Below are 57,671 nucleotides of genomic sequence, written 5' to 3'. Positions count from 1 at the left end.
TTTTAGAAGACATTGTTGTTGATGGTTTAAAAAGTACCAATACAGGGAATGTTATCTTTTTAAGATTGGGAGAAAGAATTGCGGGTAAAAAATCTACTTTAAAAAGGGTTTTAATTAAAAACGTTGTGGCAGATGTACCACTTGGCAAAGCTGATGCAGGTTACGATTACGAAGGCCCGATTGAAGATTTACCAAGAAATATTTCCCCGATAATTATTGCTGGTTTACCAGGTCAATACATTGAGGATGTTACCTTCAGTAATTTCGATATTTCCTATCCTGGTGGAGGAAGCAAGTTTATGGCCTTTGTAGCATTAGATAAATTAGATAACATACCAGAAGTGCCTGCTAATTATCCCGAGTTCTCCATGTTTAAAGAAGTTCCTGCCTGGGGTATTTATGTTAGACATGCAAAGAACATTAACTTCTCAAATATCAATTTAAAGGCAGAGAAAAAAGATTACAGGTTGCCTATTGTGATGGATGATGTACACAATGCATTGCTAAAAAAGATAAAGTTCGAACAAATAGAACAGAAAAAACTGTTGTATACTTACAAATCGACAAATGTAACTGTTAACTAAATTTTCTTCACTCAAAATGAGCAGCTTTTTACGTAAAGTTTATATTCTTTTGCTTTTCCTAACCTTAGGAGCAAACTTTTCATACAGTCAGGATGAATTTCAGCTTATTGAATTAAAAATAAACGATTACTTAAAAGCGGAGATAGAACCAGATCAGTTAAATAAAGATGTAAAAAAATACCTTACAGACATTACCAAAGATGGTTATTGGCCTGCCATTGATTATTCCTCGGTAGCTGAAACCAGCTGGGAACCACTTGTGCATTTAAAAAGAGTTAAGCAGTTTTCTTTAGCCTTCTCATTAAAAAACGAGGATGTTAATGAGAAATCTAAATTGGAAATGCTTACTGTTAAAGCATTAAGATTTTGGTTAACTAAAAATCCGAAAAGTAAGAATTGGTTTCAGAATGATATTGCCGCTCCCACAACAATTGGAGAAATTTTAATGCTCTTAAAAAATGCCAGCATTCTGCCCGCCACCCTGCAAGATTCGCTTTTAAAAAGTATGGAGCAAGGAAATGTGGTAAAAGCGATTGGTGCCAATAAGCTTGATATCGCCACGCACATTATTTACAGAGCATCTTTAACAAAAGATAAGGCATTAATGGATTCAGCGGTTCATCAGGCATTTTTACCCATCACACTTGAGAATAGAGAAGGCTTGCAAAGGGATTATTCCTATCTGCAACATGGCCCGCAACTACAAATTGCAAGCTACGGACAAGTTTTCTTAACTGGAGAATATAAAGTGGCCTCCTGGCTATTGGGAACCAAATATGCTTTGCCTGCTGAGAAACTGAAAATTCTGGATCATTATTTAAATGAAACTTTTTTGAAAACGATAAGAGGACGATATATAGATTTTAATACCGAAGGGAGGGGAGTTTCCAGGAATGATGTTTTAGATAAAATAGATATTACATCAAAGGCAGGGCCTAATGCTTTGCTGTCTCTTGCCGAAAAAGTTAGCCCTTTGAACACAATTATTTTGGCTGCTGCGCAGAAACGCATTATGCAGCAAGAGGCACCATCATTTATGATTAAACCTGCTCACATTCATTTTTGGAAAGCTGATTATACGGTGCACAGCCGCCCAGCTTATTCATTTAATGTTAGGGCGGTTTCTAAACGAACCATTAGAGCAGAAATGGGTAACAAAGAAAATCTACTTGCTAAGTTTTTGCCTGATGGATCAACGAATATTCAAAGAAGCGGGGAAGAATATTTCAACATTATGCCAGTTTGGGAATGGGATAAAATACCAGGGGTTACAGCTCGCGATTATCTTTCAGATCAAAAATTAACAATAGAATGGGGAGAAAGAGGCGTTGGTGCTTTCATTGGTGGGGTAAGCGATGGAGTTTATGGCGCATCAGCATATCAACTCAATTATAACGAAGTAACAGCAAAAAAGGCCTGGTTCTTTTTTGATAACGAAGTGGTTTGCCTGGGTGCAGCAATCAATAGCTTTGCTAAAGAGGCAATTACCACAACAGTAAACCAGGCATGGAAAAAGGGTTTAGTTAAAGCATTTGCTAATAACAAACTAATTTCTGTTGATAAAACACTTAACTCAAAAGATCTCAAATGGATCTGGCATGACAGCGTTGGTTATTACTTTCCAAAAGGAGGTAAGCTAAAATTAAGCAATCAGGTTCAAACAGGTAGCTGGTCCTCAATTAATTTAAACCGCTCAAAAGAGCAGGTTGAGGGTAAGGTATTTAAGTTATGGTTTGAGCATGGTATCGATCCAGCTGATGATTCCTACGCCTACGTTGTTCGCCCTGGGGTAAGCGAAAAAGATATGCTGGGTGAAGCCTACGCCAGTACAGAGATACTATCAAATAACGGCGCCATTCAGGCCGTAAAAAATGATGCTTTAAATATGGTTCAGGTAGTTTTTTATGAGCCAGGGATTTTAAAAGGGTCAAATTTCTCCATTAAGGTTGATAGAGCCTGCATCGTTTTGATAAATAATGTTTCAGGCAAAACCCCAACTGTTCATCTAGCAGATCCTACACAAACATTGAATCAGGTAAAATTCAGTTTTAATTCGCAATGGGTAAAGGAAAACGAAGAACGATTGATCAGCTTTCCCAATGGCACGGATAAAGGAAAGAGTGTGAGCTTTCAATTCGAATAATTAACAAGCATTAACTAACCAAATAATGAAAGAAATAATTTTACTCTTCATCATAATTTTATTTAAGAATACCGATGGATCGGCGCAGAACAAGCCACTAATAGATGTAGAAAAACAATTTAGCCTTGCAGCCAAACAATATGAAGGCATGCTGGCAACTCACAAAGATTTAACGCAATTTCCGCAATCAACAAAAAAGAATGGCGAGGCTGATAATAGAACTTCAGATTGGTGGTGCAGTGGCTTTTTTGGTGGCTCTTTGTGGTATTTGTATGAATATACAGGAGCAGAAAAATGGAAAACTGCAGCAGACCAATGGACAAAAGCCCTGGAAAAGGAGCAGTATAATACTAAAACCCACGATTTAGGGTTTATGTTATATTGCTCTTATGGTAATGGATACCGAATTACACAAAATTCTGAATACATCGAGCCTTTGATTACTGGTGCAAACTCATTATCAACCAGATTTAATCCCGCCTACGGATTAATTAAATCATGGGATAAACATGCCGATTGCGAATACCCTGTAATTATTGATAACATGATGAATCTGGAATTTTTACTATGGGCAGCCAAACAAACTAAAGATAAAAAAATGTATGATATTGCAATAACCCATGCCGATAATACGCTTAAACATCATTTCAGAAAAGATTACAGTAGTTTTCATGTGGTTTGTTACCAGCCAGATACAAAAGTTTTCAGAAAGAAAACACATCAGGGAGCAGCAGATTCTTCTGCATGGGCAAGGGGTCAAGCCTGGGCGATGTACGGTTATACTTTAATGTATCGGGAAACTAAAGATAAGAAATACCTTAAGCAGGCCGAAGGTATCGCCCGTTTTATTATTAATCATCCGAATCTGCCTCAAGACAAAATACCATATTGGGATTTTAATGCTCCAAATATCCCAAATGAAGAACGCGATGCTTCAGCAGCTGCGGTATTTGCATCTGCATTTTTAGAGTTGAGTACCTTTTCTAAAAAGAGCCAAAACCTTTATTTCAAAACGGCAGAAGATATGTTGGTTAGCTTATCATCGCAAAACTATACAGCTAAAATAGGAGAGAACAATAATTTTATTTTAAAACATTCTGTTGGACATAAGCCTGGAAATTCTGAAATAGATACGCCCTTGGTTTATGCCGATTATTACTATTTAGAAGCACTTTTGAGGTATAAGAAGCTAACGGTCCAATAATTCCACCTAAATTTGAGAATAGATATATTAATCTTGATTTATAAACTGATCTGTTAATTGCGATATGACTTATAATTCTCTTTGGTTATAATATCAATTGGCATATAGTAAGTAGCCTCAACTTCAGTATTTAAAACCAAATTCTGATAAAGGGTTATTATGCCTTTATAACCTTGTTCCTGAGGTTTTTGGCAGATCAGGAAATCTATTATTCCTTTCTTTAAATAAGCAATACTTTCTGTTAAAAAGTCATATCCAACCAGGCGGATGTGACTTAAACCGTTCTTCTCCAGAAATTGTGCAACAGAAAAAACCCTGGAGTTGGTTACGAAAATAACCTTAACATCAGCGTTATCGGCTAATACTGCTTTTAGTTTCACAGAAATAGAACCATAATCGGTTTCGGGGGTAATATCTGTTTTTATAATCTGAACTTCTTTCTCATGGCCATCAAAATAGGAAATGAAACCTTTCTCTTTCCTGAGTAAGTGATGATAGCTATCGATTTCTTTTGAAATGTTAACGATTAAAATTTTATCATGCTTAGCAACCAGGTAGTTAACAATATGTGCGCTAAGATGCCCGCTTTGAAATAAATCTGGACCGATATAGCTTAGTCTCGATTCATTAGGAATGTCGGAGTTGATAAAAACCTGAGGGATTTTGGCAAGATTACACAATTTAGAAAAAGCCAGAGATTCTTCGATAAAGATGGGCGCAACCAATACCCCGTCAACATTGGTTTTAAGAATTTTTTTCGACTGTTCTACAAACGATTGCTTATCATTCTGGTTATAGAAATATTTGTCAATTACAATTCCGAATTGTTTTATTTCGGCCTCAGCAAGCTGAATGCCCTTTAAAGGTGCTTCCCAAAATTCAGTTTCTGATGATACAGCTGGAATTAAACTTGCGAAACGAAGCACTTTTTTAGAAGCTAATCTTCTCGCTAAGATGTTAGGTTGATAATCCAGTTCTTTCATGATAGCCAAGATCTTGTTTCTGGTTACCTCCGCTACTCCAGTTCGGTCGTGTATCACTCGATCTACAGTACCTATAGAAACATTGGCCTGTCTGGCTATTTCCTTCACACCTATAAGCACATTGTTCTTCATATTTGCCCCTGTTTTTCTTTTGTAAAAGTATTACTACTATGCGAAAAAAAAAAATCAAAACTCGAGGTTAAACTTCAGCTCTTTACAATCGAGAAATGAAATGATTTACCGCTTTAATTATTAAAATCTAAAAAGATTTGGTTGCTTTAGAACAGCTTTTGTCAGCTAAAGTGTTATTTTCTCGAAGGATCTTTTAATAACCAATAGGATAATATCGAAATCCCCCTTGGATACCAGTAACCAATCCATACCTCGCCTTTATTAAGTAGCCCATCGTTGTAAGCGTAAGGACTGTTTTTATTCCAATTGTAAATATAAGGTGCAGAAGAATGATTTATTCCATACCATTGCGAAGCGACGGCATCAGCCACAATAGTTTTGCTAAACCACGTTGTTCCTTCTCCAGTGGTTAATTTGATACCATAATCGGTGATGCTTTGTTGATAAGTGGTGGCATAATCTTTTTTCAATACCGTTGATAACTGATACAACAACGGAGATTTACTGCCAGCCAGTCCTGGTAAGAATAAACCTTCTCCAATAACAACCGAACGCTGTTTCCATTTAGGAAATGACTCATCCAGGCTAACAGGTATAAAACCATATTTTTGCTGCGCTTTTTTTAGAGTACTCAAAATTAATCTGGCATGGTTTTCAAAGTGAAGCGCCTGCTTATTTCTTAAAGCTTCGTTATTAACCGCAACGCCTGAGTTTTTATAACCAGTCCCTTCGCCATCTACAACACCTTTTTTTGAGTCATCAAAGCTTGTATGCTTTTCTTTGTTCGATAAAGCCCTAAACATTTCAGCGGCCACAGCGTAGGCGCTTAATTGTTTAGCCCCCAGAAAAGTATTATCTGGCGATAATTTTAATGCTTCATTGGCATCATAGGTTGTCCAGCCATAGGCTTTGTCGGCTATTCCATTTCCGTTGGTATCTCGGTTTATAACCGATTGAAGTAATACATCAACCGTACCCAACATCGATTTCACAAAAACGTCGTCTTTGCTGATTTTCCAATACCAATATAAAAGTAAAACGAAAGAAGTATTTTCTTCAACCGCCATATGCGGACCGTAATTATAGTTTGCGGTTTCACTTATGAAGGGCAAATCACCAACATCATGATATAAATAGGGGCCATATTCAGCTGCAGTCATCCCTTGCTGATAACCTGGCTTATTTTGCGTAGCGTTTGGGGGTATATGTACTTCCTTCTTCGCGATGTAGTTTGTCCATTGGTTAAGCTGAAGCTTTAAACGCCAGGGCGAGAAAATTGCATTCACCTCAGTTTCATGAGCTACATCAACAGTACTTAAATGTTTAAACCGACCTTCTGAAACATAAAAACTAGGCTCGTTATGTTTATCAGTTAAAAAAAAGGTATTCGCCAAATCGGTATGAAAAGTTAAAGCCAGAGCCCATTTTTCTTCCCTGGTTAAACCTCTGCCCATTAAACTATCCTCAAACTTTTGGGTCAGGTTAATGTTTTGCTCGTAGCTTTCCTGTGCATACTTTATAACTGCTCCAATGTTTTTCCAATATTTAGTATAATAGAATTTTAAAGGTAGATTAATGCGTTTATCTTCTATTATCGTACTATCATTATGAGTCGCGTAAATTTGTGATACTTCTTTTGTGGCCTGCTGAGCCAAACTAAATTCATAAACAAGGCCGCCAAACCCATCTTCGTTAAATGCGCCCTTAGCTGCGGGTTTAAGAGCAGCTAAAGCAAGTTTGTTATTTAGGTGAGCATTGTCTTTAAAGAACAGGATCTGCTCTGTATTTTCGGGTTTGATGGGCTCCAGGTTCATGAAATTAAAACTCTTTACAGGCGTTTTAGCTAAAGCCACCTTAAGCTTACAATCTATATTAATTTGGCTTTCGTTGGCAACTCGAATCTGCATGTAAAAACCTGGGAATATCTGCGTTTTAATAGCCGCAGTATCATTTAGATCTTTTGAAGCGGTAAAGGAGGAAATTAGGGTAAAGTTTACTTTTATTCCTTCGGGCGTTTCTCCGGTAATTTCCATAGATGCTGGTCCAAATCTCAGCATTTGATTTTTCAAGTAACTTGTATTTCTGGGTAGCCTGGTTGTTCTAAAACAGTAACTTTTGTTATTAACGGTTAAACCGATTAACAATCCTACCTGTTCATCCATGTCAAAACCAAGACTGCCGCTTTGCATACTCTGATTTTGATTAAATAATGAAAAGGTGAACCTGCTTCCCAAACGCGAATTTAAAAGCGAAAAGTTAGTGCTGTCTGTTATTGGCGTGCTAATTAAGTTTTGATCGACTTTAAAACTTTGTGCACGGGGTGTTAAAGCAAAACCGAGCAATAATGCAGAGAAAAATATGTTGAGAAAATTCATTGTTAATTTTTTTATAACACTTAGTTACTTTTAAAGCTAGAAGCAGGCAAACCCTCCTGGTTGTATAAATTTGCGCCATCAGGACTATCAGCCCAGGCATATCTAACTGCAATTGGTTTGCTAATCAGATTATTCCACACCACAACTTTATTATTTACAATTTTTGCCTGTGCAGGTATAAAGTTTTTCCCATCGTCGGATATGCTAAAGTAATTTAGCTTTTCGCCAGTAAACTTTAATCCCGAACCCACATGATCAAAAGAAACCACAACTTTTTCGCCTCCTATAGCTATAGATTTATAAATGGGCCCTGAAAAAACGATGTTTTCCTGATAAGCAATTTTTTGCGCCCCCAAGGCAAGCCGTTTACCTACATCTGATTTGTTGCGGGGGTGGAGATCGCCTTTTTCGCCGATATCGTGGATTACAGCCATAGCTGTGTTAGGTATTTTTAACGATTTCATCTGTGCTTCTCTTAACAAGGCCCAATTGCTATTTTCAGGCTCGCTATCTGTAGCCAGATAATTAGCTAACTGAACATAAATAAAAGGAAGATTCTGATTATTCCAGTCGGTTCTCCATTGAGCAATTAAAGAGCGCAACAAACTTTGATATTGTTCGGGTTTTGGAATGTTACTTTCACCCTGATACCACAAGATCCCTTTAATTTTATAATTAGATAAAGGTTTAACCATGGCGTAATAATAGGTAGTAGGCGTATGCAAGGATAATCCGTTTCCTCTTGGTAGAAGTTCTTTCTCAATTCCGAATTTATATTTCCATGGCTTATTTAAGGTAATGGTATCCCGATCGAAACGAAGTACATAATTGTTTTTTATATCAAAACTCAGGCCCGTTGTTGGGCTCGTTAATCGGATGGTTATGCTGTTTTTTCCAGCTTTAAACAAACCTGGATTAATGGTGTAATCCCTTAACGTATAGCCGCTGTTAATCGAACCTATTTTGTGTCCGTTTATAAAAGTTTCATCTTCAGTATGCATCATCCCTAAAGAAAGCACGGCTGTTTTTCCAATCATAGAAGCAGGAATATCAATTTCTGTTCTAAACCATACAACGCCATATTTCAATGCCTTAGCTTCTGCGTTATATTGTTTAAGATTGTCGATTTCTTTCCAGCCTGTGCTTGTAGAATACGATTCTTCGAACCATTTTTCTTTCAAACCCAAATCATCCTCCTTAACAGATCTATACCAGGAATCAGATTTTAGTTGATGGGCATTTAAAGTTTGTGCTAATTCTTGAGGATCTTGAAATCTTTTAGCCACTTTATCATATTCTGGAAAAGCTTTTAACGATTTATAATCTACCCAGGATTGTATAGGGGTTCCACCTACACTCGAGTTAATAATGCCAATTGGGATCTTATATTTTTCGTATAGATCTTTTGCGAAAAAAAACGCTACCGCAGAGAAAGATAGAATTGTTTCAGGGTTTACGCTGACCCAACCGTCATCACTGATTACATCTTCTACGGGTGTAAAAGCCATATCGCGTTTAACGGTAAACTGCCTTATTTCTGGGTAAATACTGTTTTGTATAATCTGACTGTAATTTGCTTTAATGTTTGCTCTCCCCATTACAGCCTCCATATTAGATTGCCCTGCGCAAAGCCAAACATCACCAAAAAGCAAATCTTTTAGTTCGATGTTGTTAATACGCATCTGATACGGTCCACCAGCTTTTTGCGCCTCTATATTTACCGACCATTTTTGGTTTGAACCAGCTTTCGTTTTATAGGTTTTGTTATTAAACGTTAAGGTAATCGCTTCTCCCGCATCTGCCCAACCCCAAATTTTAATGTCCTGATCTCGTTGTAAAACCATACCGTCACTTACTAATCTTGGAAGTTTAACCGCTCCCTTTACGCCAATAAATAAAAATAGTAATACAGCAGTACAATAGGCTAACTTTTTCATAACGTAAAAGAGGTATTGATTTTATAAATGGTTAGAGACACATAATGATTTAAAATATACCAATACAATAATACAATATCTCATTCGAATGTTTGTTAAAAAAAGAATAAAAAATATATAAGTTATCGTACACGAATACATTATTTTTAATTTTATTAGTTTGGTTTATCTCTGGTTTTTTAACTTGGGATGGTGCATATTTATAGGGATTTCTTTGGAATTGACAGCTAAATTTTTGAGAAGAAGTGATGAAGATCATTTCTTTTCTCGCAGCCTATTTACATATTTGATTGGGTTTTTGTAAAGACTTTCATTTCGGGTTTAAACAAGTGATTTTGCTAACCTGCGGACGTTAAATTGATTTAAAAACTATTAATTATGTTAGGAGACTTAAATAAAAGAGAATTACTTGATTTGATTGAGAATCAGGTTATCGGCAGATTAGGTTGCCACGCTAATGGAGAAACTTATATTGTTCCTGTTAATTATGTTTACCGGGATAATATGATCTATTTACATTCTGGAATGGGCAAAAAGATAGAAATGATGCGGGCCAACCCTAGAGTATGTTTTCAAATAGATGAAATTAAAGACACCTTCAGGTGGAAAAGTGCTATTCTGCACGGTAATTTTATTGAATTGAGTGGGGAGGAAAGACAACAGGCTATGCAAGGGATTATACATCGTATTATGCCGCTGACTGATCGGCCTTCAGAAGAACCTTCTCATGGAATTAAACCTGAATTGCATGAAGGTATTGTCGTATGTAAAATAGAGCTCACCGAAATTAGCGGTAGATGTGAAACTCATGAGGAATACGATTGATAGGAAGAGGTGAATAAGCTGAATCAGGCAATGGTTAGGGCTTTCGATACAAATATGTCTATGCCTTTAAAGACTCTTCGCTAGTAAGTGCATATTCAAAATTATAAGATTAGGAATGCCAGTAATATATTTTTTCAATTTCAACGTGTCTGGATTTGAGCTGTAATTGGGTTTTTTGTCATTAGCAACCTAAACTGGCGAAAATCTAAATGGAAATAGATTTTACGCCTCTTAGCTTCTATTTCTCGTTGGTAATTATATTTAAAATATTTTAGAGGTGAAGTTATCTTTAATCCCCCAATAATATCATTGTAGAAGAACCGATAAAACAGGCTAACTGCTAAAGCCTACATCGCGTTCTATTTGGGCGGTATATAATTGCGTTTATCGATTATTTTTTTTATAATCTCCGAAATATATACGTTAAATAAAATAGGTTTTATCCGCATACTGGAGTATAATTTAACGATAATATGCGGAGATTAGGTGGTTTAATCTCCGCAAGGTCTGAGATTATTTGTTATAAAGTTAATCTCTGATAAATGGTGATTTACTTATCATCGATAAGCCATAGTTGCCAAAAGTTTCATAACCGTTGACTGGACATCTCAGCAATGGTGTTTCGTCAAAACCTTTGTTGAGACCCTAGAAGTGTTATAATATTTGAAGTTCCTGGGCAACAAAAGGGCCCGCGTGGTACGCAGGCTTAAACCTTAAAAAGATGGAAGGCAATCTATTATTCTTTCTATACCAATTGCTGCATTACCCGAACTTTGATGTTAGCGAATACGCTAATGATATTTTTGAATTTGAAAGTTCAGAAAAAAGTTCCAGGAAACATTGTAGGGCGTAACTTTATTCAATTAGTGAAATAAATACGGAATATAAAGGTACCGGGATCTCTAAAATTATCTGCATATTAACGAGCAAAATCAAATGGTGCTTTCCCTAATAACATCGGAATATGATGTATAAAAATCCCAGGCGCCTGAGGGTATTTTCTCTCGTCAAAAATGATGGCTCTTTTGCTTGTCAAATCAGTTTAAACTGATTCGATGTATTAAGAATGGGCTGGCGATAGCTTAATAATCATTAAATTTGGATAATGGATAAACTTGTAAAGAATGACTCGATACCAACAAAAATAAATTTTTTGTAAATTATTGATTGTCTTTGGTTTATTGGTTTTGCGAAATGGTTTAAATAAATGGCTAGTAAAACTAACGGTTAAATAATTAATTTCAGCTTTAATTCAATTTAGTACCTTTTTGTTAGCATTCAGCAACACTTAATAAATCAGAGGAGAGAAATATTTCCTCTGTATCTAATTATGGACTGGGTCTATTCATTTTTTTAATTTAAAATATGCCGAAATTAATTAATTTTAATTCTCTTCTTTCCCAAGCTAAAAATGGCAAGACAAGCTTTTGGTCAGCACTCATTGGCAGCCCTAATCAGTTTTCTTTAGAAAGTAGGGTTTTTCATTCGGTAAGTATTGGCCTAATAGGGGCATCGATGATTTATGCGCCCTATAATTTAATTGCTGGGTTATACGTAGGGTCTATTTCTGCTATCTTACTTAGCCTATTCTTCATTTATCAGTATTATTATTCCAGATTCCAGAATAAACCACACAACAACACCATTTTCGGGATAGTGGGATTGTTGGTTTTTGGAATAAATTATTTTGCAATTGCTGGTATTAACGGATCAACGGACTTAATCTGGCCAGCCTATTTATTGGTTTTACTGGTTATTTCCCCTTATCAACAGCATCTGAAGTGGTTGGTCATATATTTATTATGGTTTTTTGCTTTGCACGCTATTGGCTACTACTATCCAGAATTGATAAAATACCCTTTTACTACAGGTAAAGGGCAATTTGTTGATCGAATGACTGCTTTTCCTTTGCCGGTATTCGTAATTTATATCATAGTGAGGTTCATTAGACGCAATTATGATTTAGAGCGCATGGATGCTCAGCAAAAGACCATTGCAATAGAAAGTAACCAAGAGCAAATTTTGCGACAAAAAGACGAGTTGGAACAGCGCAATTTGGATAAAGACAATTTGATGGCTATAATATCCCATGACATAAGGGCGCCTTTAGTCGGTATACAAAGTTATCTTAGACTGTTAAATAAAAACGTATTGGGTGCTGAACAGCGACATTCGATTGAGAAATCTTTGGAAACCGCCACCAGTCATACCGTCACTATGCTTTCTAATTTGTTGAACTGGTCTAAATCTCAGATGGGTGGATCGGTTGTGCACCACGAGTTAGTAAATGTGCGGGAAGTGCTCGGAAGTACCATAGAAATGGCACAAGTTTATGCGCTGAATAAAGAAATTGTATTATCTAGCGATATCCCTATTAATTTAATGGTAGTGGCCGATGTTGATATGCTGCAGATTGTTGTGCGTAACCTAGTCAATAATGCGGTGAAATTTACGGCAAACAGTGGTATGATCAATGTAACTGCTCAAATCGTCAACGGTGAATGTCAAATCACAGTAGTTGATAGTGGGAGAGGGATTTCGGTGGACGATCAGGAAAATATCTTTTCGATTATGGCATCTCCTACCTATGGTACAAATAATGAAAAGGGAGTTGGACTGGGCTTAGTTTTATGTAAGGAGTTTACCGAACGTATGGGTGGTAAAATTGGATTTGAAAGTATTTTAAACGAAGGCTCTAAATTTTTCATTTCTGTGCCTTTGGCTGAGTGAATGTGATCGCAAATAGATCGAGAGTTTGATAGTCAAAATACTCAGCTCTTATCGAATTTTGATGTCTTGTAATTAAAGTTTAGCCCAATTATTCGGCATAAGCTCATGAAGCTATGTTGTTGTGCGTGGTGGGATTCTTTCCCGGATATCTGCAAGCCATGCCTAAGGATTTGGAAACATCAGAGTTGATTGACTCTACGTCACCAGTATTAAAATTATTGTAAAATGCTTGCCTGTATGTTAGTGAAATGGCGAGAAGGAGTCAAACGAATGGGTTTGTCCAGTCTGGGACGAAAATAGATTTCAATTAAATCTACATAAAAGTAAAGTTGGTATTCGGAATATCAGGAACTGTTGTGTAAAAATCGGGTAATAATACCCTGGCTGGTATTAGAGGACGGTTTGCTCCTGTGCCCGATTGAAAAAAAGGAAAACATCTGGCTGGAAACCACCCCATCCGATTTGACCAGGAGTTATTGGGCCAGACTGGCGTATTTATAGATAGGCAGCATTTTAATTTTCTTCCTGATAAAATCAAAACCCATTCGAATGATGCTGTGCAGGAGGTAATTATGCAAAGCGACAACGCATACCTAGTAGTCCGTAAAGAAAATATCGAATTTAATCACTTTAAAAACGTTTTTTTGCCTTCATCGCTGAACTCATCGAAGGGGAATGGTCAGTGGAGTTTAAGGTTTACAATGCCAGTTTCAGCGATGAATTCATAGTTAGGGTTTTCTAGGACAATGAAGGCGTAAGAAGTAGTGGTAATAATAACTTTTGATCGTTGTTTTTGGAGAACGGAATCTCGGGCTGGTTTAAGTTCGCCAGAAAATCCAAAACCAATTTAAATCTGTAATGTTATATAATTAACCTAGAAAAAAAACATTATGGCAAGAGGAACTAAAGTTGAAAGAAACTCCGTGTCCAACCAGGACCACGAGATTAACTATGAAGCAAAGAAGCTTGATGTAAAACCTGCTAAAGTCAAAGATGCAAAGCAGGATGCGGGAAACCAGCGAAAAGCAATTGAGAAAAAGGTAAAGTAGTGCTAAGCCCCCAGTTCAACGGGGCTTTTTCATAGCTCATGAAAATAGCAACCTACAACATAAACGGTGTGAATGGACGCATCGAAACCTTGCTGAAATGGCTTGAGATGTCCGCTCCGGACATCGTCTGCCTGCAGGAATTGAAGTGCGAGGATAAGTCTTTTCCAATCACTAAAATTAAGCAGGCTGGTTATCACGCAGTCTGGCATGGCCAAAAGTCCTGGAACGGGGTGGCTGTTTTGTCCAGAAAAGAAATTAAGGAATTAAGAAATGACCTCCCGGGGGAAGACCCGGAGTTTACACACAGCCGCTATTTAGAAGTGTTTACTTTCGAGATGGTTGTGGGATGTATTTACCTGCCGTTTGGTAATCCATTGCCAGGCGAAAAATATGAATATAAAAAGCGCTGGTTTTCACGCCTTGTCGCGCACGCTAATACATTGATCGCTACCGGTCTTCCTGTAATCCTCGTTGGTGACTATAATGTAATGCCAACCGAACTGGATACCTACAAACCTGAAAAATATAAAAACGACGCTCTTTTCCGGCCTGAAATAAGGGAACACTTCCAATCACTTCTGGACCAGGGATGGACGGATGCCATCCGAACACTTCACCCTGATGAACGCATCTATACATATTGGGATTACCTGCGAAAAGCCTGGGAGCGAAACGCAGGACTTCGCCTGGATCACTTTTTGCTTAGTACAGACCTTGCTGAAAAACTAAAAGCAGGAAACGTGGATAAGCAGGTACGTGGATGGGATGGTGCAAGCGATCACGCCCCCGTCTGGGTTGAACTTGCTGCTAAACCCCTAAAGAAGAATCTTAAAAAGTCTGGCGCAAAACGGGCGGTAAAAAGGACATCCATTGCTGATTTCCCTCAGGCAGTTCAGGACTTAATTCATGGCGGAGCGCAAATGCCAATGCCAGAAGGAATCAGGCCGATGAAAGCCACTTTGGTTGATAAACCTTTTGATGAACCTGGATGGTTGTATGAAATCAAGTGGGACGGCTACCGCGCTGTTTCTTATATCCAGAAACACCAAGCCAGGATATATTCGCGAAATAACCTTGAGTTCACGCAGTTCGATGCCATCAGCGATGCGCTTCGTGTTTTACCCTTCAATGCGATTCTTGATGGCGAAATCGTTGCCCTGAAAGGCGATGGTACATCGGATTTTGGTGCCCTGCAGAACTGGAAAAATACCAGGAAAGCCCAGCTCCAATACTACATTTTTGATATCCTTTACCTTGAAGGGCACTCATTGCTGGAACTAAACCTGACCCAGCGCAGGGAAATTCTGGAAGCCATCCTGCCATCCGATGATCAAACCCTTAAACTCAGCAAAGCCTATGAAACAAGCGGGATCGATTTTTTTGATGCCGCCAGAAGACTGAAGCTTGAAGGTATTATTGCCAAACGCGCCGATGGTTATTACTCATCTGACAGCCGCTCGCGGGAATGGCTAAAGATTAAAGCGAAAAGACGCCAGGAGGTTGTCATCGGAGGCTACACCAGAAATGAAGGCACCGATAAATTTTTCAGTGCCCTGGCCATTGGTGTATATAATGCTGAAGGCAATTTGCATTACATCGGCAAAGTAGGCACGGGCTTCGATGCCGCCATGCAGAAGACACTCATGAGTAAATTTGAAAAACTCGTTACTAAGCGTTGTCCTTTTGAAACCATCCCGGATGTAGATGAACCCTCGCAATTTCGGCCACAGCGGCTTGGGGCGAAACCAACCTGGTTAAAACCAGTACTGGTATGCGAAATAGAGTTTGCGGAAATAACCAGGGATGGAAAGGCTCGCCAGGCATCTTTCAAAGGGCTAAGGGAAGACAAAAAACCAAATGAGGTTATTCTAGAAGTTGAAAAGGATACGCAAAGTATCATCCAAGAAGTTAACCTTGATCATGGGCTGAGCGAAAACTCGACAATGACTTCCGGGCAGGAATTGCCAAAAACATCAAAAAATAAAACGCTTAAAGTTAGCAAGCCGCTTATCGAAGGGAGTGGTGAAACCATAGAAAAGAAAATAGACGGACATAACCTGAAATTTACGAACTTAAATAAATTCTACTGGCCGGAGGATAAAGTTACTAAGCGTGATATGTTTAATTATTATGATGCGATTGCGCCGCTGATGCTTCCTTACTTGAAAGACCGGCCAATGTCACTCAACCGGTTTCCAGGAGGAATTCACAGCCAAAGTTTCTATCAGAAAGATGTGAAGGAAATCGCCCCGGACTGGGCTCATACCATGCCTCATACTAATGAGAAAGGCGAAGAGAAAAGTTACCTTCTTGGTGAGGGTAAGGCTACTTTGCTGTGGATGGCTAGCCTTGGCTGTATTGAAATAAATCCTTGGTTTTCCAGGGTCACTGCGCCTGACAACCCGGATTATTGCGTTATTGATCTAGATCCTGATAAAAACACCTTTGACCAAGTTATCCAGGCTGCGCAGGTGACGCGTCAGATTCTCTCTGATATTGGGGTTACAGGTTATGCTAAAACCTCGGGTTCAACAGGAATCCATATTTACATACCTTTGGGGGCTAAGTATACTTATGAGCAAAGTCAGTTATTTGCCAGACTCATCGTGCGCCAGGTTAACCGCGAACTACCAAAGTTTACCACACTCGAACGAAGCATAAATAAACGTGGCGGCAAAATGTATCTCGATTTTCTGCAGAACAGGCCTGGAGCGACAATCGCGGGCGTGTATTCGCTAAGGCCAAAACCTGGTGCGACCGTATCGATGCCGCTGGACTGGGATGAAGTTAAGCAGGGACTTAAAATGAAAGACTTTACAATTTTTAACGCCATAGGCAGGCTCAAAGAAACCGGGGACCTGTTTTCAGGAGTTCTCGGTACAGGCATTGATATGCAAGAGATTATCAGGCATGCCCAGGGAAAATTCAGCTAGTGCTGGAATCATCTTTTTGTTGAAAAACTCCTTAATTGCTTTTTTGCTTTGTTAACCCTTTGATTGAATAAGCCGAAGCCAATGACCCCTTCTCACCAAAATACTTTTATCCTAATGTCCCGTTAATTAATGATCTTATAAAAATTAAAGATTATTGTAACAGGGTCTGTCGACAGGTTGGTTCGTCCAGATACACATCAGAATTTGCTTGTTAGCATAAGTTGAAATACATTGGTTCTGGTATCCATTTCGACTTCCTTTTGATACCAGTAAAGATAACCAAAATCCATGTCTAGGCTTTTGCTGAAGCGAAAACCAATACCGATGCTTGATCTGTTTTGGTCGAAAATGCTGTTGTTAACCTTTTCCCTGTTGTGCACGTTCAGGAATACCTCATTTTGGATTTTTGCGTAAATTCCTTTTGAAAACCCTGGATGGGCCATCAGTGGGATTTGCGCACTGAGGAATGCTCTCGCTCTTTGCGAGAAGTTTACCATTTCTTTTTTCCTGACAAAACGCTGCTCAAGGCGGAATCTGGCGTTAATTTCAACCTTTCCAAGTTCAGAATTGAACAGATACTGTTCATACATCCTATGTTCAGGTGAATAGCTGAAAATGTCCTTATCGTACGTCCAGTCGGCTTTGTAGGCATAACCGAGAGCTGCTGAATGCTTACTGGAAAAATTATAGCTTAGCGCCCCTCGCAACAGCAGTGTATTTACGTACTCAAATCCGTCTGCGGATCGAACCTGCACATCGGAAAGAAAATCATATTTTTCGCTGATCTTTTTTGTAGTGCTCAGAAAAAGCCAGCCCGTGCTCTCCCTTCGTTGTGCTTTTAAGGCAGTTATTAAGAAAAGAGAAAAAGCTATTGTCAAAATCAGATTTTTGATCGCCATAAATATTCTTAAATTAAAAGGACCGTTTGATAACCTTAGGCGTGATTGATTAGAGGGCTTGATTCCGGATCATAAGGATTTAGACTTATTGTAGCATTGGGTTGTTGCATAAAAAGGAAGTTATAGGAACTAAGTGTCGCAAAACTATTTTGCCGTAAGGTTTTAATATTTATCTTTTATTAACTTTTAGTAGCTCAGGAAAGTGTTCCTAGCAGATAGGTCATTATTACGTCCCATTAAGCTGCAAGGCTAACATTATTTAAGCCTTGCAGCGTGTTAAGTTCTTATCGATACCGTCGCGTTAGTCTATAGAAGCCCCATGCTTTTGTTAAACTATAATTATTAAGGCTTTAAAGGCTTATAAACAACCTTCTGAATAGCGAATCTTTTAACAGGAACCTGATTGCTGTCTAGTAGCTGGTTGAACTGCGCATTCATCACCCAAATATCCTTTCCGTTTTGTGTTGCGGTGGAAGGATAAGTAAAACGATCAGTTGATAGGGTAGCGGCAGCAACCTTAGCGGTCTTCCATCCATCTGTCGATTGTAACTGGTAAATTTTATCGCTACCACCATTAACCACCATATTCAAGGTGTTTTTATCTGTCAGCAACAATCCGTCTGCACCTAGAAAAAACTGGTCAATTTCAACTTTTGAAACGTTTTTGGGATTCTTAATATCAATTTTGAAAAGCTGGCCTTTAGAGCTGTTATCAACAATAAGAAAGCCTTCAGGATGAAATACAATTCCGTTGAGACCAACTCCTTCGGTTTTGAAAAGTTCATCCTTAGCAAATACTGTGGCCTTTCCATCTGGGGAAACCCTGTAAACTGCTCCTGCGAAGCTGTCTGTGATATAGGCATTGTTCTGTAAATCGAAAGCGATGTCGTTAGGAAAATGCTTTCCTGGGAGAAGTCCTGAGAGGTCTACATCTGAGAGTTTCTTGCCTGATGATAAATCGAAAGAAAGTAGCCTGGCCATCTTTGTGCGGGTAGCGGGATTGGTAAACTTACTGTAATTGGCATCACCAGCACAGGCGAAAAGCCGTTTCTTGTCTGGATGGATCTTAAGACCATAGGTAGATTTTAAGGTGGTATCTCCATGAAAAATACTATAGGTCCCCTGAGGAGTTACCTTTCCGATATTTCCCAGTCTTGCCGAAGAAACGTAATACACGTTTGCCGATTGATCAAAGACAATTCCTTCGGGATAGCTTTCCATGGCTTCGAATTCTATCCGTGGGCTGGGTTCAGGTTTCATTGCAGCAATTCCTGCTACACAAGCCAGGCCCATTGCGATATAGGTAATTTTTCTCATTTTAATTTATTTTTTTAACTGCATAAATATTTCCGGAAGCATCATCAGATATGTAGACGATTCCATCTTTTGTTACGGTGATACCAGCAGGCCTTCCAAATCGAGAGTCACCTTGTAAAAAACCAGAGAGAAAATCCTCTGCTTTTACTGCCTTACCGTTTTCGAAATGGATCCGCTGAACCTTAAACCCTACTGGCTTTTCCGCATTCCATGAACCATGCCATGCAACAAGCCCATCTCCAGCCCAATCCTGGGGAATATTAGTTGCTCCCCTGAAAAACGTAAAGCCAATTGGCGCCATATGTGCGGTAAGCTCAAGTACAGAAGGTTCAGTATTCTTAACCACCTCTTCTTTGGTATTTCCAGCAGGATCTTCGCGACTTTTATCCACTTCCCTTTTTCCATAGGCATATGGAAATCCATAATCGGCGCCCTGCTTGATTTGATTGACTTCTTCAGGGGGCCATTCACTTCCTTTTGCATCACCACCATTATCAATCCCCCATAGTTCTTTAGTCTGTGGATGCCAGTCAAAACCAATGGTATTTCGAAGTCCGCTGGCATACAGTTTTCTACTCCAGTTTTTTGGATCTACCTGGAGAATTACTGCTGTTTCTTTATCACTTTCCTTACAGTCGTTGCATAAGGAACCAACACTGATATAGAGCATGCCATCGGGTCCAAAATCCATCGTCCGGTTAGGGTGCTGACCACCATCTGGCAGATCTTTAATCAAAGTTTCTTTACCGTAAATATTCAGCGTTCCATCGGGTTTAACAGGGTATCTTCTGACTTCATTGCTGTTGCATAGGTACATCCAGTTGTCCTTCATGGTAATTCCGTGTACACCTTTGAACTCGGATACTACCGTGATCAGATTTTCAAACTTGGCATCTTTATTTTTATCCTCCAGTAAAAGGACATCGCCGCCATCTCTTCTGGTTACATATACATTTCCTGCAGGACTGGTATACAACATGCGTGGCTTGCCTAATCCAGAGGCAGCAAGGGTAACCTGCCATCCTGAGGGGGCTTTTAATAAGTTGACCATTTCTGGCTTAAACTCAAGAACCTGTGCATATTTGGTCACCGATATCGATTTGGTAACATCTTTTGGCGGCAGACCACGCTGGGCCTGCACTCCAAAGGCGACGGACATTGCCGTGCCAAGGAGGATAAAGTGTAAATTTTTGCTTTTCATTTTCCGGCTATTTCCCTGATAACACTTCCTTTTGGCGATAGGTTTTGCTTAATGAGAAAAATATGAAGGATAGAGATTGGTAGTAAACACACAGATATGTTACTTAGGAAGATATAACGCTGAAAGACAAACCTCAAGCGCGATACTTTGGAAGTTTTTCCCATATTTTTAAAAGATGAGGTACTGAACCTTATGGATTTTTCAGACACCTTTACTTGTTTGTGAAAAAGCAGACAGTGGAGCTGCGTTTATCATTATAGGTATCTACTACATTTTTATACTGGTTCCATCCGCTTGATACGGATCAGATCACGGAGGTCGGAGCATACTGGTTACCGTTGTGAATTGTAGATTGACATAGGGTTACCCAAAAATCCGCTTTTGCATCTCTCCAGCTTCGCCAGTAATCCGCAGAATCCCGAACCAAAAAGTTTCTAGCAAATAATTCCTCGGCAAAAAAAAGAGATGCCGTGTAGTGCTAATGAAGCGCCTTCAACTGCATCTCAGCTTATTATATTTTTCTTCTTTGGCCTTCAACTATTTATTTGTTGTTATAGCAAATCTGCATTATTGGAAATTGCAGAACAATTCCTATCTTTCCGCAATAATCCTGCTGGATGTAAAGTCTAAAAACCTGAACAATTCATCACAAATGTCATCTAATACACTGAAATTGCTACAAAAACAAAAGAAAAACATCCTTGAGATCTGGATGAAAAATCAACTCTCTGACGACGGTCTTCGGGAAGACCTGATCAGTAACGAAGATCTCCGTGAACAGTCGGAAGAATTGGTTGCCGCGCTAGTAACCAATTTATCAGGAAACGACCTGGAAGATCTGGATGGCGACAGCTGGAGTTCAGTTATCGAGATTCTTGGTGGCATTGCCATTACCAGGGCACGTCAGGGGTTTTCTCCGCGTGAGACCGGACGATTTGTTCATAGTCTGAAAGAAGCAATTCTCGAGGTTTTACAGGAACAAATCAAGGATCCAAAGCAGCTTTTTGATGAAAGCATGAAAATAATCAGGGTAATGGACAATCTGAGCATTGTCACCTTTGAAACTTTCATCAAAGGGCGCGAAGAGGTCATTCTGAGACAGACAGATGAAATTGCTGAGATTTCAACTCCAGTAATCAGGGTATGGGATGGTATTTTGGCCTTGCCAATCATTGGCACGCTGGACAGTTCACGTACCCAGATTGTAATGGAAAATCTTTTACAGGAGATCGTTGAAACTGGTTCAAGTATCGCAATTCTCGATATCTCGGGCGTGCCTGCAGTTGACTCGCTGGTTGCACAGCATCTGATTAAAACAGTGAGTGCCACCAGGCTTATGGGCGCGGAATGCATAATCAGCGGTATACGCCCTGAAATTGCACAGACGGTTGTTCACCTCGGAATCGACCTTTCCAATATCATTACCAAGGCGAGTCTGGCAAGTGCGCTGGCGTACGCGTTCAAGGTTTTGCGTTTAGAGGTGCGCAAAACGAATTCTATAAATAAAATTAATAACTTATAAGATGGATAAAATTCCTATTCTCCGGATGGGAAGTTTTCTTCTCGTAACGATTCAGGTTGATCTGTATGACCGTCTAGCCCTCGATCTGGAGGCTGACCTAGTACAAATGGTCAACAAGACCAGTTCGAGAGGAGTACTGATTGATATATCCGCGGTTTCTATTGTCGACTCATTTATGGGGCGCATTATCGGAAATATCGCCAGCATGTCCAAAATTTTGGATGCAGAAACTGTCGTTGTGGGCATGCAGCCCGCTGTGGCAATAACCCTGATTGAGCTAGGCCTCCCGCTTAAGGGTGTACATACCGCTTTGGATGTCGAGAAGGGTATGAATTTGTTGAAGTCTATGATTGGTTCCGATATCGGAGACGAAGAAGAAACCGATGATGATAATTTCGCTGAGTAAGGATAATATTCAGGTTCAAAAAGAACAGGATGTGGTACTTTTACGAAACCGCACTCGCGAGGTTGCGGTTAAAATCAAGATGGGCCTGGTAAACCAGACCAAGCTGATTACTGCTGCGAGCGAGCTGCTGCGAAATATGCTTCGGTACGGTGGCGGGGGAGAATGTCTTGTTGAAATCGTAACTCGCGGCCGGGACACGGGGGTGAGACTGACCTTTTCGGATAAAGGCCCTGGAATTCCCGACATCAGCGCCGCTATGAGGGATGGATTCTCAACAGGGAAGAGTCTGGGGCTCGGGCTTCCTGGAGCAAAGCGGCTAAGCAACGAATTCGATTTAAAAAGTAAGCCGGGAGAGGGCACTGTAGTGATGATAATTAAATGGGCAAATGGTTGATGCAACGCATATAAGCCTTCAGGCGGGTGATAGAAGTTATTTTTCACTTTTAAAAAAAGAAATCCATCAGCGCTTGATCAAAATTGGTATGGATAGTGCCAGGATTGCGGAAGTTGATATTGTTGCCGCAGAAATGACGAGCAATCTCTTTAAGTATGCCGATGGTGGGGAAATCCTATTCGGCGTTTTCAGTGAGAGTGGAATACCTTATGTAGAGCTTATCTGCATCGATAAGGGTCCAGGTATGAAAAATCCTGCTAGAATGATGCAGGACGGTATGTCAACTGGTAAAACCCTCGGCGCGGGTCTGGGTAGCATTCAACGCTTATCAGATACATTCGATATATATTCCATACCGGAATGGGGTACCATTCTGCTCAGTAGAATTTATGTTGGTAAAAAACCAGTCGTGAAAAAAGGCATGGTCATCCGGCCTTTAGTAATCAGTAAGCCTGGTGAAACGGTCAGCGGTGACGGGTTTTCATACCGCGTAACGGGTAAGGATTTCAAGCTATTTTTAGGAGATGGCTTAGGACATGGCCCCGATGCGAATTTTGCCGTGAACGAAGCCGTTAAGGCTTTCAGAGTTTTTCCTGATCCTAGCCCGGTAGAAACGCTTCGTTTTATGCATACTTCAATCAGAAAAACACGCGGTCTTGTGGCCAACATGACGACTTATAACAGCGAGCGCGGAGAATGGTCTTCGGCAGGGATAGGCAATATCGCAGCCAAGTGGATCGGACCAGTTAATTCAAAAAACCATATGTCTTATAATGGGATAGTTGGCCACAATATCCCTACAACTATGAACGATCAGATCTTCAGCATCTCCGATTATAATCAGTTGGTATTGTGTTCGGACGGAATCAAAACGAGATGGGAGACATCAAAATACCCTGGGATTCTCAAGCATGATCCCTCTATTCTGGCATCGGCAATCTATAAAGACCATGCAAGACAAACAGATGATATGTCTGTGGTAGTTATAAAAATCGTTTAACATGAGAGAAATTATTGGTATCACACTCGAAAATGAAATGGATCTGGTGCTTGCGCATAAACGGTCCATGCAGATCGGCGAGCAGCTTGGGCTGACCGTTGCGACCAGAACGACGCTGGCAACAGCGGTTTCTGAGGTTGCTCGGACGGTGATCGATTTTACCAACGAGGGCAGATTAAGTATACATATATCAGGCAAGTTTCCACGGTTTGCAATAAATGCAGGCATCACATTCGAATCCGACCAGGTTTTCAGGGAAACGGACGAGGGGTTTTTTTACGCCAAAAAGCTAATGCCTGATTTCAATTTCGATGCAAACGGGCAGATTTACTCCATTACGATGTCGCTAAGCCTGCCGCGTTCCTCCAAGGTGGATGAAACTAAAATATCGCTCCTTCAGGAGTACTTTAAAAGTGCAGCCCCCCTGAATTCATATGAGGAGATCAAAAATAAAAACAGCAAGCTCAGTCAGCTGACCCAGGCGCAGGAGCAGGAGATCAAACTGGGACGTGAACTTGATGAGAAAAAAAACGAATTCATCTCGGTTGCCAGTCATGAACTAAAAACTCCGATTACTGTGATTAAGGCTTATACACAAATGCTTAAGCTATTGAAGGGTCAGTATTCTGATAAAGTTGGTGAGGTTGTCGAGAAACTGGAAATTCAGACCGGCAAACTTGCCAGGTTAACATTTCAGTTAATGGATGTTTCTAAGATCGAAAACGGCAGTCTTCAGTATGACCTGGCAGAAATAAAGCTTAATTCATTTTTGAAAGAGACTGTATTGATGCTGATGAATGTCCATGCTAACAATAAAATTAGTCTTCAACTTGGTGAGGAGTGTTCAGTTATGGCTGATCCATTGAGGCTTGAACAGGTATTGAGCAATCTGATAGGCAATGCTGCAAAATATTCCGATAGGAATTCGCATATCGGCGTTACCGCATTTTTATCTGAAGAAGGTAGTAGCGTTACAATCCAAATTTCAGACTCTGGAATGGGTATGTCGAAAGACAATATAGCAAGGATATTCGAAAAATTCTACCGGGCGGAAGATATTGTTTCCTCGCACCCGGGTCTTGGAATGGGTTTGTATATTACCTCTAAAATAGTCTCGGATCATGGTGGGAAAATCTGGGTGGAGAGTGAAATCGGTACAGGTTCAAAGTTCTATTTTACATTACCACTCGCATTAGCTGTCGATTTATAATCAGCGATAGTATGTTCAGGCCGACTTTATTCCTCACACATTAATTTAGTTAATATTTGTCTGTTTAATAACTCGAGTTTCCAAAGTCATAAAGCTATTTGCAGGCTCAGGATGATAGGAGGTTGGTCCAGATTTGGGGCTGATAGAGTGTTAATAGTTAAATTAGCTTAAACAGGACTTATTCCAATACAATGCCGTAAAAAATCTTCTAATTTAAATAAATGCTTTGCTTGTAAATTAGGTAAGCTGTTGATCAGTATCATAAGGCGTCCCACGAATCTTTGGTAAGGACCTCAAGCTTAAATTTTCTATTTTAATAGCTTGATAGTTTGTTCATCTGGTGCTCCCTTAAAATATTTATCCAGCACAAGCTGAAACACGCTGTCCACATTTTTTATCTGCGCAAAAAGGGTAATGCATGAATGCAGTTTTAAATCGTCCGGATAGCCAAAAATTTCGGTGGCTGACCTGTTTTTGATGTGCAATAAAACATTGGAAATTTCTAAAAGGTTTGTCCCGAGTACAGGATGGGTGTAGTAGGCCTCTGCTTCCTTTAAATCCTGAATGCCATACAGAATTGCGGTATCACTTTTGCCAAGACCTTTAAGTTGGGGGAATATGTACCACATCCAGTGGCTATCCTTTTTTGAATGCTTAATCTCTTCCAGTGCGCGCTGGTAAGTTAAGTTATGTGGCGCCAGAAAACGGTAAATATCCCCACTGCTCATATTTGTACCTCTACTTGAGTGGCAAAAATATAAAAATATTTGTTTGCATAGAAGACTGCTAAAAAACTCATTCCACTTCAATTTCTATAAATAGCTATGGAGACCTTTCAGTCTGAGACGTTATCTGGTTCAGCCTATAGATTTAAGCATTTAAAACGGTTTATAATGCATCTTGGGCTAAAACAATTAGCGGGGCTTAAATTCCTGTTAAAACTTAAAGGGTTTGGTTGCAAATTTTAAACGGATAATTCGCTGATAGTCCTTTTATTTTACAGCAAGGGTCTTGGATGGTTTAAATATATGACAAACTGTTGAACCGCATTTAGATCACTGTGCCTCAAAGAAAAATCAAAGATTGATATTTAGAAATTAGTTAAATATGATGGTACGTTGATTAAGAGATCTATGATGTGGAAACAATCTAAACTTTAGCAGAATATTTATGTTCTTCAAATACATCAATAAGGAAAAGATATGAGAAATTTAAAATTAACATTGATTGCCTGTGCCTTTTTATTTTTAAGTGCCTGCAACAACAATACTGAAGAAAAAAATCGTCAATCAGAAGTGAACACAGATACAATTGATACCACTGCAACCGGTAATCAGAAAATGAGAGATAGCACTCACATTGATTCATCAACAAGGACATTGCCCCCGAATAAATAAATGAACAAAGCCCTCGTTTTTGACGGGGCCTTACGCTCTAGGTGTTTCCGGTTACTTCTTTTTTCTTAAAAGTGTAATGACTATAGTAGTTAACGCTGCAGTGATCAAGATTTTTTTCGCAAGTCCTTTGGGATTGTATTCCAATTCTGATTTTATTCCACGTTCTGCAAATACGTTGGGAATGATCCCTTTTGCCAAATCTTCTATTATGCCTTCCCACGCATTAACCCGGTCAGCGAGAATCAACGGAATCCAGTGCCTATACCTGTCCTCGCTATGTTTAAATGCATACCGCCTAATTATCCCGCTAAGCCCTGAGGGCGGAACGGTATTTCCAAAGACCGTGCTGTACTGAGGGCGTTCATTTGATTTTAAAATTTCAACATCAACCTTTTGCTGAGGTGATCTTTCGTAGTCGCTTCTTTTATGGTCATCGCCTGTATAATTTTTCATAGGATAAGTGGGTTCGTTATCCATATCGATATCCATTCCCCATCCCGGGATGCTTTTATAATCTTGGGTTTCAGTTTTCATCTCTTTAATGTTTAGCTGATGGGATTAATACAGTTTTGATACATTGGTCTAGTTTTTTTGAAAATATGTTATAGGCATCTGAAATTTCTTCTAGGGGAACCCGGTGAGTGATGAGTCCTTTGAGATCAAGCCTACCCGCCTGTATGTGTTCAATGAGTTTTGGTAGCAGTCGCTTTACTGAAGCTTGGTTTGCTCTGAGTGTGATCCCCTTATTGAGCACATTACCAATGGGTACATAATTGAATGGAGGACCATAAACACCCACTACAGATACAATGCCTCCTTTTTTTACGGCGTTAATTGCCCATTGTAATGCGGTCGCCGCCCCAGCCTGCATCAGCGTCATTTTCCCCGTGAATGTTTGCAGCGCATTTCCTTCTGCCTCACAACCTACGCAGTCAATGCATACATCCGCGCCATACCAGTCTGTCGTTTTCTTTAAAAAGACTACGGGGTCCGCCATGGATTTGAAGTTGTAGGCTTCACATTTTGCATAATTTTTTGCAAACTCAAGACGATATTCTATATGGTCAATGATGATTACCCTTGCAGCACCAAAGAACCAGGCACATCTGGCCGCCATGATACCGATAGGTCCGGCGCCGAAAACAACCACGGTGTCTCCTTCCTTTATTCCGCCCATTTCGGCAGCCTGGTAGCCCGTGGGTACAACATCTGTAAGCAAAACAGCATCATCTGGATCCATGTCTGAAGGAATAACCGTAGGCCCAAAGTTTGCATAAGGAACCCTAACATATTCTGCCTGTCCGCCGCTATAGCCTCCAGCAGTGTGGGAATATCCGAATATCCCGCCTACTGCGGTAGCCATAGAATTGGATTCATGACAATTGCCATATAAGCCTTGCTTGCAAAAGTTACATTTACCGCAGGCAATGTTAAATGGGACTAACACCTGGTCGCCAATTTTTACATTCGTTACCAGCGGCCCAACCTCTTCTATAACCCCTATAAATTCGTGACCGAAAGTGGACCCAACACGCGTATCGGGTACCATTCCATGGTAAAGATGTAAATCAGAACCGCAAATGCAGGTTCTGGTCACGCGTACAATCGCGTCTTCAGGATGCAGGATCTCTGGCATGGGGCGCTGCTCGGCGCGTACGCGAAATGGCCCCCTGTAATTCATTGCTAGCATTTGATGTACTTGGTTTTGGTAAAATGTAAACTGATTATGGAAAGGCCCCATTAGATGGGATATTACGGATACATGTAATTTAAAATCTTCCCTGGCTTTTTCAATTGTCGGATTACCGGTGCGGCACCTCAATTTTTTTAAGCGGCGTTTTCGGTGGGCCGGTGATAACCGAGCCATCAATGTCAAAACGGCCACCATGGCATGGACATTCCCAGGATTGTTCCACCCTGTTCCAGTTCACAATACACCCTGCATGGGTACAGACCGGACTTAGTGCCCTGACCTTCCCATGGGCATCTTTGTGAACAGCTAGTCTTTCGCCCTGAAACTTTACGATTTTACCTTCTCCGATAGGAAATGATTTTAACGAAGCCAGTAATTCTGAACCGAAGCGGTCTGCAACAAAATGATAGGCTACATCCGCATTTTCTTTAACAAAGTCTGAAAGTCCCGAGAGTGGTTTCAGCCTGGAGGGGCTGAGCAGAACGGATAAGTCATTATCCCTGCCTAAAATCAGGTCACTTAAAATTTCCCCTGCCAGGCTTCCCAAGATCATCCCATTGCCGTTGAATCCGGTGGCAACAAAGGTACCATCAGCTGCGCCTGGAAGCAATCCTATGTATGGTAGCCCATCCACAGGTACATAATATTGAGAAGACCATTTATAATCGACAGATAACACATCAAAATTTGCTGTTATATACTGCTCGAGCGCTCTGAATGCATCTTCTGAATCCTCATGACCAGTTTTATGGTCTTCGCCTCCGGCTATCAGGTACTTTTGCCCATCTATCTCATGGCTTCTGAAATAATGATAAGGTTCCTGCATGTCGTAGGACAGGCAATCCGGATAAGTTTCATTGTTAAGCTTTACTGCCAGCACATAACTTCTATATGGGGCATTTCGTAGGGATAGGAGGTTTATGCCCGGGGGGATATGTGTTGCCCAGATTAAATTTCTACCTTGAATCTCCATCGCTCCGCCTGTAGCATAATGAAGGCCATGTGATTCCTTTACCTCTTCAATAAACGTATTTTCTAGGATCCTTCCCCCTAAAGATAAAAAGCCCCTCGCAAGGCCGTCAATATATTTTAACGGATGGAACTGCGCTTGATTGGAGAACTCGATGGCCTTTAAGAATCTTACAGGCACCCCATTGTCCCCTGATTCTTCAACCATAACGCCAGCTGCTTTGGAGGAGGAAAGAATTTCATCGAGTTGCTGAGTCTCTTTTTCGTTTTGGGAAAATAAAAATCCTGATTTGTACTCAAAATCGGCCTCGATGTTCAATTCATCAATATTTGCCTGTATCGTTTTTATCATCCTTTTACTGGCAGTAGCCATAGCTTTTGACGCTTCCTTTCCAAAATTGCTGTCTATTTCCGGGTAACTCGAATCAAAAAAAGTGTTTAAATGAGCACTTGTTCCCCCGCTTGTGCCAAAGCCCAGGTTCTTTGCTTCTACCAGAATACATTTTTTGCCTGCGCGTTGCAGATTAAAAGCGGTAGTTAACCCGGTTATGCCGCCACCTACTATAATGGCATCATAAACTGAATTTAATATATCTTCTGAAAAGGGGGGCTGCATCATAGGGCGCTGCCAAATGCTTATCGTTTTGCCGTCTCGCTGGTTTTTTTTATTTTTCATATCTAAGTACTGCCTCATTCAGTAATCGTTTATTATCCCTATGTGCCAAATTATTATGTCGGCAATTCCTAGTGTAGATTTAGTAGCGATTGTAGATTTGTCCTTAAGGGTTTAAATCCAATTTCTGAGGGCCTACAGGCTTAGACAACAGCAGATATTATGGGATAGTTTTGTGGATATATACGTGATTTGGCCCGGGCTTCTACGCATTTGTTAAGGTATAATTCTATATCCCGGTAATTTGCCTGGGATTAATACGGATATGGTATGCGAAGTATACCCTATTTGTGAATTGGCGAAACTTTATGGACTTCTACAGTGTGGTATAGAAGCGAGGCGCATTTGCTGCTGAGCCCTTAACTAACAAAAAAATAGCTTATGTTTCATCACTCAAAAGACTTGCAATTCAATGCAAGAGTCTCTAAACCGGACCCCGTATTCGCAAATATTTTATTAGAACAGTTTGGTGGCGAAAACGGAGAGCTTGCCGCAGCCATGCAATATTTTACACAGGCATTTGGCGCCAAGCGGCCACATCCTGACAAGTACGATATGTTAATGGATATTGCAACCGAAGAGTTTAGTCATCTTGAAATTGTAGGGGCAACTATCCAGATGCTTTTAAAAGGTGTCAACGGCGAACTTAAAGATGCCGCGGATTCATCAGAGATTATGCAGGTGTTAGACGGTAAAGCAGCTAAAGAAAACATCATCCATGCGGCCCTATCAGCTAATCCCCATTTTGTAATGTTAAGCAGTGGTGGTCCCAGACTGGCTAACAGCCAGGGCATTCCATGGTGTGCATCCTACATCCATTCCAATGGAGACCTTACGGTCGATCTGAGGTCTAATCTTGCATCAGAGTCCAGGGCGAAGCTGGTCTATGAGCACTTGATGAAATTTACGGATGATCCCTATGTCAGAGAAACACTTTCTTTTCTTATGACCCGCGAGGTGGCCCATTACAAAATGTTTGAAGCGGCATTGGACACCATTCAGCCAAACTTTCCTCCGGGGGTGCTGCAGGCAGATCCGAGATTTACTCAACAATATTTCAATTTTTCGCCGGAAAGTTCATTCACTGGTCCCTGGAATCAGGGCGAGATGCCAGGGATGGGAAAGGACTTTGAATTTATAGAAGACCCTGTTGCCTTCGTTAAGGAAACCGAAGGGCTTACCAACCTTTCTGATGATAAGGAAGAAGAAATGGAGCAGGCAGAGCTACTAAACAAAGAGATGAGCGAAGAGAAAAGTACTGAGGTCAAATCAGCAGAGCCAGAGGGAACCGCTCAGTGGAGCGACTACAGCGAACCAAAAATTTAATGCACACAACTGAAAGGCCGGACTGCGAAAGCATCTGGCCTTACTTTTTATAAAGGCTGTACCCATTATGGTCCAAATATCCGCTTTCCCCATCAATTAGCAAATCGATTACCTGGTTGGCGGTTTCCTGTTCCCTTTTTTGATTCTCTGCATTCTTCCACGCCCTGCCGGTTTTGATTGTCATTATCGGAAGCTGATCGCATTTTTGTTCCCCATAGGGGCCAACGTATTTCTCGGGACGCGCTCTAGCAGGTCTAAACCGGGAAATTCCCTCAGTATCGCCTTTGAACAGCGCTGGGGTCTTCCATTGTAGGGCAACATGCTTACTCATTTTATTGATTTCATCACTCACCTTGAACAGAAAGTTTGTAGTTTGTATATCCTTTGCAGATACGAGGCAAATGATAGACCATGGGTTATGTTTATTTATCAATAACTTAACCTGTTTAAAGGATTCCAGTGAATGGGCCGGTTCTACTGTTGTATAAGCTAATCTGCGGTCATCTAGAATGCTTTGATAAATTTCTGTATGATGAAGATCTTCCCCGATAATGAGCACTGGCCTGCCGGGCGTGTCTTTTTCGGGTACCTTAAAATCATTACTGTCGTAGGCAAACCTGCCTGTAGTTTCCCACCAGCCGCGGCCTTGGACCGCTGGGTGAGCGTAAGTTTCCCCGGTTGCAATGGCCTGCACAAGATCAGCCAGTGCTGTTGGCCGGAGCAGGCCCTTTGACAGGTCAAAAGCGCCAGGCTCGTAATCCTCAAATCCAGTGGTCAGTAGGTTCCTCCAGCCGAAGGAACCTAGAAGAGACCAAGCTGTGATTGCAACCATGTTCACTCCTTCTGCCTGTAATCTGCGGGCTTTAAGGTGAATCTGCATCAGCCATTTGAGCTGATCTTCCCGTCCGCAGTGCAGGTGCACTTCGGTAAGCGCAATAGGGATATGGTAACGGTCGAAAGCCGCTCTCAGCAGCATATCAACGCCACAAAGGACTGCATTGGGAGACCTCACAGCTTCTACATCCGCATAACGGACCGAGCCGCTTCCCCCGTGCGTATGCTCGGGATATATTTCCAGATTTTCATCGAGATACCTTTCAGAGGTGATGTAGTAGTTGACCCCATAAATTTCAGGCATGCAGGGTTCTCCAGCGATTTCCTCGAGTTCCTGCGGGGAAATTCCGTTCTCGGTAATATATTTCCACAGAGGGTGAGTCGGGTCTACTTTTCCGCAAAGCAGATCCATGGAAAGCCACCTCCTCTGGTTTTCAAAATTAGCCTGACTGCGAAGAAAAGGGGTGCAATGGGTTTCTCCCAAATCTTCGGTTTGAATAAGCTTTGCCTGGGGGTTAACCTCACGGATTGCCTTCATCGCCGCACGGGTCGCCCTGCATTCGCTCATCAGGATCCGGAGGAAAGTCTCGTCTGTTTTCTTATGCGGATGCCATAACCCGTAAAGTCCGCAGAACCGGGCTGTAGTCAGCGGTTCATTGACTGGGGTATAATATTCCAGCCAGGGAAACCGCTCCGCAACCAGGTAGGCATAATCAGCCAGTCCTTTTTCAAAGGAATTATCGGTGAGATTTACGTATGCCGGGCCGCAGCCATGGTGGACAAGCCCGGCAATGACGCCAACACCGTTGTGGCGAAATTCCTCAAGGGCAGCTGCTGTTCCTGACCAGTCTATGATTGCCTCACGCTCTGGTTGATGGGTTTCCCATAGCACAGGGTAACGGATGCGTTGAATACCAAGTCCGACAATTTTTGGGATGTCTGCCTCGCGCCCATAATGTCCGGCAAAAACCAGCTGGTCAAAGTATTCATCACCCAGCCTATTGATTGTGCACTCAATTCCGCCCCAGACTTCCATTTGCGCTTTCTAGTACCCTGGTATTTTCGCTGGCCTCTTTTTTTATCTTTTTGTAGGTTGCCAGCGCCTGTGCCACGACCTGATCCATGTTATAATATTTATAGGTTGCCAGCCTTCCCACAAAGTAAACATTCCTCTGGCTTTTTGCAAGCTCCTCATATTGCCTGTAGAGGGCCATATTGTCTGGTCTGGGGATCGGATAATAAGGGTCACCATCGGCTGTTGGAAATTCATAGACGATCGAGGTTTTATGGTGTTTCTGCCCGCTGAGGTATTTGAACTCGGTGATGCGTGTGAAGCTGTAGTCATTGGGATAATTTATAGTTCCGGTTTGCTGAAAAGTTTCCTGGTCGTGTGTCTCGAACCTGAATTCGATGGAACGGTAGGGTAGTTTGCCAAAGCGGTAATTAAAATACTCGTCCACAGGTCCGGTAAAGACCATTTTTTTAAACTGAATTTCTGGGGCGGCATCGCGGTAATCGGTTCCAAGCATTATGGTAATGTTAGGGTGGTTGAGCATGGTTTCGAACATTTTTGTATATCCATGCAATGGCATCGACTGGTAGGTATCAGTGAAATACCGGTCATCCTTGTTTGTCCTTGTGGGAACCCTTGCAGTCACAGATGCGTTGAGCTCGGAAGGATCCAGATCCCACTGCTTGCGGGTATAGTTTTTAAAGAATTTTTCATAAAGTTCCCTTCCGATCGAATTTACGACTACATCCTCCGAGGTTTCAAGTATGTTTTTTGCCTCCGCCTTTGAGGCGAAAAATGCTTCCAGCTGTGAGCTGTCCAGGGTCATCCCGTACATATGGTTAATGGTGGTGAGGTTGATGGGGATTGGAAAGTATTGCCCGTCCAGACTCGCGAGTACCCTGTGCTGATAGTGCCTCCACTGGGTAAACCTGGAAAGATATTCATACACCTCCTTGCTGTTGGTATGGAAGATGTGAGGTCCATATTTATGGATCAGGATGCCAGCCTCATCATAATAATCAAAGGCATTTCCGCCTATGTGGTTCCTCTTGTCCAGAATTAGCACCTTGTTTCCTTCGGAGGCAAGTCTTTCGGCCAGTACGCTTCCCGCGAATCCTGCGCCTACGATTAAGTAATCATACATATTTTTGTTTTAACTAGCAATCGATACCTTTAAATTTGAGTTTAGGGCCAGCGCCAGCTGTGCCGCCATGAATTCCTGAGTAGAATCCCAGGAAATGTCTTTCAGAAATTCGTCCACCTTATTAAGCCATTCTGTTTTGTCACCCTGCTTGAGGATCGCCTCAACCGCATCGATAAAGCCATCGGTATCGGAAGCAATATGCACAAGCTTTTTAATGCCGTAAGGCAAAATTACGTCGCGTATCGGGGTAGAAATGACCGGTATTCCAGCTGAAAGGTATTCAGGGGTTTTCGTCGGACTAATAAACTCTGTCGATTCATTGATCGCAAATGGAATTAACGCTACGTCCCAGCCGCTGATGTAGGCGGGGAGCTCGCTGTAATTTTTTTGGCCCAGGTAATGGATGTTGGCTCCCTTCGGAAGCGTTATAGGATCTATTTTCACCACGGGCCCGATCAGTATGATGTGCCAGTCAGGTCTCTTTCGAGATAATCCCTCGATAAGTTCCAGATCAAACCGCTCATCGATTACTCCGAAAAATCCCAGCTTGGTTCCTCTGATAGCGGCCTGGTCTGCGGGCTGTTCACGGGATATCCTGGCTTTACCGAAATGTTCTTTTTCTATGCTGCTGGGCACTGGCCAAATATTGCTATGCAGGTTTTTCTTTGCTTCGTAAAGAGAATGGCCTCCTGTAAATACGACGTCTGCCTTTTCGATCAATTCGCGTTCAAGTCTTTTGAGCGATTCCGGAGCAAAACGGAAGGCGGAAAGTTCGTCCATACAGTCGAATACGGTTAGGGAGGATTTATAATTTCTGCTGAATTCCAGGGCGATGGGGGTGTAGTACCAAAAAGTCCAGGCTTGTTCACCAGCAGATTCCAGGAAACTGCCCAATAGTACCTGTTGTAGCTCAACGGTTGCCTCAGGGGAGGTACCTATCGGGATATGGGGAACGATAACGGTGAGGTTATGCATTTTGACGTAACTGACAAGAGTAGGAGTAGCTGCCTGCACATAAACTGGTTCTTCCATGTAAAAAACACGGAAGTTTTTGGCAAAGCGGTTCATCAGGTGCTGCGGGCGCTGAAAAACAAAATCCCATCTCAGGTGGGAAAAACATAATAGATTCTGTGAAACGGTGTTTTCTGGGTTTCTCATATATTGGTGTAGTTGATTAGTCTGAATCTGCCTGTCCGGCCTAAGGCATAGGAAATATTACCCGGAAACTATACCTACAACCAAATTTATTGGGTATAGTTCTTGCAATAAATACCTGTTTTTATATCCACTGTTTATTTCTTGAATAAATTGGCCTTCGGATAATTGTTTTATACGTCTATAATACGATTATTTGGATCGTATCTGGCAAGAAGGAAGACCTGCCAGACCCACACTTTCTCTGGGGAAAAGCGGCAATCAGAAAGGAAAATATGCGAAAATACACATGGAAATAAGAGTGCTTTTGCCAAAGACAAACAGCACTGAAGACAACGCAAAAATGATTGCCAGGTGAGAGCCATATCCAAATGGAGCTTCAGGGGAACGATTTTGAAAAAGGATGGCTCCTGTCTCCTTATAAAAGCCAGCCAAAGAACGAATACGCCAGTAGTAACTTTAAACAGTCTTACTATATTAATCCCCTCAAATTAGGCGTCTATGGAGCAGGCATGAAAAACACGGCAAAAAAATAATCGGCCAGGGCCGGGGCAGCTTTTTTGATCAGGGCAGTTTTCATAAGCTGTGAAGGTATTCTTAGGTTTTTCCTATCAATACTTTTGTTGTAAAAAAAGATTTCACTGGACTAAATACAGGTAGTTTCTCGTTAAAGCGTATTTACACGGTGAGATAACTGGTAGTCAAAACAGTTTAGGTTTTTGGAACTCTTGCTATGATTGCCGATGGTGTAAATTAGCTAAAATCACCAATTTAAGAAAATTTAACCCTATTTTGTAGCGGGGGGATTTGGTAGCCTTTTATTATCTGCAAGCCTGAATCCGGAAGCAAGAGGGCTAATGCTCAATATTACCATTCTTTAACAGATGGGAAACTTTATCCATAAATCTGTCAATGTCAAAAGGTTTGCTGATGAAATCATCTGCCTCGCATTTTTTCCTAATCTCGCCAAGACTGGAATGAGCTGACATCATCAACACCGGAATATGACCAGGGCGGTAATCCGACTTGACCTCACAGCATAGATCGATTCCATTTGCATCCGGTAGCATCACGTCAAGAATAACCATATCCGGCCTATGCTCGAAAATCTTTTTCCTAAAGCTTTCCCCATCCTCGCATAAATGCACTATGTAGGGTTGTTCACTTAACAGCAAACCAATAATTTCCCTGATGTCATTGTTGTCTTCCACAACCAAAATGTTCTTTTCCATTATTTCTTTTCACTCTAGATTCATAGATTAAAAACCAGTTGGTTAAGTAAAAGTTTAGAAAATTATTGCCAGTTCATAGCCTTTAGTTTCAAGAGTACGCCATTTGGTACTAGTTTGCTGTTTCCATGTTTAGGCCATCGACCGGTCTGGGAAATAAGAAAGTCTTTTTCCTGCGCAGGAAATCTGTCAAAATCAGGATCGCTGCGACCGAAAGAAATTCGCGCTGCGGGTTTTGAAAAGCATCAGAACACAAGGTGGGCTCTTGAAGATATTCCATGCTGTTCAGCTCAAGGTAGCCACTTAAGTGAGTGCTCGGCGAGAGGGGGTTTTTTGATGTATGATAAAATTGGTGACTTAGCTCATGTGCACCTCCATCTCGTTATCTGTCGTTAGGGCTATCTAGTCATGAGTACCTTTGTCATCAGCGTGAAGATCAAAATGGACACAAATACCACTGAAAGCCCGATTCTGTATACCTTGATTTTTATTCCGGGTTTATGGTTTATATTAACGAATTGATGTCACTCACAAAAGCAGTAATCGGTTAAAAGTGCTTTATATGGCATTTTGCCAATATCTGAAAAGCAGCTAGCCAGATTCAAAAGTGGTACCGGGCCAGAGGAGTCTGGCACTGACGGCCCCTTAGTGTAACTAATTGAGGGTTATCTGGTTGTCTATGAGCTAGGAATTAAATAATAAGCAAAGACCGTTTTAATAGTCCATCTTTACAGCAACCCACCCATTCCCATCATGTCAAACCCAAAGGTTGATTTAACAAACTGCGATCGTGAACCCATCCATATTCCTGGCAAGATTCAGCCACATGGATTTCTGATAGCGGTTGATGAATCAGGCAGGATTTGTTACTGTAGCGAGAATATATATGCCCTTGCACGTCTTGAAGCAAGCGTACTACTTGATGAGAACCTCTCCGTCTTGTTGAACTCGATCACGCTGTCCTCGGAGGTTTCCCCAATTCCTGCGATTGTGTCGCTTTTTTTTGGCGGGCACAATACTGACCAGCTGAATCCCACCAGCCTACACATTTTGAGCCGTGACTATAATCTGATCGTTACTGCCTCGGGCGCTTATCTGGTTTTGGAAATCGAACCCGCAATACCTGGGCAGCAGGGCTTAGTTCAAAAGAATATTGGTTCTAGTCTTTCTAAAATGCTCGTTGACAAAAATCTTGATCACCTTATTGCAAACACCGCAGAGCAGGTTCGATCCGTCATTAACTTTGACCGGGTCATGATCTACAGGTTTTCGGCAGATGGGCACGGGGAGGTGATAGCAGAATCTAAAACCAACAACCTTGATTCGTGGATAGGTCAGCATTTTCCGGCTTCTGACATCCCGCTCCAGGCGAGGGAGCTCTATAAAAAAAATCTTACCAGGCTGATCTCCAATGTTTCGGATTCACCCTCGGGCATAATGGGGCTTCCAGGCCTTGAAAACCTTGACCTCACCTTTTCCCAGCTGAGAGCGGTTTCGCCGGTACATATCCAGTATTTAAAGAATATGGGGGTAGCCTCGAGTTTCAGTATCTCCCTGATTTACAAATCCGAGCTGTGGGGCCTGATTGCATGCCACCACTACAGTCCAAAATTCATTGAGTTTACAGCAAGGGATTCCGCCAAACTGATGGGTCAGATCTTATCCTCCGCGCTCGAATTCAGGCAGGATGAACTCAACCACTTGGTACATGAAAACTTTAATGCTAATCTTGACCAGCTTGCCAAATATATGCTGAGCGAAGCTAGTATGAGTGAAGCACTTACTGCAAGGGAATGCAACCTGCTTTCAATTGTGGATGCGCAGGGAGCCGTCCTGTGTTTTGAAAGTAAACTTTCAACGCTTGGAACTGTACCCACGAAAGATACGCTCACAGCCCTTTGTAGTTGGATCAGCGACCATGTTGAAGACCATATGTTTTATACTGATCATCTGGCTTCGGTTTTTCCCGAAGGATCTTCGTTTGCAGATATGCCATGCGGAGTAATGATGGTGAATATCTCCAAAGAGCTGGGTGATTTCGTGCTATTTTTTAAGCCCGAGCAACGCTCGACCGTTTCGTGGGCAGGTAAACCGGATGAAGAAATCAAGCGCAAGTCCGACCCGCTGTTAAATATATCTCCCCGTAGTTCTTTTGAATTATGGGCAGAAATCATATCGGGAAAGTCTCTGCCGTGGTCGTTTGAGGAAATTCATTCGGTATCCAGGCTTCGATCGGAAATCAGTTACGCACTCAACCTCAAGGCTACAGGAGTTCGCGTACTGAACGAAAGGTTGACTTCTGCCTATGAAGAGCTGGATGCTTTTAGTTATGGCATTTCCCATGACCTTAAAAATCCCATTGCCACCATAAAGGTCTTAGCTCAATTGCTTTTAAGGGATAAATCCCTAACCGACCGCTCACGGCAGATTTCTGTAAGCATTGAATCTAGCGCAGAAAAAATGAACCGCATGGTCGAGGAAGTGCTGGAGTATTCGCGGGTTGGGCGGCTTGAACCGAAATTCGACATTGTGGATACACAAGCTTTAGTCAGGGAAATATGTTCTGAATTGAAGCTTATTTATCATCTTTACAGCCCCATAATAGAAGCGGGTAACCTGCACAATATCTACGCGGATCCCAGATTAATCGTCCGGGTATTTTCGAATGTTTTGACAAATGCAGCTAAGTATAGCCAGAAACACCAAACCCCAAAAATTCATATTGAATCAACCTTAGAGGACAACCTGGTCAAGTTCCGTATCCGGGATAACGGTATTGGTATAAAACCTGCCGATCTGCCAAGGGTATTTGACCTTTTTTCCCGAATGTCAAATGTGGGAACCATCGAGGGGTCTGGGGTCGGTCTGGCTATTGTGAAAAAGATTGTAGATAGGCATAAAGGCAGCATATGGGCTGAAAACCTCCAGGAAGGTACTTGTTTCAATCTGATACTCATGGCCCCGCCCATTTAGGGAATATCTGGAATGACTGAACTTTTAATATAATTCAAACAAACAGGAAAAAAAGGTATGTATCAGGGTGAAGTTAAAATGTATTACCGAGAAAAAGGCCGGGACTTGGATACCCTGGGCGGACACTGGAAAAACCTTTTGCGCCTGTCAGGTACCTTTTTGTAAGCGATCCTAAGCCTGGGCACAATGTAGCGCATGATATTGAACAGGGAAAGATTGACGGCGTTAATAAAGGAATCTGGGACCCTTTTTTTTCTGTCAGTTCCTGCTCTGGGGGAATCACAGAGGTGAAAAAAAGATTAAAACTAATTAGAGTTGTTTATGTTTTCAGGCCAAGACCATATTAATTATCGATGAAAAAAATCATTCTCGTAGAAGATCAAAAGGTTATAAGAAAAGGAATCCGTTTGCTTATCGAATCTAACGGACGATTTGAGGTGGTTGCCGAAGCTGCCAATGGCGAGGAAGGCCTGTCTCTTTTAAGGAGCGGCGTTGGTGCTGATCTCATCGTTAGCGATATCGGCATGCCGGAAATGGATGGTCTTGAAATGCTTAGTGAAATTTCAAAACTTGAGACTGCTCCACCCGTGCTGATATTGTCAATGTCGGAAACTCAGGATGATTTTGCGCAGGCACTGTTTGGTGGCGCGGCGGGATTTCTGAGTAAATCTGTTGATACCAGCGAACTGTTTTTTGCATTGGAAAGAATCCTGGAAGGCGAAAGATATTTCTGTTCTGGTCTGTCCTTAAAAATGCTCGAAAAGAGTCTTTCAAAACGAAAATTTTCTGATCTTAATGGAGTTGAGCTTACCAGAAGGGAAATAGAGATAATTGGCCTATTGGCACAGGGCCAGACAACAAGTGAGATTGCCGATATGCTCTTTCTCAGCACGCGTACCGTAGAGGGCCACCGCCAAAATCTCATTGGAAAAACCGGGGTCAAGAATACCGCTTCGCTGATCAGGTTTGCATGTCTGAAAGGGATAATTAACTAAACCTAAGCGTAACATTGCTCTTTACAGCATGCTTGATTATGCTATATTAGTGTATTAACGGATAAAGTCGGAAATGGAAGTAATGGTGATCATTTTTCTATTGTGGCGAACACCCCGGGGGCAGCCACCTGATTATTATTGTATATCCAAATTTGATCTGTCAAAACCCGTCTGCAACAGAACTATTGCCATTGATTCTAGAGGTAAGAGTGGGATGAGTTAATCCGCTGCCTGGCGCGGTACATCCCGGTGAGCACCATCATCTGAAGCTAAAAATCCGAAAACTTAATCTTGATTTTTTAAAATCCAGTATCATTGTAACTGAAAACAAACGGGCCAATCTGGTTTGGAAATCCACAATGTTGTTCGATTCTACATCCCTTATCCTCTTTTTGGATCAAAGGTTTCTTTTTGTGAATAGTTCCAAAAAATCTATACCTATCTTCACAGCCTCAGGCTTGCAGGTTATCAATAATTTAATCTCGAATTCAACAAATAAACATTTTTATTGAGCTTCAATCAGGAAGCCTGAAGAAAATAAATAGGCGTGGCAAAAAAGAAAAAACAGGTGTTTTTCGCGCCAAATCATTTTTTGCTGTACTACACTGTACGAAAAAACAGAACGCTTTTTCGTACAGTACATCAGGATATTAATCGGTATGATAGTGTTTGAGCTTTTTCTTCAGAATCACCCTGGCCTGATGAATATGCGTTTTCACCGTACCAACGGGAAGGTTCAGTTCGCGTGCAATTTCTTCATATTTGTACCCCTCGAAATATTTTACAAAAGGTACTGAATACTGTTTTGGCAAGCGGTCCAGGGCACTGTTTATCTCTTCGAGGCCGAGTGTTGTAATCACTTCGTTCTTTGAGGCCGTCTGGAAAAGGTGTGCATCCGAGATATCTTCCTCCTGTACAAAGTTTGCGCGGTGCCTGACCGACTTGTGGTAGCTGTTTATGAAAGTATTTTTCATAATGACGAAAAGCCACCCCTTGATGTTTGTTCCCTCCTGATAGTTTCGGGCAAAACGTGTAGCCTTAAGCAATGTGTCCTGTAAAAGGTCATTGGCATCTTCTAGGTTTTTGGTAAAATTGAGTGCATGTGACCGAAGTGACCCAACATGCAGATTTACTTTTTTTGCAAACTCGTTTGTAGTCATAGATATTAATTTAAAGATCATCCTGTAACATCAAAACCAGAGCCATTTTTTCTTGTCTGAAACCTGAAAAGGTATAATTCGCGTACTTTTCGTAGGAGGGGTAAAACTACCTGTTCCTGCTTTTGCGAAGCCACGTTTTCTGGGTACCTACTTACTTTTTTTAATTTCTATGAAGAAAGTTGTTCCAATACCCACCTCAGTTTCAAACCAGATCTTTCCCGAGTGCCAGTCAACAATAGTTTTTATGACTGACATGCCCAAGCCCACAGATGGCTCGCCCTTGAGCCCAGTTCGCCCTGCAGGGTTAAATTTTTCAAAAAGCTGTGCGTGGAACTGTTTGGGTATACCTATCCCGGTATCGCCTACCGAGATAGTTACTGTTTCCCCGCCGGCAACTACGCCTATGGTAATCGTGCCGCCGTCCGGAGTAAATTTTAAGGAGTTTGAAACTAAATTGTTAATGATCTGAATGAACTTGCTCTCATCAATCTCGACAAATACCTCATCTAAAGATGCCTCTAAAGAAAAACTTACATTTACCATAAGCTCGCCTTGCTTATATTCCTCTAACAGCTGATTTATTTTTTCGATAAGGTTAACCCGTCTTTTCACCATTTCCACACCGATACTTTCCAGGAATTCCTTTCGTATCATATCTTGAATCATTGAAATCCCCTTTTTTGCGCTTTTGCTAATGAGGTCAAGCATTTTGATCATCTTGGCGTCATCCACCTCGCTCCTTCGTGAGAGCAACATATCCGACATCATCTGTATTACCCCCAAGGGCCCCGCAAGATCATGGCTTAAAATGCTTAGGGTTGCGTTTTTCTTGTTGGCGAACTCCTGAAGGTAATCACCATGTTTATTTTCGATTGTTCGGTCTTCTATGTATCCGATCACAAGTTTTTTATCTGGCAATGTCTTGTCAAAGGCTAAATCAATGCGCAAAAAATATGTTTTCTGAGACAAGATCACCCGGAATTCAAAACAACCAGCTTCTGGCGAATCCTGAATGGTTTGATAAGAACTCCTTATATATTCAACATCCTCTGGATGGACCAGGGCGAATAGTTTTTCGATACTAGCGCCTTCATCAATTCCTTCAAAAAAATTCATGAAAGCAGAATTACTGTAAATAATTTTCTCATCAGGGACCTGAACCATGAAGCACATTCTTGATGATCTCTCAGACAACAGTTCGAAAATAGTGGAGTTAGCTTTCATTTAATTAAGTAATATGTAAATAGGTTATATATAAAGTTTTCCAGTTGAAGCAGGAAAGCTTTGGTATTAAGGATAACAGAAATTTTATGGGGACAGGTTGCGGCCTGTAGCGGAAAAAAAGTATTAACTAAGGAACGCTTATCGCGGCCTGACGGTTCCGTTTGAGAACTGAATTTATAGTTCTCAAGAATGCATGAAAATCGAACGGCTTGACAAGATAGTGATCGCTACCCACGCCGAAGGCTTCAAGTGCAAATGTAGAGTGGGAGGTAACAAAAATCAGAAACCCTACCTGTGAACGGACTATTTTCGCAATCTCGAGTCCAGAGATCTCCATCTTTATATCAAGAAAGAGAAAGTCAATATCATCGTTGTTTCCTATAAATTTTACCGCGTTAATCGGGTCCGTAAAACTCCCAATTAACTCTAGCTTAGCCACATTAGAGATGTACTCTTCCAGCACCTCAATGAAGTGTAAGTCATCGTCTACTATGATGCATTTATATTGGGCTCTTTTCAAATCGTTTGTAGCTTAACATTAATATTATGACTATTGTTTTGGCTAATAAAATAATCCATTGTTTTACGAGGCCAAATATTAAACAGGTGTCTATGTTTTTGGTTTTTAAGGAATTGAAAGGGGAATCGCAGAACATATGGAAACTTTCTGTATCAATTTGTATCACCTTCCACACTAGCTAAAAGAGAAATGTCCTTGGCGGGAGTAATTGTAGTGGTGGTATGCTCATGAAAAACTGTTTCATTAAACTTGGCACAAAAAATACGGAACAGCTTTGGGTATTTTAGAACAGATTATCCAGGACATATTTTTAGTTTAGCTCTTATAACCACGCGAAGGCTGAATATGGTGTATAACCTCAGGACCTGTGGTGTGCTAGCCCGAACTAAAAAGTCTAGCCAGAATACTTTTTAATTTCAAAAAGGTTATTTTTATAGTGATATCTACGGATATAAGCAAAAATAAAATTCCAGTTCAAATCTGCCTGCTTCCTTTATTTGCTTTAATTCACCTGAAAAACGGCCGACAATAGGTATTTTTCAAATCTTACCGATCGCTTTAGATAATCTTACATCGTTGCTTGATAATATAAGGGAGACTTGGTTCCACCAGGTTAAAATAGGTTAACCAAGATATTTCTTAATTGATTAAATTTAGTTAATGAAGATGATCAATAGCCTCATAAATATTTTTTGGACCATAATTGGTTTTTTGCCTGTAATTTATTTTTGGTATACTCAATTGAACACTGTTGCGCTTGTCATTGGTTTGGGGATCAGCTTAGTGCTTGCAACGTTGCCCATCAGGTTTTTTCAAATTGGGTTAAGCCGCCAGAATTTAGAAAAAATGGGGGTACATTTAGTAGGTTACATGGTACAGGACGGGAAGTTTATCAATAGGTTAGCACGAAATAAAGGCATAAATAACAAGTTTGTGTATCTGACTAAGAGGGAAAGCTTTAACCGCCGTTCAGTAATATATGAGCGGTATCATTTATGCTGTTTCTTTTTTTTCTTGATCAGCTTACTCCTGGCTTTATTTGCACAGAGGTTCATACTTTCTGCTTGTTTATTGATTGCAAATATTTTATATAATATATTACCAGTATTGTTGCAGCAATACTATCGCTCAAGGGTGCAGAACATTATAAAGTCAAGACCAGGCAATCAGTGGGATTAGCCTTTAGCATACTTTGGATGTTTTGAATCTGTTAGTCTATAGTTACGATGCGCTATTTTTTGATTCGGCCTTATTGAAAATGATATGATGCCGAGATTGCAGTTATCTCTAAATCGGCCTGGCAGAAAACTTTTAAGCTAATGTTGTATTGTTTAAGCACATGGAAAAGCGAATTACTTTGCAACTATGTGCATTAATATGACCTACGCTTTCCGCTATTGCGATTTTAATTCCAAAAGGTTGACTTTCAGTTGACAAGATAAAAATACGGCATCAACCTTAGAGATTTGTGAGGGTTCATAAAAAAAAATATCATCGTAAAGGAAAGTTGAGCTACTACAGAAGTTATTTTGCTACGGGTGAAAAGTTCGATAAATCAAAGTTGTTTTAACAATTTAAAATGATATGATTGCAGCAAGTTACTCCTAAAATTATAGTAGTAAAACTATTGCTGATAATTAATGTTCTTTACTTGCAGGTGTGAGAAGCTTGCATCAATCTGTTTTGATTGAGAGCGTTAATTAAAGTTATGTTGGTGGATGCCAACAGTAAAAAGGTAAGCATTTATTTGTTTACCTTTTTTATTTGTTTATAAAACCATACGAAATTCTTCGAGTTTTATCATCAGGAAATTGGTTAGGTGATGCTGTACAGCAGGTAAATATGTATAACAATAATGAGTTTCTGCTCTTCTGTGAAGAGAATATTGACTTAAATCATCTGATGTTCTGAGGTTTGGTTTAAAACGTTTTTCAGCTTTCTTCACTGAACGGTTCGAAGAGGAGTGGTCCATGGACTTTAAGATCTACAATGCTGGTTTTTCCGATGAATTATTAGTCAAAGTTTTTTAGGCTGACAGAAGCATAGATGGTCCTCAGCAAAAAACAGCTTTGTGAAAAATGATGCTTACTGGGTCCAAGTGAAATTCAGTTATTGTTCAACAAAAAATCAAAGAACCTGATAATGGATATGTCTGCTGATTTAAATAATTTGGAAATCAAAATTTCAACATCAACTTGTTCATTATCCAAAACTTAAAGCCGCATTCTGATGTTAACCAGTAACTATGAAAGAGATTCAAACCATTCAATTAAGCCAGAAAACAAAAGGAATGATCATCGGTGCTATAACCGCCTTTGCGCTGACTGCTTCATATTTGCTCAATAAAAGAAAACATCAGAATAAAAATAAACCAGTTCCAAAAATATTCAATAAAGATAACCTGACTATGGAAAGATATGTATTCAAACTCCCGACTGACCATGGCGAGATCGAAGCGGTGATTGAACAGGGCGGGGAGTGCTATGCCGTTCGTTTAAACGGAGCATATGTTGGAAACATGTGGCAGGACGAAGATAGGGGTATGCTGTGGAACACCCATGATAACGGGCTAAAGCCTTACTTATCGGAAATTGCCGCAAATCTTTCTGAAGCCTTTTCGAGAAAGGGCTTTCCATCTATTCTCAAAGGCACATATAATGAAATCCTCGACACGAACTGGAAAACCAGCGAAACCCTGGAGGTGGTTATTTCTGCGCAGACCGATATGGAAGTATTCACCACATTTTTGAAAGATGAGATATTGAACCTGGTCACTTTCGAAGAACACCTTGATTTGATGGTCAAAAAAGAAGGTGAGGATTATTTTGTCCTGGTGAGCATAAATTAGTAGTTAGATTAAATCACTCGAAATGAAAAAACATTTTACCAACCCCAATTACGAAGGGGTTCCGGATCCGGAGGAAATCAGGGAACATTACCCTATAGAAAATGATTCCGATGCTTTAGAGCCTTTTGATGATCGCTCCGAACACCGGGAAATCAATTCCCAAGATCCGGATGAATTACGATATTGGACCCAGCAGTTCCAGATTACAGAAGAGCAGCTTCATGATGCCATTGCATTGAATGGTACTTCTGTTCGGGCAATTAAGAAATACTTAAGCGTATAACCATGGCCGAGCTACCAGATCTGAGCGTTTTCGCGGGCATCCTTAACAAAAGATTTAAAGGCAGGATCTTAAGAAAAATTGAAATAAAACATTCGGGTAAACTAAATTTGAGCACTAAAGAATTGGAGGAGAATCTGCTCAACCACAGGTTGCTTACAGTCGCAAGATCGGGTAAAACCCTTCAGTTTGACTTCGGAAAAGATAAAATACTTGGCCTGCACCTTATGCTGCGCGGAGAGCTTAAGAGCATTAGTGAGCAAGAGCCGATTCCCAAATATACCATATTTGCTTTTCATTTTTCAGGGGGACAGGGATTCGCCGTAACTGATACCTTAAAGCAGGCAGCCCCAACGCTAAATCCACCTGAGAATAATGTTCCTGACGCACTTGATATTACCCGAAATGAATTTTTTGATTTACTGAAAAGAAGAAAGAAAACGATTAAAGAAGTTCTCATGGATCAGAAAGCCCTTCGTGGGATTGGAAATTCTTACGGTGATGAAATTTTGTGGCATGCTAAAATCTCTCCTTTTTCTGTTTCCAGAAAAATTCCTGAAACGGCAGCTTTAAGACTCTATAAATCCATTACCAAAGTTCTAAATCAGGCCATCGAAGATATCAAAAAAGAAAATGGAGATGAGCTTACCGGAGAACTCCGTGATTTTTTGAAAATCCATGGTGCCCATCTTAAACTGTCTCCAACAGGTGAGAAAATAAAATCCGAAAAAATAGGCGGCAGATTAGCTTACTTTACCGATGAGCAGCAGTTATTTATTTGATAGTAGGATAGAAGGATTAAAATAGGATCATAGCATAACCAGTTAGAATGCCTCCTGAATTAGATACAAAGGAATTATTTAAGCTTACCCCTGGATTTATCCTGGTAATAGGCCAGTACACGCTGGGTAAAAGTTTCTCCTTTTATACGAAGTTCAGCGGTTTCTTTTTCATATCGCTCGAGCTTACTTTCCAGAATCTTATGGTAAGCGGTAATACCTGCGCGGGGATCACGAATACTGATATTTTCCAAAAGGCTCCTGATGTTGAAGTTTGTATCGGTATGATTTGAATACTTCTCATGGAATTCCTCTGGGGTGTACCAGGTGTGGTTTAATTTATTGTAGAGCCAGCAGTTGGATCGCCTGGCTTCCGCTACGATGGCCATACTCGTAAAGCTAGAAGTCTGTTTATCCTGATGGCTCAACTGGTGGGTTGCGTTAACTGTTTTCATTTAAGCAATTAATTGACAAATTTCCGCAAAAATCAAGTTATGTATCTCACTTCCGTCCACACGGTGATATTCGCCATCCCGCTTTTCAATAAAGCCTGCAAAACTATTGTTGATCACGATCCTGTGTAAATCTTTCGCACCATCAACGGCATTCATTACGATTAAATCCCGTCCGATATTGAGTATCAGTTGATTTTTCTTTCCTTTATACATGATGCAAATTTTACTAAATATTTTAGTAATTACAAATATATTTAGTCACATGTTTCTGTTAAGATTTCATAGTTTCCTTTGATTTGTGTCACTAAAGAATTTCAAGGGGATATCTCTGGGAACCACTTAGCTAAGCTTTCCCCTGTCACACGCGTGTTTTACAAGATTTGTTAATTAATTCTGTACTTGCAAACCTGGGTGCAATAGTAAATGTTTTGCTGCTCTGGGCGTGCCTTAGAATCAATAGGAGACCCAAATCCAGTGCTACTTTTTTTTCTGTTATCACCCTGTTTAGCAATAGGCTCCTAAAGGCCTCCCCGGATGCCAAATGGTATACCTTGAAATGCTGCAGTGCCTTTTTTATAGCGGGAAAAAGCCTGCCATTCCAGAAATGATTTTTTTTCACGTTAACAATATTATTCCCAGCTTTTTTTGAGCTGAGGAATGTCCGGTTAATTATATTATTTCTGTGATGTTCATAATCAAATCATGATAAATTTTATAACGGGTCGGCTACTGCTCCCAGCTGATCCGAACGGTCTCATTTCCTAGAATAAATGCTTCTAGATCCTGTTTTCGGTCAACAGCCTGAAGTAACTTAACTAAAGGAGACTGAATGCTGAATTTCAAGTCTTGTTTTTCAGGTGAACTATCCAGTGGGGTAATGCGCAGGCGATAGGATAACCTTTGATCTCCCTGAAGATGGAATATAACCGAATGCTCGCTTTTTCTGAGGCCCGAAATCGGGCAGTCGGAAAATATTAAAAACGGCTTGCCGGTGATGCGTATAAAATGGCGGGGCAATATTCCAAACGCATTGCCTGCTCCATAGACTTCCTGCCCGACAGCGCCACTCTTTTCAATTCCGTCATGTAGATCTTCCAGTGCTATCCAGAGGTTCGGATCGACCTCACCCGTCTTTACCTCATCTGAGATCATCTCCCGGGGAAGCATTGGTGGATAGTAATAAGGCGCCCTGTGTACAAGGTAGCGGATAAATTCGCTGCAGAGAAGCCTCACACTTTGCAGGATCTCCATGCCTTCTGCATGATTGAGAAAATCATGCAGGGCGCAGAATACCTCCTGTTCTTCATATGCCGCAGTATAAGGAGCATCGCTCAATGGGAACAGCGCAAAGAAAGTCGGGATATTCTTGCCATAGCCATAATTACAGTCCCAAAGCTGGACGTTTTCAAAGATTGAAGCCAGGGCTCTGTAACTTAATGAAAGATAAAGCTCATTACCGGTAAGTTTAAAAAGCCGGAGCAGTGCACCGGCAGCAAACGCGGTATTATTGGCCTGGTACATGATTTTGTATCCGACATTCCCAAGTTTTTTTGCAGCGGTCTCGGCCTCCTTTAAATATTTTTTCTCGCCTGTCAGCTCATAGGCCTGAAGCATTACATGGGCATAAAGCCCTGCCACATCCTGTTCGCCTCCTTCACCAGGCTTGGTTTCGGCCTTTATTATCTCCAAGGTATCCATCTTATAGAATACTGGCCACTGGTATTTGAATTTATGTGCAACTTTTATAGCAAATCCGAGCGAATCCAGAAAAAGTTTTTCTGCGGTCTTATCTCCGTCCAGTGCTAGTCTTGACAGGTTTAAAAGCGGGTGGTGCAGATACCAGGAGTCCATTACTAGCGGCATTTTCTGTTCCTCTTCACCTTGCAGTTGGTCTTCGGCATCGGGGTGCCATCTTAGCAAAGTCTTCAGTTTTTTGCTATAAAATGCAGGAAGGCCTTCCTTTATAGTATCCATAACCTCCATGGATTTGCCGCTCCATTTCGAGTAATCAACAAGGGGAAGCAGTACCGCCAACTGTACCATAATCTCGGGAGGCGTTTGGTAATCACTCACATATGCATTGAGGTAACTGCTACCTCCGACCATAGACCAGCAGCCCGGGTTTTCAATAAGATCCTTAAGCCCTTTCTCCAGAATTTCCGGCCAGTGCAGGTAACGTGTCTGCGGCCTTTGGATGTTAAGATATACCTCTGCCAATAAATCCAGATAATCTTGTGCCTGATCCCGACTCTTGGTATTGCCCGTCCTGAAAGCAACGGTTGCATCTGAAATTACAACTTCTTTGCCGGCAGCCAAAGGTTGTAGATCACTTGTTGGCAATGATAAGCCGATTTCCGGAAGCATTCCGCCAACAATACCGGATAAGGATGTGCCGGTCTGTTCGGCAAAATCTGAAAGGGCGGTGAGGTTTTGGAAATATAGGATACGCAGGTCTCTTTCCGGAATTGAAAAATACAACAGGCCAGATCTCGTTCCCACCTGCGCTGCATGGATTTCGCCCATCGATTTTATGGTTCCCTTTATCCCGGTAGTGAGGATGTCCCTTGGCCAGAATGGGAAGAAAGTATCCGTAGCCGGGTTAAGGGTACAGGAATATTTTAACATGGTAAATTCCCCCTGTGAAAAAGAAATCTTGATATTAAATACGCCTAGTGCGTTTTTGATCTTTATTGTATATCCACCGTTTTTCCTTTTGATAGCGGGAGTGCCAGTCATGACGCCTGGAGCATAATAGGCCCTAAAATAAACCGGCCGGTTATCGCGGTAAGAAACCGAGGTCCAAATTGAATCCACTGTCTGAAAAATATCGAAGCTGAGCTCGCCTAAGTTTTCCGAGTGGAGAAAGTTACTATTCTTAAACTGGGCCATAGCAGTTAGGGCCCATGGTGATAATCCTTTCATACCAGTCAATTTTTCTGTTAAACTATTCCCGTCGACAACATTATTTTTGCGACCATTGTTTTCTGCTATCTGTTATTTTGCAGACTATTTATATGTTAATGCTTTTTCTAAAGGTACATGTTATTTTGTTTGCAATAATGGGCATTAAGGCACGGAGTGATTATGACTTTGTTGACCTCTTAGCGGTTAACTGTCGAAATGCTTAAAATATTGCCGGAAAGCCAGAACAGTCGTTCTCCAAAACTTTGAGTTCAATAATCTTCGAAGATGTGAAAGGGTTACCACTTCATCCGAAGGCAATGGTGTATGCCTTTATTTATTGAAAGAAATGCTGGAAAGGTCAGGAGGTAAAACAGCAGCTAAGAGTGTCTCTGGGACTGGATCTGAGTTCAGCATATTCTAAAACTTAATTTCAAACCAGTTCATTAGATTGAATAACCAATTGGGTTATAAGTTCAAATCGTCGTAAAGCCTATTAACTTCCTTAAGCTCTGATACTGGAGTTAATGCGCATATAGAAAAAAAGGACCCGTTTTTCTGGGTCTCTTCTGTTATATTTAGCCCTTGTGTTATTCTTCTGCTGCTGCCTGGTTTACAAAACTCACGGCGCATTCGGTCAGGGCCACATCGGTAGCTTTTTCATTTTCCAATGTCTGTCCCAGTAAATCGGCTACATCAGTTCTGTCCATGTTTTCTGCAAATACCTTTAGGGTACCGTACGTTGCGATTTCATAGTGCTCTACTTTCTGTGCCGCAAGGATTAGTCCTGCGTCACGGATCATGGATCCTGAATCGGTATCAGAAATAATCCCATCTGCCTCCTCTAAAAGTCCCGCCATCGCATCGCATTTTTTTGCGGCAGGTTTTTCCTCTAAAAGGGCAAAAACCTGTTCCAAAGTATCTATATGGGTTTGAGTTTCCTGGGTATGTTTCTCAAATGCGGCCGCAAGCTCCGGGCTTGTTGAAGCTTTTTTCATTTTTGGGAGCGCTTTAACCAGATGTTTTTCTGCCCAGTAAATATCCTTTAATTCATCAACCAAGAATTCATGGAATTCGCTAGGCTCCATCTTAGCGTTTTTCGCTGTAGTTTTTTTTGATGTTGTGCTGGCAGTGGTCTTTGCCGTGCCTGCTTTTGCTGTAGTTGCCATAGTTTCTATTGTTTTTAGTCTTTACACCGTTAAAACCACTCGTGGTAACCATTGTTTGTGATTACTAAAAAATACGTAATTTCCTTTTTAGTATACCCGTATTTATCTGTTTATGTGGTATACACCTAATTTTTTGCCTAAGCTTAAAAACGAAAACAATTGGCAGGCTAACAGGATTCTATAAAGAAAGGATGTATGGAAAAAGATGATCTTATACCCAGTCAGCAGGTTGGTCAGCAGAGCAATGCCATCAAGGAGAAAAAAATTTCTTCAATCTCGGAAGCACAACAATTTTTTGTACGGGCTTCCGTCCGCCTTTTAGAAGTAAACCGTTGGCAGCGCATTTTTACAATTGAAGCGAGCCATTTTCAGCTATTTGATTACCGGGCTTTGAGATCGATAGAATTGCAGCAGAAGGTGACTTTATCCGAATATATAATTAGGTCCCGGCACTCTACAAGGGCATGGATATGACTGGGTCAGAATTGAAAGTATGGAGTATTATTCTAACGAAGAAACTGATTTTAACATTTTTGTAGCACGTCCAAGCAATGTACCAGGTCAAAAAGGTGGTTCAATAGCAATTTTTTTTTGTCCGTGCGCAACTTCTACTTTTTTTGTTTTCCAGCAAGGTAATTTCCTAACCGCAGAGGTGCATGGGCGCAACGAAGTGCCGAACCTTCAGCCCGACGATATTTTTGGTGAGGCACGCAACCTGATGATAAACGGGGGCAGTGAGGTGTAGTAAATGGGGACCATTGCTATTAGCGGAACGCCATTTTTGAGAAATAACTGATTATTTGTGAAATTGGAATGCCTGTAATGGATGGGATCGAAATGGTGAGTGTTCAACCGAAATCATTCAAATGCGTACCCAGATCGGCTATCATATTTCAGTGATCATAAGAGTGACCTGCCATGGTTAAAAAGAAGAATGATTGGTTTTTATGGTAACTTAAGAGCCGAGAAATTAACGATGGCGGGACTGTTTTATTTGGCGTTTGAATTCCCACCAATCCCTTGCAGATATAATTTTTGAATAGGTGAGCATTTAAGTCGATATTCGATACAATTATTAATCATAAAATTATGGACCAAAGTGCCATCGCATGAATCAATTCAAAAACCCTGCTGTTAATAAACCTTCTGGCTGCTGATCTGAACATTTATGATACAGCTGCTATAGTTTCTAAATTTATTATTTATTTACTTTAGTGATTTGTTCAAATTCTTCTGCCAAGGAGCAATTAAGAAAATAAGCCAAGCCTTTTCTGTTAAACAGATGATTGATGATGGATTTTCAGTTACAGTTTGCTCCTGAAGTAATCCAATTCGGCTTAAGTGATCTATCAATTCCATTCCGTAATCTTCTTTTAGACCGATTGCTTTTAATACCTCAAGATGCTCAAATCTAAATTTTGTGCTGTCTCTCAGATAAAAACCAATTTTGTCAGCATCGATGAGTTTTTCCTTATAATTTTTCATATTCAAATATAAAAATAATGCTCAGCTGTGAGGTATCGATCTTAAAGGCTTAATTTTTCTAGTTTATGGAAAATCAGTTGCGCGCAATACAGTGTTTTCAGGTAAGAAGAAAGCCCTTTCGGAAGCACCACATTGAATTATGAAATGGCCAAGGAATTGCATAAACCCAACGTAGCGCCTAAATATTTGTTTTGTTTTAAAAACCAAATAATTATTTCTTTGTTAAGGTGTAGCTTATGCTGTTAAAAAAGAAAATTCCGTTCAGTTATATATTCAAAAAGGTAAGGGTGGAGCTGCTGTATGTACTCCTCATCGGTCTTGCCGTTTACTACCTTACCTCGGTTTTCCGGAGCCTTATTCCTGAAATGCCCTTAGGGATACCTGCTTTCCTAGGAACGGCAATTTCTGTAATACTTTCTTTTAAACTTAATCAATCTTACGACCGGTGGTGGGAAGCGAGAAAGATTTGGGGAAGTATTGTGAACGATAGCAGAACGTTTGTGCTCCAGTTACAGTCATTCATTTACCCGGTTGATCAGCATTCAATAAGAACAATTTCATTCAGGCACATCGCCTGGTGCCATAGTCTAAGCCGAGCACTTCGTGGAAAAGATGGTGCAGCACATCTTGAGGAATATTTAAGCGAGCAGGATATGTTAAAGATTCAAAAGCAGAACAATAAGCACTTGGCTATTCTTCAGCTAAATACGCTGCATATCGCCAAATTAAGAGAGGAAGATAAGCTCAACGTATTCAGCCACGTTCAGTTAAATAATACCTTAGTTAATTTTTCCAATGCCATGGGCATGGCCGAACGCATCAAATCCACTGTGTTTCCAGTAACTTATAGATATTTCCTTCATCTGGCGATCTATCTTTTTATCATTACTTTATCTATCTCTCTAAGAGATATCGAAAGCTATTTTGAAATTCCGCTGTTAATGGTCATTTCTGCGGCATTTTTTCTTCTGGAAAAAACAGCAAGTCATATGGAAAATCCATTTAGCGATCTGCCAACTGATACCGCCATGACCTCGATATGTAATACCATCGAAATAAACCTAAAACAACTTTTGGGCGAGGAAAAGGTGCCTGATGTATTAACCACTGATACCTTTTATATTATGTAAGAGTGTGGAGGCATCGAGGTTTTCTTTATTTATAGGGAACGCGAAGTGATTTCCCATATCTTGATGGATCATCGGTAATTGTGCCACCCAGGTTTCAAAATGATGCAATTTTATTATACCACCCAAAACTTATTGCTTTCACTAGTTTTAGAAATTCATTAAACAGCTTGTTTCTAACAAAATACGTTCTCGCTCTCCTGAACAATACGCTGACCAGCTTAGAAGCTATCGCACTCCAGAGCAGATGATACAGGGCGCTTCTAACATTTGCATACGGATTGCATCGGCAGAATTCGATTTTTTATCTAATGACCTTCAAAATATCCCTGGCAGAAAAACTTAAACAGTGAGAGAGTTTTTGAAAGTTTCATACTGGCTTTAAATTGAGATAAATTTCTGATTTGAAACATAAGAACAAAGTATTGTCAAAAATGGTTATATAGCATAATTAGTTTGATATGAAACTGGCAAGGCGCTAACGATATACTAGCGCCTTTTAAATATTAGCGTTTATCTCTTCTATAGAATTCGATGTTTTTCATCAATGGCCAGATCATTGATGCTTGCGAGCCGTTTCTCCATTAGCCCGCATTATCAAATTCCCAAAGCTCATTCCAAAGCTGCGGAACCATTGCCCTTGATGGTCATGCCATTCATGTTCGAAGCGAACTGCTATACGGTTGTCAGTAAATGCCCAAAGTTCTTTTGTTAAGCTTGTAGTCAAGTTCATTTTCCCATTTGTTTGCTAAAAATACTTTGACTTCTTCACGGCCTGAGATAAATTCCGACTGATTGCGCCATTCTGCCGGGGTGGCGATGATTCCATATATAATAATCAAAGAGGCCAATCCCGATGAGGTTAAGGGAAGCGCAACAGGGGAATTAACTTTATTACCTTCGGGGTAACTTCGTGTCTGGCTCCTGTTTTTGCTGTTTATTTTGGAAAAACGCTTAGTTCTGCAACCGATGTAGAATGACATTTTCGATCAGCAGGGATCTTTCTGTTGGCTGTTATGATTATCGCAATGACATTGAGTTTTGTCATCCGAGAGACTGGCAGAGGGAATGGGAGCTCAGGAGCTATTGAATAAAAACAGAATTTTTTTCCATTTACTAGTCTTTTTTTTCTATTAATTGATATAACAGACTGTTAATAATTGAGACCATTTTAAGATTTTCGATATACTCAATTTCGATTGCGCCATTACTTAAAAGGAGCCCAAAATACTCGGCTAGAAATATATTGAACAGGCCAGATCATCATAATTACCGTGTCAAAAACGTATCCGCGCGGGCTATTATGCGAACTAAAATAGGTTTGATATATATTGTCGCATGTGCCATAACATTGATAACTGCAGACCAACCGGTCGTAAAACTTCGTGCCATTAGCTTACCTAACGATCCGATCACACAAAAAGCAAGGGTCACTATTTTTTTACACAGGTAAGCTTTAAAAAGTAAAAAATCGTCCTCAGGGTTTGGTTACAATAAAGTTACTTTCATAACCTTCGGAATTGGAAATCAACAAGATGAACATACAATTGGCTGTCCGATAATTCTTCTATAGTTGCAGGCTAAATTATCGAAGTCAATTCTTATTACTGCCAAAGAAATTTGATTATGTCAATCTTAAAACGGCCAAAGTATTTCAAGAATTTATACTACACTTGCAGTCTTTTTTTGTGTATCTTGGCTATTATTATTACCTATTAATGATCAAATATGGGCTCGGGATTGATGCAGAATGATTTTTTGAATACCAACATTGCTTCTGCCTTGTTGAGCACACAGGGTATACCTGCCTGCATATTAAAAGTTGAGGGAAATTTGATTACGCTCCTTAAGTCAAACCATGAGTTCGCAAAGCTTACTAAGACTGACCTGGTAAGTGTTTCGGCATTCACGTTGCAGGATATTTATCAAAGTAGTGATAGATTATCGACAATAATCAGTGAGGCAGTGAAAATCAGGGGATATGCCGAAACTAGAATTCAACTGCGTTCTGATCAACAGACTTCACAGGCGAATGATTACCTGGCTAAATGCACCTATCTATTATCTCAGGAACATATTGTTTATGTGCTCCATACCTTAGATTTTCGGCAAGCTGAATCAATTGATAAACCAAAACTCTTAAATCCAGATAAGCTCTATCGGATTATGATAGAAAACACATCCGAGTCCATTATAATGTTGGACAAACAATTGATAATTTTTGAATTCAGCATGCAAAGTCAGTTCCTCATGGGAGAGTTTTTTGATTTTCACCTAGAAAGAGGTAAATCGATATTTTCATATGATCAGGAAAAGCAGATACCTTTTAATACCGAACACTGCAGGAGGGCACTTAAAGGACAGACGGAATGTATCGACCTTTTTGTCCCGCGGTTAGGCCGCCATATGGAAAAAATTTCCATCGTTTATAAGCCACTTAAAGGGGATGGAGGAGAAATTACAGGGGTTTTTATTTCCGCCCGTAATGTAACCGAAAGAATGGCTCTGGAAAATAATCTGCATGCTCAGGATATTGATCTGTCATTAATTTACAACCATCTTTCAGAGACGGTTTTTATGATTACCGTGGAAGATAATAACCAGTTCCGTTTTGGTTCTGTCAATAGGGCATTCCTTGAAAACACCGGACTGAATGAATCTGCTGTAGTAGGTCATTTGGTAGAAGAGGTAATTCCCCAGCCATATCTTCAGGCTGCCCTGGCACAGTACAGGCTGGCTGTTGATACTAAATCGCCGGTAACCCGGGAGGAAAAAGCTGAATACCCATCAGGGCTTAAAATCTCCATTATCACCGTAACGCCTTATTGTGATATTGCGGGGAGCTGCACAAGAATTATTGGCTCCATTCATGATATAACCGGCCGGGTAATAGCGGAAAAAAAAGCTGTGCAGAATTCGGTAAAGCTTCAGGGGATTCTGGATTCTTCCCCTGACATTATCTGTACGCTAAGTAGTCAAGGTATCTTATATACGGTTAGCGCAGCTGCAGAACGTATATTGGGCTACACCTCTGACTTGGTAATAAACAAACCGCTGTTGAATTTCGTTGTGCCAAAATATCATGCGTCTACAAAAGTATTTCTGCTCAAAGTCATCCGCAGAGCAGGTACGATGATCTTTGAAAATGAGCTTATCCATAAGAATGGCTTAAGGGTACCGGTAATCTGGTCCGCCCACTGGAATGCGGCCGAAAATAGTATCTACTGTACGGTAAGGGAGGCAAGAGAAAAAAAAATTGCGGAAAAAATGCTTGTCGAAAGTGAAAAACGCTTCAAAGCAATGGTACATGACGGATCGGATATGATCGCCATTCTCGATGATACCGCTAAATATATGTATGTGAGTCCATCTTCCAAATCCATTCTTGATTTTGAACCGGAAATATTCCTTGGTCACAGTGCGTTTGAATTTATACATCCACACGATGTTGAAAAAGCCAGTAGGGAATTTGCAACTGC

Annotated in this window: 49 protein-coding genes (2 of these 49 only partly in view); 24 read left to right on the top strand and 25 right to left on the bottom strand. The window is 40.8% G+C overall.

What is annotated here, in order from left to right; all coding sequences use genetic code 11:
• The 3 genes in view from ABD692_RS04310 to ABD692_RS04300 are tightly spaced (at most 25 nt apart) and all read left to right on the top strand, a layout consistent with a single transcriptional unit that may run on beyond the window.
• Positions 1-584, top strand: the final stretch of a protein-coding gene (locus ABD692_RS04310; RefSeq protein WP_344765243.1) for a glycoside hydrolase family 28 protein. The gene continues 883 nt to the left of window position 1, outside the view; only the last 584 of its 1,467 coding nucleotides appear in the window; its start codon lies beyond the left edge, outside the window; its stop codon occupies positions 582-584.
• Positions 585-600: 16 nt separating this feature from the next.
• Complete coding sequence (locus tag ABD692_RS04305) at positions 601-2,727, top strand: polysaccharide lyase family 8 super-sandwich domain-containing protein (RefSeq protein WP_344765242.1); 2,127 nt, start codon at positions 601-603, stop codon at positions 2,725-2,727.
• Between the two features lie 25 nt (positions 2,728-2,752).
• Positions 2,753-3,931, top strand: coding sequence for a glycoside hydrolase family 88 protein (locus ABD692_RS04300; protein WP_344765240.1), 1,179 nt, complete (start codon positions 2,753-2,755; stop codon positions 3,929-3,931).
• A 53-nt stretch (positions 3,932-3,984) separates the two neighbouring features.
• Here ABD692_RS04300 and ABD692_RS04295 read toward each other — a convergent pair whose 3' ends face one another.
• The 3 genes from ABD692_RS04295 to ABD692_RS04285 all read right to left on the bottom strand — a co-directional run bounded on the left by ABD692_RS04295 (position 3,985) and on the right by ABD692_RS04285 (position 9,358).
• Positions 3,985-5,046 carry a LacI family DNA-binding transcriptional regulator gene (locus tag ABD692_RS04295; RefSeq protein WP_344765238.1) on the bottom strand — a complete coding sequence of 354 codons (1,062 nt, stop codon included), beginning with the start codon at positions 5,044-5,046 and terminating at the stop codon, positions 3,985-3,987.
• A gap of 173 nt (positions 5,047-5,219) precedes the next feature.
• Positions 5,220-7,421, bottom strand: coding sequence for a glycoside hydrolase family 52 protein (locus ABD692_RS04290; protein ID WP_344765236.1), 2,202 nt, complete (start codon positions 7,419-7,421; stop codon positions 5,220-5,222).
• A gap of 20 nt (positions 7,422-7,441) precedes the next feature.
• Entirely contained in the window at positions 7,442-9,358 is a 1,917-nt protein-coding gene (locus ABD692_RS04285) for a sialate O-acetylesterase (RefSeq protein WP_344765234.1), read from the bottom strand.
• Positions 9,359-9,736: 378 nt separating this feature from the next.
• Here ABD692_RS04285 and ABD692_RS04280 point away from each other — a divergent pair, with 378 nt between their 5' ends.
• The 4 genes from ABD692_RS04280 to ligD all read left to right on the top strand — a co-directional run bounded on the left by ABD692_RS04280 (position 9,737) and on the right by ligD (position 16,895).
• Positions 9,737-10,183 (top strand): pyridoxamine 5'-phosphate oxidase family protein, encoded by a 447-nt coding sequence (locus tag ABD692_RS04280; protein ID WP_344765232.1) that lies wholly within the window; start codon positions 9,737-9,739, stop codon positions 10,181-10,183.
• Between the two features lie 1,365 nt (positions 10,184-11,548).
• Positions 11,549-12,913 (top strand): sensor histidine kinase, encoded by a 1,365-nt coding sequence (locus ABD692_RS04275; protein ID WP_344765231.1) that lies wholly within the window; start codon positions 11,549-11,551, stop codon positions 12,911-12,913.
• Between the two features lie 890 nt (positions 12,914-13,803).
• Complete coding sequence (locus ABD692_RS04270) at positions 13,804-13,962, top strand: DUF3606 domain-containing protein (RefSeq protein ID WP_344765229.1); 159 nt, start codon at positions 13,804-13,806, stop codon at positions 13,960-13,962.
• A gap of 38 nt (positions 13,963-14,000) precedes the next feature.
• Positions 14,001-16,895 carry a DNA ligase D gene (gene ligD / locus ABD692_RS04265; protein ID WP_344765228.1) on the top strand — a complete coding sequence of 965 codons (2,895 nt, stop codon included), beginning with the start codon at positions 14,001-14,003 and terminating at the stop codon, positions 16,893-16,895.
• Positions 16,896-17,092: 197 nt separating this feature from the next.
• On the opposite strand, the gene ABD692_RS04260 is transcribed toward ligD, so the two are convergent.
• From ABD692_RS04260 to ABD692_RS04250, 3 genes are all read right to left on the bottom strand, one after another.
• Positions 17,093-17,794 (bottom strand): DUF2490 domain-containing protein, encoded by a 702-nt coding sequence (locus tag ABD692_RS04260; RefSeq protein WP_344765227.1) that lies wholly within the window; start codon positions 17,792-17,794, stop codon positions 17,093-17,095.
• Positions 17,795-18,136: 342 nt separating this feature from the next.
• Positions 18,137-19,111: a beta-propeller domain-containing protein gene (locus ABD692_RS04255; RefSeq protein WP_344765226.1), complete on the bottom strand. Its 975-nt coding sequence runs from the start codon at positions 19,109-19,111 to the stop codon at positions 18,137-18,139.
• 1 nt (position 19,112) lies between these two features.
• Positions 19,113-20,312 (bottom strand): PQQ-dependent sugar dehydrogenase, encoded by a 1,200-nt coding sequence (locus ABD692_RS04250; protein ID WP_344765224.1) that lies wholly within the window; start codon positions 20,310-20,312, stop codon positions 19,113-19,115.
• A 481-nt stretch (positions 20,313-20,793) separates the two neighbouring features.
• Between ABD692_RS04250 and ABD692_RS04245 the strand changes: the two genes are divergently transcribed.
• Genes ABD692_RS04245 through ABD692_RS04225 form a run of 5 tightly spaced genes read left to right on the top strand, consistent with a single transcriptional unit; the run spans position 20,794 to position 24,844 of the window.
• Entirely contained in the window at positions 20,794-21,834 is a 1,041-nt protein-coding gene (locus ABD692_RS04245; RefSeq protein ID WP_344765223.1) for an STAS domain-containing protein, read from the top strand.
• A gap of 1 nt (position 21,835) precedes the next feature.
• A complete protein-coding gene (locus ABD692_RS04240) occupies positions 21,836-22,240 on the top strand; it encodes an STAS domain-containing protein (RefSeq protein ID WP_344765221.1) in 405 nt (134 codons plus the stop codon).
• Positions 22,218-22,634, top strand: coding sequence for an anti-sigma regulatory factor (locus tag ABD692_RS04235; RefSeq protein WP_344765219.1), 417 nt, complete (start codon positions 22,218-22,220; stop codon positions 22,632-22,634). Before ABD692_RS04240 ends, ABD692_RS04235 begins: the two co-directional genes overlap by 23 nt.
• Positions 22,627-23,634, top strand: a complete 1,008-nt coding sequence (locus tag ABD692_RS04230) for an ATP-binding protein (RefSeq protein ID WP_344765217.1) — start codon at positions 22,627-22,629, stop codon at positions 23,632-23,634. The genes ABD692_RS04235 and ABD692_RS04230 overlap by 8 nt, the downstream gene beginning before the upstream one ends.
• Before the next feature lies 1 nt (position 23,635).
• Complete coding sequence (locus ABD692_RS04225; RefSeq protein ID WP_344765216.1) at positions 23,636-24,844, top strand: ATP-binding protein; 1,209 nt, start codon at positions 23,636-23,638, stop codon at positions 24,842-24,844.
• A 308-nt stretch (positions 24,845-25,152) separates the two neighbouring features.
• Here ABD692_RS04225 and ABD692_RS04220 read toward each other — a convergent pair whose 3' ends face one another.
• Positions 25,153-25,572, bottom strand: a complete 420-nt coding sequence (locus ABD692_RS04220) for a DUF1810 domain-containing protein (RefSeq protein WP_344765214.1) — start codon at positions 25,570-25,572, stop codon at positions 25,153-25,155.
• 474 nt (positions 25,573-26,046) lie between these two features.
• Between ABD692_RS04220 and ABD692_RS04215 the strand changes: the two genes are divergently transcribed.
• Positions 26,047-26,241 (top strand): hypothetical protein, encoded by a 195-nt coding sequence (locus ABD692_RS04215; protein ID WP_344765212.1) that lies wholly within the window; start codon positions 26,047-26,049, stop codon positions 26,239-26,241.
• Positions 26,242-26,292: 51 nt separating this feature from the next.
• On the opposite strand, the gene ABD692_RS04210 is transcribed toward ABD692_RS04215, so the two are convergent.
• From ABD692_RS04210 to ABD692_RS04200, 3 genes are all read right to left on the bottom strand, one after another.
• Positions 26,293-26,775 carry a hypothetical protein gene (locus ABD692_RS04210; protein WP_344765210.1) on the bottom strand — a complete coding sequence of 161 codons (483 nt, stop codon included), beginning with the start codon at positions 26,773-26,775 and terminating at the stop codon, positions 26,293-26,295.
• Between the two features lie 4 nt (positions 26,776-26,779).
• Complete coding sequence (locus ABD692_RS04205) at positions 26,780-27,877, bottom strand: zinc-dependent alcohol dehydrogenase (RefSeq protein ID WP_344765208.1); 1,098 nt, start codon at positions 27,875-27,877, stop codon at positions 26,780-26,782.
• Between the two features lie 166 nt (positions 27,878-28,043).
• Positions 28,044-29,579: an FAD-dependent oxidoreductase gene (locus tag ABD692_RS04200; RefSeq protein ID WP_344765206.1), complete on the bottom strand. Its 1,536-nt coding sequence runs from the start codon at positions 29,577-29,579 to the stop codon at positions 28,044-28,046.
• A 378-nt stretch (positions 29,580-29,957) separates the two neighbouring features.
• Between ABD692_RS04200 and ABD692_RS04195 the strand changes: the two genes are divergently transcribed.
• The gene (locus ABD692_RS04195) at positions 29,958-30,902 is read left to right on the top strand and encodes a manganese catalase family protein (RefSeq protein WP_344765204.1); all 945 of its coding nucleotides are present in this window, start codon (positions 29,958-29,960) and stop codon (positions 30,900-30,902) included.
• A gap of 40 nt (positions 30,903-30,942) precedes the next feature.
• Here the strand turns inward: ABD692_RS04195 and ABD692_RS04190 are convergent, their stop codons facing one another.
• The 5 genes from ABD692_RS04190 to ABD692_RS20920 all read right to left on the bottom strand — a co-directional run bounded on the left by ABD692_RS04190 (position 30,943) and on the right by ABD692_RS20920 (position 36,556).
• Positions 30,943-32,772 (bottom strand): glycoside hydrolase family 1 protein, encoded by a 1,830-nt coding sequence (locus tag ABD692_RS04190; protein WP_344765202.1) that lies wholly within the window; start codon positions 32,770-32,772, stop codon positions 30,943-30,945.
• Positions 32,750-33,892, bottom strand: coding sequence for a UDP-galactopyranose mutase (glf, locus tag ABD692_RS04185; RefSeq protein WP_344765200.1), 1,143 nt, complete (start codon positions 33,890-33,892; stop codon positions 32,750-32,752). The genes ABD692_RS04190 and glf overlap by 23 nt, the downstream gene beginning before the upstream one ends.
• Positions 33,893-33,901: 9 nt before the next feature.
• Positions 33,902-35,050: a glycosyltransferase family 1 protein gene (locus tag ABD692_RS04180; protein WP_344765198.1), complete on the bottom strand. Its 1,149-nt coding sequence runs from the start codon at positions 35,048-35,050 to the stop codon at positions 33,902-33,904.
• An 851-nt stretch (positions 35,051-35,901) separates the two neighbouring features.
• A complete protein-coding gene (locus tag ABD692_RS04175) occupies positions 35,902-36,279 on the bottom strand; it encodes a response regulator transcription factor (RefSeq protein ID WP_344765196.1) in 378 nt (125 codons plus the stop codon).
• A gap of 109 nt (positions 36,280-36,388) precedes the next feature.
• Positions 36,389-36,556 carry a DUF6766 family protein gene (locus ABD692_RS20920; RefSeq protein WP_425567319.1) on the bottom strand — a complete coding sequence of 56 codons (168 nt, stop codon included), beginning with the start codon at positions 36,554-36,556 and terminating at the stop codon, positions 36,389-36,391.
• 473 nt (positions 36,557-37,029) lie between these two features.
• On the opposite strand from ABD692_RS20920, the gene ABD692_RS04170 reads away from it, so the two are divergent.
• Positions 37,030-39,249 (top strand): ATP-binding protein, encoded by a 2,220-nt coding sequence (locus ABD692_RS04170; RefSeq protein WP_344765194.1) that lies wholly within the window; start codon positions 37,030-37,032, stop codon positions 39,247-39,249.
• 353 nt (positions 39,250-39,602) lie between these two features.
• On the top strand, positions 39,603-40,244 hold the full coding sequence (locus ABD692_RS04165) for a response regulator (RefSeq protein WP_344765192.1): 642 nt from the start codon (positions 39,603-39,605) through the stop codon (positions 40,242-40,244).
• A gap of 650 nt (positions 40,245-40,894) precedes the next feature.
• Here ABD692_RS04165 and ABD692_RS04160 read toward each other — a convergent pair.
• The 3 genes from ABD692_RS04160 to ABD692_RS04150 all read right to left on the bottom strand — a co-directional run bounded on the left by ABD692_RS04160 (position 40,895) and on the right by ABD692_RS04150 (position 43,148).
• Positions 40,895-41,404, bottom strand: coding sequence for an RNA polymerase sigma factor (locus ABD692_RS04160; RefSeq protein WP_344765190.1), 510 nt, complete (start codon positions 41,402-41,404; stop codon positions 40,895-40,897).
• Positions 41,405-41,551: 147 nt separating this feature from the next.
• On the bottom strand, positions 41,552-42,628 hold the full coding sequence (locus tag ABD692_RS04155) for a PAS domain-containing sensor histidine kinase (RefSeq protein WP_344765188.1): 1,077 nt from the start codon (positions 42,626-42,628) through the stop codon (positions 41,552-41,554).
• Positions 42,629-42,755: 127 nt separating this feature from the next.
• Positions 42,756-43,148: a LytR/AlgR family response regulator transcription factor gene (locus ABD692_RS04150; protein WP_344765186.1), complete on the bottom strand. Its 393-nt coding sequence runs from the start codon at positions 43,146-43,148 to the stop codon at positions 42,756-42,758.
• 660 nt (positions 43,149-43,808) lie between these two features.
• On the opposite strand from ABD692_RS04150, the gene ABD692_RS04145 reads away from it, so the two are divergent.
• From ABD692_RS04145 to ABD692_RS04130, 4 genes are all read left to right on the top strand, one after another.
• A complete protein-coding gene (locus ABD692_RS04145; protein WP_344765184.1) occupies positions 43,809-44,327 on the top strand; it encodes a glycosyl-4,4'-diaponeurosporenoate acyltransferase CrtO family protein in 519 nt (172 codons plus the stop codon).
• A 1,066-nt stretch (positions 44,328-45,393) separates the two neighbouring features.
• Positions 45,394-45,996: a hypothetical protein gene (locus tag ABD692_RS04140; RefSeq protein ID WP_344765182.1), complete on the top strand. Its 603-nt coding sequence runs from the start codon at positions 45,394-45,396 to the stop codon at positions 45,994-45,996.
• A 22-nt stretch (positions 45,997-46,018) separates the two neighbouring features.
• Complete coding sequence (locus ABD692_RS04135; RefSeq protein ID WP_344765180.1) at positions 46,019-46,279, top strand: DUF3606 domain-containing protein; 261 nt, start codon at positions 46,019-46,021, stop codon at positions 46,277-46,279.
• A gap of 2 nt (positions 46,280-46,281) precedes the next feature.
• Entirely contained in the window at positions 46,282-47,058 is a 777-nt protein-coding gene (locus tag ABD692_RS04130) for a DNA-formamidopyrimidine glycosylase family protein (RefSeq protein ID WP_344765178.1), read from the top strand.
• Between the two features lie 74 nt (positions 47,059-47,132).
• Here the strand turns inward: ABD692_RS04130 and ABD692_RS04125 are convergent, their stop codons facing one another.
• The 4 genes from ABD692_RS04125 to ABD692_RS04110 all read right to left on the bottom strand — a co-directional run bounded on the left by ABD692_RS04125 (position 47,133) and on the right by ABD692_RS04110 (position 51,580).
• Positions 47,133-47,510 (bottom strand): hypothetical protein, encoded by a 378-nt coding sequence (locus tag ABD692_RS04125; protein WP_344765176.1) that lies wholly within the window; start codon positions 47,508-47,510, stop codon positions 47,133-47,135.
• Positions 47,511-47,723 carry a hypothetical protein gene (locus tag ABD692_RS04120; RefSeq protein WP_344765174.1) on the bottom strand — a complete coding sequence of 71 codons (213 nt, stop codon included), beginning with the start codon at positions 47,721-47,723 and terminating at the stop codon, positions 47,511-47,513.
• A gap of 513 nt (positions 47,724-48,236) precedes the next feature.
• Complete coding sequence (locus ABD692_RS04115; RefSeq protein ID WP_344765172.1) at positions 48,237-50,432, bottom strand: hypothetical protein; 2,196 nt, start codon at positions 50,430-50,432, stop codon at positions 48,237-48,239.
• A 569-nt stretch (positions 50,433-51,001) separates the two neighbouring features.
• Positions 51,002-51,580 carry a YciE/YciF ferroxidase family protein gene (locus ABD692_RS04110; protein WP_344765170.1) on the bottom strand — a complete coding sequence of 193 codons (579 nt, stop codon included), beginning with the start codon at positions 51,578-51,580 and terminating at the stop codon, positions 51,002-51,004.
• A 195-nt stretch (positions 51,581-51,775) separates the two neighbouring features.
• Between ABD692_RS04110 and ABD692_RS04105 the strand changes: the two genes are divergently transcribed.
• A complete protein-coding gene (locus ABD692_RS04105; protein WP_344765168.1) occupies positions 51,776-52,054 on the top strand; it encodes a hypothetical protein in 279 nt (92 codons plus the stop codon).
• 19 nt (positions 52,055-52,073) lie between these two features.
• On the top strand, positions 52,074-52,325 hold the full coding sequence (locus ABD692_RS04100) for a hypothetical protein (RefSeq protein WP_344765166.1): 252 nt from the start codon (positions 52,074-52,076) through the stop codon (positions 52,323-52,325).
• Positions 52,326-52,786: 461 nt separating this feature from the next.
• Here ABD692_RS04100 and ABD692_RS04095 read toward each other — a convergent pair whose 3' ends face one another.
• Positions 52,787-53,065 (bottom strand): hypothetical protein, encoded by a 279-nt coding sequence (locus ABD692_RS04095; protein ID WP_344765164.1) that lies wholly within the window; start codon positions 53,063-53,065, stop codon positions 52,787-52,789.
• Between the two features lie 236 nt (positions 53,066-53,301).
• On the opposite strand from ABD692_RS04095, the gene ABD692_RS04090 reads away from it, so the two are divergent.
• Positions 53,302-54,195, top strand: a complete 894-nt coding sequence (locus ABD692_RS04090) for a bestrophin family protein (RefSeq protein ID WP_344765162.1) — start codon at positions 53,302-53,304, stop codon at positions 54,193-54,195.
• A gap of 553 nt (positions 54,196-54,748) precedes the next feature.
• Here ABD692_RS04090 and ABD692_RS04085 read toward each other — a convergent pair.
• Positions 54,749-54,925 (bottom strand): DUF1348 family protein, encoded by a 177-nt coding sequence (locus ABD692_RS04085; protein ID WP_344765160.1) that lies wholly within the window; start codon positions 54,923-54,925, stop codon positions 54,749-54,751.
• Positions 54,879-55,175: a DUF1348 family protein gene (locus tag ABD692_RS04080; RefSeq protein WP_344765158.1), complete on the bottom strand. Its 297-nt coding sequence runs from the start codon at positions 55,173-55,175 to the stop codon at positions 54,879-54,881. The genes ABD692_RS04085 and ABD692_RS04080 overlap by 47 nt, the downstream gene beginning before the upstream one ends.
• 760 nt (positions 55,176-55,935) lie before the next feature.
• Here ABD692_RS04080 and ABD692_RS04075 point away from each other — a divergent pair.
• On the top strand, positions 55,936-57,671 hold the beginning of the coding sequence (locus tag ABD692_RS04075; RefSeq protein ID WP_344765156.1) for a PAS domain S-box protein. 2,740 nt of this gene lie beyond the right edge of the window; only the first 1,736 of its 4,476 coding nucleotides appear in the window; its start codon is at positions 55,936-55,938; its stop codon lies off the right edge, out of view.

The sequence above is a fragment of the Pedobacter ginsengiterrae genome (assembly GCF_039537385.1).
GTDB lineage: Bacteria > Bacteroidota > Bacteroidia > Sphingobacteriales > Sphingobacteriaceae > Pedobacter > Pedobacter ginsengiterrae.
The sequence above is the reverse complement of the archived record's forward strand: the minus strand, read 5'-3'. Positions and strand labels throughout refer to the sequence as shown.

Excerpts from the sequence above, each read along its gene's own strand:
- ABD692_RS04305 (WP_344765242.1), top strand. The coding sequence starts at position 601 with ATGAGCAGCTTTTTACGTAAAGTTTATATTCTTTTGCTTTTCCTAACC.
- ABD692_RS04300 (WP_344765240.1), top strand. The coding sequence starts at position 2,753 with ATGAAAGAAATAATTTTACTCTTCATCATAATTTTATTTAAGAATACC.
- ABD692_RS04295 (WP_344765238.1), bottom strand. The coding sequence starts at position 5,046 with ATGAAGAACAATGTGCTTATAGGTGTGAAGGAAATAGCCAGACAGGCC.
- ABD692_RS04290 (WP_344765236.1), bottom strand. The coding sequence starts at position 7,421 with ATGAATTTTCTCAACATATTTTTCTCTGCATTATTGCTCGGTTTTGCT.
- ABD692_RS04285 (WP_344765234.1), bottom strand. The coding sequence starts at position 9,358 with ATGAAAAAGTTAGCCTATTGTACTGCTGTATTACTATTTTTATTTATT.
- ABD692_RS04280 (WP_344765232.1), top strand. The coding sequence starts at position 9,737 with ATGTTAGGAGACTTAAATAAAAGAGAATTACTTGATTTGATTGAGAAT.
- ABD692_RS04275 (WP_344765231.1), top strand. The coding sequence starts at position 11,549 with ATGCCGAAATTAATTAATTTTAATTCTCTTCTTTCCCAAGCTAAAAAT.
- ABD692_RS04270 (WP_344765229.1), top strand. The coding sequence starts at position 13,804 with ATGGCAAGAGGAACTAAAGTTGAAAGAAACTCCGTGTCCAACCAGGAC.
- ligD (WP_344765228.1), top strand. The coding sequence starts at position 14,001 with ATGAAAATAGCAACCTACAACATAAACGGTGTGAATGGACGCATCGAA.
- ABD692_RS04260 (WP_344765227.1), bottom strand. The coding sequence starts at position 17,794 with ATGGCGATCAAAAATCTGATTTTGACAATAGCTTTTTCTCTTTTCTTA.
- ABD692_RS04255 (WP_344765226.1), bottom strand. The coding sequence starts at position 19,111 with ATGAGAAAAATTACCTATATCGCAATGGGCCTGGCTTGTGTAGCAGGA.
- ABD692_RS04250 (WP_344765224.1), bottom strand. The coding sequence starts at position 20,312 with ATGAAAAGCAAAAATTTACACTTTATCCTCCTTGGCACGGCAATGTCC.
- ABD692_RS04245 (WP_344765223.1), top strand. The coding sequence starts at position 20,794 with ATGAAGCGCCTTCAACTGCATCTCAGCTTATTATATTTTTCTTCTTTG.
- ABD692_RS04240 (WP_344765221.1), top strand. The coding sequence starts at position 21,836 with ATGGATAAAATTCCTATTCTCCGGATGGGAAGTTTTCTTCTCGTAACG.
- ABD692_RS04235 (WP_344765219.1), top strand. The coding sequence starts at position 22,218 with ATGATGATAATTTCGCTGAGTAAGGATAATATTCAGGTTCAAAAAGAA.
- ABD692_RS04230 (WP_344765217.1), top strand. The coding sequence starts at position 22,627 with ATGGTTGATGCAACGCATATAAGCCTTCAGGCGGGTGATAGAAGTTAT.
- ABD692_RS04225 (WP_344765216.1), top strand. The coding sequence starts at position 23,636 with ATGAGAGAAATTATTGGTATCACACTCGAAAATGAAATGGATCTGGTG.
- ABD692_RS04220 (WP_344765214.1), bottom strand. The coding sequence starts at position 25,572 with ATGAGCAGTGGGGATATTTACCGTTTTCTGGCGCCACATAACTTAACT.
- ABD692_RS04215 (WP_344765212.1), top strand. The coding sequence starts at position 26,047 with ATGAGAAATTTAAAATTAACATTGATTGCCTGTGCCTTTTTATTTTTA.
- ABD692_RS04210 (WP_344765210.1), bottom strand. The coding sequence starts at position 26,775 with ATGAAAACTGAAACCCAAGATTATAAAAGCATCCCGGGATGGGGAATG.
- ABD692_RS04205 (WP_344765208.1), bottom strand. The coding sequence starts at position 27,877 with ATGCCAGAGATCCTGCATCCTGAAGACGCGATTGTACGCGTGACCAGA.
- ABD692_RS04200 (WP_344765206.1), bottom strand. The coding sequence starts at position 29,579 with ATGAAAAATAAAAAAAACCAGCGAGACGGCAAAACGATAAGCATTTGG.
- ABD692_RS04195 (WP_344765204.1), top strand. The coding sequence starts at position 29,958 with ATGTTTCATCACTCAAAAGACTTGCAATTCAATGCAAGAGTCTCTAAA.
- ABD692_RS04190 (WP_344765202.1), bottom strand. The coding sequence starts at position 32,772 with ATGGAAGTCTGGGGCGGAATTGAGTGCACAATCAATAGGCTGGGTGAT.
- glf (WP_344765200.1), bottom strand. The coding sequence starts at position 33,892 with ATGTATGATTACTTAATCGTAGGCGCAGGATTCGCGGGAAGCGTACTG.
- ABD692_RS04180 (WP_344765198.1), bottom strand. The coding sequence starts at position 35,050 with ATGAGAAACCCAGAAAACACCGTTTCACAGAATCTATTATGTTTTTCC.
- ABD692_RS04175 (WP_344765196.1), bottom strand. The coding sequence starts at position 36,279 with ATGGAAAAGAACATTTTGGTTGTGGAAGACAACAATGACATCAGGGAA.
- ABD692_RS20920 (WP_425567319.1), bottom strand. The coding sequence starts at position 36,556 with ATGGAATATCTTCAAGAGCCCACCTTGTGTTCTGATGCTTTTCAAAAC.
- ABD692_RS04170 (WP_344765194.1), top strand. The coding sequence starts at position 37,030 with ATGTCAAACCCAAAGGTTGATTTAACAAACTGCGATCGTGAACCCATC.
- ABD692_RS04165 (WP_344765192.1), top strand. The coding sequence starts at position 39,603 with ATGAAAAAAATCATTCTCGTAGAAGATCAAAAGGTTATAAGAAAAGGA.
- ABD692_RS04160 (WP_344765190.1), bottom strand. The coding sequence starts at position 41,404 with ATGACTACAAACGAGTTTGCAAAAAAAGTAAATCTGCATGTTGGGTCA.
- ABD692_RS04155 (WP_344765188.1), bottom strand. The coding sequence starts at position 42,628 with ATGAAAGCTAACTCCACTATTTTCGAACTGTTGTCTGAGAGATCATCA.
- ABD692_RS04145 (WP_344765184.1), top strand. The coding sequence starts at position 43,809 with ATGAAGATGATCAATAGCCTCATAAATATTTTTTGGACCATAATTGGT.
- ABD692_RS04140 (WP_344765182.1), top strand. The coding sequence starts at position 45,394 with ATGAAAGAGATTCAAACCATTCAATTAAGCCAGAAAACAAAAGGAATG.
- ABD692_RS04135 (WP_344765180.1), top strand. The coding sequence starts at position 46,019 with ATGAAAAAACATTTTACCAACCCCAATTACGAAGGGGTTCCGGATCCG.
- ABD692_RS04130 (WP_344765178.1), top strand. The coding sequence starts at position 46,282 with ATGGCCGAGCTACCAGATCTGAGCGTTTTCGCGGGCATCCTTAACAAA.
- ABD692_RS04125 (WP_344765176.1), bottom strand. The coding sequence starts at position 47,510 with ATGAAAACAGTTAACGCAACCCACCAGTTGAGCCATCAGGATAAACAG.
- ABD692_RS04120 (WP_344765174.1), bottom strand. The coding sequence starts at position 47,723 with ATGTATAAAGGAAAGAAAAATCAACTGATACTCAATATCGGACGGGAT.
- ABD692_RS04115 (WP_344765172.1), bottom strand. The coding sequence starts at position 50,432 with ATGAAAGGATTATCACCATGGGCCCTAACTGCTATGGCCCAGTTTAAG.
- ABD692_RS04110 (WP_344765170.1), bottom strand. The coding sequence starts at position 51,580 with ATGGCAACTACAGCAAAAGCAGGCACGGCAAAGACCACTGCCAGCACA.
- ABD692_RS04105 (WP_344765168.1), top strand. The coding sequence starts at position 51,776 with ATGGAAAAAGATGATCTTATACCCAGTCAGCAGGTTGGTCAGCAGAGC.
- ABD692_RS04100 (WP_344765166.1), top strand. The coding sequence starts at position 52,074 with ATGGAGTATTATTCTAACGAAGAAACTGATTTTAACATTTTTGTAGCA.
- ABD692_RS04095 (WP_344765164.1), bottom strand. The coding sequence starts at position 53,065 with ATGAAAAATTATAAGGAAAAACTCATCGATGCTGACAAAATTGGTTTT.
- ABD692_RS04090 (WP_344765162.1), top strand. The coding sequence starts at position 53,302 with ATGCTGTTAAAAAAGAAAATTCCGTTCAGTTATATATTCAAAAAGGTA.
- ABD692_RS04085 (WP_344765160.1), bottom strand. The coding sequence starts at position 54,925 with ATGAACTTGACTACAAGCTTAACAAAAGAACTTTGGGCATTTACTGAC.
- ABD692_RS04080 (WP_344765158.1), bottom strand. The coding sequence starts at position 55,175 with ATGTCATTCTACATCGGTTGCAGAACTAAGCGTTTTTCCAAAATAAAC.